This window comes from [Rhizobium] kunmingense (assembly GCF_977018605.1).
In genome coordinates, this window is the sequence record NZ_CDRNXG010000001.1 from 1,446,644 (window position 1) to 1,500,729 (window position 54,086).

A 54,086-nucleotide genomic window follows, 5' to 3' on the forward strand; every position below is an offset into this window, starting at 1 on the left:
GTGCTGAAGGCGGATATGCCGGGCGTTGCGTCGATCCTCGTCGGCGACCTCAATATCGCGCCGCTGGAGCATGATGTCTGGTCGCACAAGCAACTGCTGAAGATCGTCAGCCACACTCCGATCGAGACCGATGGGCTGAAGGACGTGATCGCCAAGGGCGGCTGGCTGGACCTGATGCGCCAGCACACGCCGGAGCCGGAGAAGATCTATACGTGGTGGAGCTACCGGGCCAAGGACTGGGAGGCCGCCAACAAGGGCCGCCGCCTAGACCACATGTGGTCGTCACCGGAGCTTGGTCCGTTCCTCGACCGGATCGAAGTGCTCAAGGAAGCCCGCGGCTGGAACCAGCCGTCTGACCATGTGCCGGTGACGGCGGTGTTCAAGTTCTGATTGATGTGCGCAGACAGGCGGTTGCCTTCATCCGCCTGCCGCCCTCTTCTCGTCGCAGGCGGGAAGAGGACGCAATTCGCAAGGTTTTCGTTTTTCGCCAATGTCGCGTGTGGCACGTTTCATCGCCTCGCTTGCGAGTGGTCAAGGTCGGTGTGGAGATCCGTGGCTCCGCGCGGTATGGGGTAGGTTGAGGGGCAAATCGCGGGGGGATGTCGTGGCTTGCGGCTGTGCGAATTGTGTCGCCGGACAACCCTAACGGAACCGGTGTTCCATCGCCGCAGCCGCTTTCGCCAATCCGGCGATATTCTCGCGGATGCGCTCCTGGATCAGCTGGCCGACCTTCGGATATTCTTCCAGAAGCCTTTGAAACAGCTGGCGGTTGATGCGCATCACTTCGGCGTCGGATGCGGCGACTGCGGTGAACTTGCGCTCCACCCGGGTAATCAGCGCCAGTTCAGACAACAGCGTCCCCGGTCCGACCGTCTTGTGGTGGCGGATATCGCCGAAACGGTCGAGGGCATAGAGGCCGATTTCTCCCCTGGCGACGATATAGGCCGCTTCTGCGGGCGAACCCTCGCGAAACAGCTCCTGCGTTTCGGCAAGCGAACGCCGTTCGGCCCCGAAGGCGATCAGTCGCAACTGATCAGCTTCGAGTTCGCGAAACAGCGGAACGCGCGCGAGAAGCGCTATGTCGTCATTCAGTGCCATGGCGGCTTTACGGTACGATCTTGTAGCCGCCATTCTCGGTGACGAGAATTTCGGCATTGGACGGATCGCGCTCGATCTTCTGGCGCAGGCGGTAGACGTGGGTTTCCAGCGTGTGCGTGGTAACGCCGGAATTGTAGCCCCAGACCTCTTCGAGCAGGATGTCGCGGGTCACTACCTTCTGGCCGGCGCGGTAGAGATAGCGGATGATCGCCGCTTCCTTTTCCGTCAGGCGGATCTTCTTGCCGTCATCGGTGGTCAGCAGCTTCTGGCTCGGCTTGAAGATATAGGGGCCGACCGTAAACGTCGCGTCCTCGCTCTGCTCGAACTGGCGCAGCTGGGCGCGGATGCGGGCGAGCAGGACGGCGAAGCGGAACGGCTTGACGATGTAGTCATTGGCGCCAGCCTCGAGGCCGAGGATCGTGTCCGAGTCGGTGTCGTGGCCGGTCAGCATGATGATCGGCGCCTTGAAGCCGTTCTTGCGCAGAAGCTTGACCGCCTCGCGCCCATCCATGTCCGGCAGGCCGACATCCATGATCAGCAGATCGACCTGGCTGTTCTTCGCCGTGTTCATGGCCTTGGCGGCATTATCTTCCTGCAACAGCGAAAACTCGTCATATAACGACAATTGCTCGACCAGCGTCTCGCGCAGATCATTGTCGTCATCGACCAGGAGTATCGTTCTTGCCATACGGTTCGTGCCTTTCGTGTAGCCCGTCATCCCTCCGCTGCCGTCGATGGAGCGGATTTCAAAGGTCATGTAGGGCTCTTTGATGTAATTCCCAACATGCTATGAATTCAAACAAAATCATATTCAAAGCAAAAGCTCGTGAGAAAATGCCGCTTTTCCGTGTGCATAAGTCTAAGAAACAATCGGTTTTGACCGTCAGGACCGCGCCGGGCGACCGGCGTCGGGCGATCCTATCGTTCGATGGTGTCACTATCCGGGCGGCAATCGGTCGCTCCGGTGTCACCGCCTTCAAGCAGGAGGGTGACGGCGGCACGCCGATTGCCGCGATGAAGCTGATTTCCGGATTTTGCCGTGGCGAACGGATCAGGCTGCCGCAGACGCCTTTGTCGATCAAGCGCATCGGCCGCGACATGCTTTGGTGCGACGAACCCAGGCATGCCGCCTACAACAGGCTCGTGCGCGCGCCGTTCAAGCAGAGCCACGAGGAGATGATGCGGGCAGACGGGCTCTATGACGTATGCCTGGTGCTCGACTGGAATATCACGTCGCGCAAGCGCTATGGCGGATCGGCGATCTTCTTTCATCTGATCCGGCCCGGATATCAGCCGACGGCCGGATGCGTGGCGGTGCATCCGCGAGACATGAAACGCCTGCTGCCGCATCTTCGAAAAGGCACCGTCGTGAAGGTGATCGGATAAATTTCCGGTTGAGGGAATAAGTCACGCGAGGGGCCGTTCTTCTCCTGTCACTCGAACCAGAACAGGAGAAGACAATGAACCGTTTTGCCCTAGCCGGCCTCGCAGGCCTTCTGGCTGCGACGGGGTTCGGATTTTCATCCGCTCAGGCTTCCGACCGTTTTGTCGGCACCGGCTACGTTATCCTCGTCGACGATGATGACGATGATGATGATCGCCGTCGCTTCAGCCACCGGTACTACGGCGATGATGACGATGACCGGCCGCGATATCGCCAACACTACCGTTTCGGCGATGATGATGACGACGATGACGACTGAGGTCTTGGCCCGGCATTAAAGTCGGGCACCGTTTTGCACAGCCATCTTATCATCCGCGATTTCCGGGGCTCGGCTCAAACCCAGCCCCGGATTTTGTTGTTGGAGGGACCGCTCTACTTCCAGCCGCGGATATCGACGAAATGCCCTGCAACCGCGGCGGCTGCCGCCATGGCAGGGGAGACGAGGTGTGTACGGCTCTTGTAGCCCTGCCGGCCCTCGAAATTCCGGTTCGAGGTCGAAGCGCAGCGTTCGTAAGGGTTCAGGCGGTCGTCGTTCATCGCGAGGCACATGGAGCAGCCCGGTTCGCGCCATTCGAAGCCGGCGTCTTTGAAGATGACGTCGAGACCTTCGGCTTCCGCCATTTCCTTGACGATGCCGGAACCCGGCACGATCATGGCGTTGACGGTGGAGGCGACCTTCTTGCCCTCTACCATCTTGGCCGCGGCGCGAAGATCCTCGATACGGCCGTTGGTGCAGGAGCCGATGAAGACGCGGTCGATCGCGATGTCCGTCATCTTCGTGCCCGGCTTCAGGCCCATGTAATCCAGCGCGCGCCATTTTGAGGTGCGCTTGTTCTCGTCCTGGATCTCGTCGGGGTTCGGCACGATGCCTTCGATCGTCGTCACGTCTTCCGGGGAAGAGCCCCAGGTGACGATCGGCGGCAGGTTGGCGGCATCTAGCACCACGACCTTGTCGTAATGGGCGCCTTCATCCGAATGCAGCGTCTTCCAGTAGTCGACAGCCATATCCCAGGCGGTGCCCTTCGGTGCGCGCGGCTTGTCCTTGATGTAGTCGAAGGTCGTCTCGTCCGGCGCGATCAGACCGGCGCGGGCGCCGCCCTCGATGGTCATGTTGCACACGGTCATGCGGCCTTCCATCGACAGCGAGCGGATTGCCTCGCCGGCGAATTCGATGACGTGTCCGGTGCCGCCGGCGGTGCCGATCTCGCCGATGATAGCAAGGATGACATCCTTGGCGCCGACGCCTTCCGGCAACTTGCCGTCAACGCGCACCAGCATGTTCTTCGCCTTCTTCTGCACCAGCGTCTGGGTGGCGAGCACGTGCTCCACCTCGGACGTGCCGATGCCGTGCGCCAGCGAACCGAACGCGCCGTGGGTCGACGTGTGGCTGTCGCCGCAGACGATCGTCATGCCGGGGAGGGTGAAGCCCTGCTCGGGGCCGACAATGTGAACGATGCCCTGGCGAACGTCCTTTTCGGAGTAATATTCGACGCCGAAATCAAGCGCGTTCTGTGCCAGTGCCTCGACCTGGATGCGGCTCTCCTCGTTCTTGATGCCGAGATGACGGTCGGACGAGGTGGGAACGTTGTGGTCGACGACCGCCAACGTCCTTTCAGGCGCGCGGACCTTGCGGCCGGCCATACGCAGGCCTTCGAATGCCTGCGGGCTCGTCACTTCATGAACAAGGTGACGATCGATGTAGAGAAGACAGGTGCCGTTATCATCCTGGGAGACGATGTGTTCGTCCCAGATTTTATCGTACAGGGTGCGGGGTGCGCTCATGGCTGCCATCCGTTGAAGAACAGTTTTTAAGAGATAGGTCGGGATATCGGCAAGTGCGTGTTGCCGCGGCACGGGCCGTCTGGCGGCCGTCAGCTAAGTCGGCTGTTGAGCGCGCCGGATACGCGCGCGAAAAAGCGTGCCGGCAGACGCTTGTGGTCCTGCAGCACGAAGAACTTGTTCGCAAGGCATCCGAATTTCGATCCCATGCGGCTCTATTAGCAGTTTTTTGAATGGGCGGCAATTGCCTGCAAAGATGGCTCATGTCAAAAGCGGCGCACCAAGAATGCTCTATTTTTGCATCGCTATTTCCTATGGCAAGGCTGACGATGCGACGAGGAGGTGCCATGGCGTTGCCAGCCCAGCTTCCAGTGAACGAAGCTGAACGTATGTTGTCCGTTCGGTCGCTGATCGTACCCGACGGTTATTCCACGCCCGAGCTGACATCGCTTGTGCAGCTGGCCAAGGACGTGTTCGGCAGCCCGGTCGCCGCCGTCAATATCGTCGACGAGGACTGGCAACGTGTGACCTGCCAAGTTGGCACCATCCAGATCAACGCCTGCTCGCGCGATGTTTCGATCTGTTCGCGTGTCGTTTTCGCCAACGAAGTCGTCGTCATCCCCGATCTGACCCGTCATCCCGATCTGCGCGATATGGCCTATGTGACCGGCGAGCCGCATTTTCGCAGCTATGCCGGTGCTCCCGTTTCGATCGATCCCGAGCTGCCTGTCGGTTCGTTCTGCCTGATCGATACGAGGCCGCGTGATTTTACGGATGGCGAGATCCGCAATCTGAAACAGTTCGCCGATGTCGCGAGCGGCCTTCTGCGGTTGCAGAAGGCGAAGTTCGTGATGGAGTTCGCCGAGGAGAAGCTCAGGCTCGCGGCAATGACAGATCCGTTGACCGGTTTCTACAATCGGTCGGCGCTGGTGTCGTTGATCGACGTGATGCTGACCAATGCTATCTCGTCCCAGCAGGGGTTCGGAGTGCTCTATCTCGACATGGATGGTTTCAAGGCGATCAACGATCGCTACGGCCACCATACGGGCGATGACGTTTTGACCATCGCCGCCAAGCGGATCAGCGAATGCGTCCGGGCGCAGGATGTCGTGGTGCGCATGGGAGGCGACGAGTTTGCCATTTTCGTGCCGGATCCGCCCGATGTCGGCGCCTTGTCGGGCCTGTGCGAGCGGCTGCTCGCAGAATTCCGCCGCAGCTTCATGGTCGGTGACAAGATCCTCAACGCGAAACTGAGTATCGGGGTGGCGCTTGCCCCGGATGCCGGTTCCGATCGTCTGAGCCTGCTCAGGGCGGTAGACGAGGCGCTTTACGAGGCCAAGGGCGCAGGGCGAGACCGGTTCTTCGTGGCGCAGCGCTGACGAAAAGGCGGTCGCCGGTTTCCGGGCCGGACGCATAATGCGCCCTGCGTCCTCTTGTCGCATGCTGCAGCGCACCTAGTTTCCTCCTGACGGTTCAGCCGCGGCTGCCATTCCGGGAGGAATTTTTGTGGTTTCTGAAAACAATCTCATATCGAAGATCACCTGGCGGCTGATGCCGTTTCTCGGCATCCTTTACCTGATCGCCTATATCGACCGGCAGAATGTCAGTTACGCCAAGCTGCAGATGGTCGATGCGCTCGGGATGAGCGAGTATGCCTACGGGCTTGGCGCGTCGCTGTTCTTCGTCGGCTATTTCATCTTCGAAGTGCCCGCCAACCTGTTCCTCACCCGTTTCGGGGCAAGGGTATGGTTCGCCCGCATTCTCGTATCCTGGGGGCTTGTGACGATCGCTCTGGCCTTCACCCAGAACATGACGATGTTCTATATCCTGCGCTTTCTGCTCGGTGTCTGCGAGGCCGGCTTCTTCCCCGGCGTTCTCTATCTGCTGACACTGTGGTTCCCGAAGGATTATCGCGGCCGGATGGTCGGCCTGTTCATGATCTTCAGCGCCCTTGCCAACGCGGTCGGCGCACCACTCGGGGGCATGCTGCTCGATCTCGACGGCTTTCTAGGTCTTGCCGGCTGGGAGTGGGTGTTCCTCGCCACCGGTGTTCCGGCCGTTGTCGCCGGTGTCGTGACCTTCTTCTATCTCGACGATACGCCGGAGAAGGCAAAATTTCTCAGTGACGACGAGAAGCGCTGGCTGAAGGAGCGGCTGGCGCGCGAAAATGCCGGAATGGACGAGGATGCGGATCATGGCTTCAAGGCGCTGATCAATCCGCGGGTTCTCCTGATGGCGCTCTGCTATGTCGGCTTCCCTCTTGCCGCCTATGGTCTCAGCTACTGGCTGCCGACCATCGTCAAGGGATTTGGCGTGTCGAATACGGTGAATGGCTTCATCAACATCATTCCATGGCTGATCGTTGCCGTCGCGCTCTGGGTCGTTCCGGCGGCTGCCGACAAGACGGAGAACAAGACGCCCTATATCGTTGGCCCGGCCTTCGTGGGTGCGGCAGCGCTGGCGCTGTCAGTGCTCGTCGGATCGCCTTATCTGCAGTTCGCCTTCCTGTGCATCGCGGCCGCGGGCATCTTTGCCGGCCAACCGGTGTTCTGGAGCCTGCCCGGACGTTTCCTCAAGGGCGCGGGTGCGGCAGCGGGTATCGCCGCGATCAATTCCGTCGGCAATCTCGGCGGTTTCGTCGCCCAGAACGTCGTGCCGTGGATCAATGATGCGACCGGCAGCAACATCGCGCCGATGTTCTTCCTCGCTGCGTGCCTTGCCGCTGCGGGTGTGCTGGTCATCCTCGTCGGGCAGATGCTGGGTCGGTCTTCAGGCGATGCTGCGCCGCCGACAGCGGGTGCCGGGCGCCCTCATTGAGGCGATCGGATCAACCCCCGAAACAAAAAAGGCGGGCCGAAGCCCGCCTTTTCTCATGCTATAGTGGCAAATCTTATTCTGCAGACGCTTCCGCAGCCTTTGCAGCTTCTTCAGCGGCCTTGGCTTCAGCGGCTTCCTGTGCTGCCTTTTCGGCGGCCAGTGCCTGGGCTGCTGCAACCTTTTCAGCTTCGATGCGTGCCTTTTCCTCGGCAACTGCGGCGCGCTCGGCGTCGTTCAGCTTGCGGGCGCGGGTGCCGGTGTTCTCGACGATACGAGCCGACTTGCCGCGACGATCGCGCAGGTAGTACAGCTTGGCGCGACGGACCTTACCGCGGCGAACGATTTCGACGCCTTCGACGAGCGGCGAGTAGATCGGGAATACGCGCTCGACGCCTTCGCCGTAGGAGATCTTGCGTACGGTGAAGCTCTCGTTGATGCCGCCGCCCGAACGGGCAATGCAGACGCCTTCGTAAGCCTGTACACGGGTACGGGTGCCTTCTGTCACGCGGACGTTGACGCGGACGGTGTCGCCGGCTTCAAACGCGGGAAGCTTGCGCTTGGCTTCGATCTTGGCTGCCTGTTCGGCTTCCAGCTGCTGGATGATGTTCATCGGTCAAACCTTTTCAGTTCTTCTGAAACAGCCAGAGCGCCAACGTCCTTGGTCACCTCATCCGAGGGCCTTGCGACGTGCCTTGCGGCAGGCGGTTACGCCATTCTTTGTTGCTGGTCGACGGGAATTTTCCCATTTCCGGGGCGGCGAATACACTAAAGGAGCGCGCTTGTCACCCCGGAGATTGCGCTTTTATGCTGCGCCAGCCCCAGAAACGCTGGATTTTTCAGCTGTCGGGCGACAGCAGGTCCGGCCGGCGCTTGCGCGTCAACCGGAGCGCCTGTTCCAGCCGCCATTTCTCGATTGCCGCATGGTTGCCCGAGGTCAGCACGGGCGGGATTTCCCGTCCCTCGAAAACCTGAGGGCGAGTGTAGTGCGGATGTTCCAGCAGGCCGTGTTCGAAGCTCTCATTGGTGCCGGAATGGGAATTGCCCATGACGCCTGGCAGAAGACGAATGATACTGTCGAGAACGGTAAGCGCGGCAGGCTCGCCGCCGGATAGGATGTAGTCGCCGATCGAGACTTCCTCCAGCTGCCGGCCATCGATAACGCGCTGGTCGACGCCTTCGAAGCGGCCGCAGACGATGACCACGCCTTCGCCATCGGCAAGTTCACGCACGCGCTTCTGGGAGAGCGGCTTTCCGCGCGGGCTCATCAGCAGGCGAGGGCGTGTATCGGCCGCAACGGAATCGATCGCCTTTGCCAGGATATCGGGCTTCAACACCATGCCGGCGCCGCCGCCGGCGGGGGTGTCGTCGACCGTGCGGTGCCGGTCCTCGGCAAAGTCACGGATCTGTACGGTATCCAGCGACCAGTCGCTGCGTTCCATCGCCTTGCCGGAGAGCGAGAAGCCGAGATGGCCGGGAAACATTTCCGGATAAAGCGTCAGGATGGTGGCGCGAAAGGTCATTTATTCGCTCTTCGGTGCCTTGGGAGGCTTGGGGCCCTTGGCGCCTCTGGCCGGCGCGGACGGATCCTTGTCGTTCGGGTCTTCGATCAGGCCCGCCGCGTCGGGATCGATGAGGATCCTGCCGGCATCGAGGTCGATTTCCAGCACGGCCGCTTCGGAGAACGGGATAAGCGCAGGGCGACGGCCGGGGCCTTTCAGCTCCAGAAGGTCGCCGGCACCGAAATCGAAGACGGCGCTGACCGTGCCATAGCTCTTGCCGGTGGCATCAACGGCTTCGAGGCCCTCGAGATCGGCATAGTAGAACTCGTCATCATCCAGCTCGTCATCCGGCAGGTTGTCGCGCTCCATGAACAGTTCCAGCCCGTTCAGAGCCTCGGCGGCATTGCGGTCGTTGATGCCGCGAAAGCGGACGATGACGACGGTCTTTGCCTCGCGGATTTCCAGGATCTCGAAGACCCGGCCGTCCGCGGCGTAAAGGTTGCCGTATTCGCCGAGCGCTTCCGGGTCTGCGGTGAAGGATTTGACCCGCACCTCGCCCCGAAGGCCTTGGGCGGCGCCGATGGTTGCCATCAGGATAGGGTTTTCAAGCTTCTTCATGCGGGCGGCGTTCCGTTGGTCTCGCGCTCATTTAAGCGCAAGGGACATAAATGCAAACAGCAAAACGGGCGGCGCGTGACCGCACCGCCCGTTCGATGGGCCGAAACCCATGCAAGCCTTATTCTGCGGAAGCGGCGGCTTCGGCTGCAGCTGCCTTGGCGTCTTCGATCTTCTGAGCCTTTTCAGCAGCGCGCTCGGTAGCCTTCTTGCCCGGCTTTGCCTTTTCCGGGTTGTTCTTGGCGTCGCGGGTTGCGATGCCTGCTTCGGCGAGGAAGCGCAGAACGCGGTCGGTCGGCTGTGCGCCGTTCTCAACCCAATGCTTGATGCGGTCTTCGTTCAGGGTAACGCGGTTTGCGTCTTCCTTGCCGAGCATCGGGTTCCACGAGCCGAGCTTCTCGATGAAGCGGCCGTCACGCGGCGAACGGGCGTCGGCAACGACGACGTGGTAGTAAGGACGCTTCTTGGAACCGCCGCGAGCGAGACGAATTTTCAGGGACATGGGTATTACTCCTTAGGTTGGTGCGAGCCGCACTCCGGCGGGCCGTGTCTTTTGGTCTGTTATGCTGTTTCCTTGCCGCCATGTTCGGCGGCGATGGCTTCATGATGCCGGATGACTTCCTTGATGACGAAGTTCAGGAACTTCTCGGCGAAATCCGGATCCAGATTGGCATCCTTCGCCAGCTGGCGAAGGCGTTCGATCTGGTATTCCTCGCGCGCCGGGTCCGCCGGCGGCAATTCGTACTGGGCTTTCAGGACGCCCACTTCCTTGGTGCAGCGAAAACGCTCGGCGAGCATGTGCACCAGCGCCGCATCGATATTGTCGATCGATTGACGGTAGCCGAGGAGCCTTGCCTTGATGTTCTGATCAACCATGGTTGTCCTCTCCTTACTTCTTCTTGCCCGGCAGGCCGGGGAAACCGCCGAGGCCGGGGAGCTTCGCGCCACCAAGACCCGGAAGGCCGCCCATGCCGCCTCCGAGTCCGCCACCGAGGCCCGGCATGCCGCCAGGCTTGAGACCGGCGGCCTCCGCCTGTTTCTGCAGGGCTTCGAGCTGCTTGGGATCGAGCTTGGACAGATCGGGCATGCCGCTCATTCCACCGCCGAGGCCGCCCATGCCCATCTTGGAGGCAAGGCCACCCATCATCTGCTTCATCATGCCGCCCTTGCCCTTGCCGCCCATCATTTTCATCATGTCGGCCATCTGGCGGTGCATTTTCAGAAGCTTGTTGATTTCCGCAGCATCCGTGCCGGAGCCGGCCGCGATGCGCTTCTTGCGGGAATGCTTGAGAATGTCCGGGTTGGCGCGCTCTGCCTTGGTCATCGAGGAGATGATGGCGAGCTGGCGGTCGAACATCTTGTCGCTCATGCCGGATGCGGCGAGCTTGTCCTTCATGCCGGCCATGCCCGGCATCATGCCCATGATGCCGCCCATACCGCCGAGCGATTTCATCTGCTTCAGCTGTTCGGACAGGTCGTTCAGGTCGAATTTGCCCTTGGCCATCTTGGCGGCCATCGCCGCGGCCTTTTCGGCGTCGATGTTTTCCGCAGCCTTTTCGACCAGCGAAACGATGTCGCCCATGCCGAGAATACGGTCGGCGATACGGCGGGGATGGAATTCCTCCATCTCCGTCATCTTCTCACCAACGCCGATCAGCTTGATAGGCTTGCCGGTGACTGCGCGCATCGAAAGGGCTGCGCCGCCACGGCCGTCGCCGTCCATGCGGGTCAGCACGAGGCCGGTAATGCCGACGCGCTCGTCGAAATTGCGAGCGAGATTGACGGCGTCCTGACCTGTCAGGCTGTCGGCAACGAGCAGGATTTCATGCGGCGTCGATTTCCGCTTGATCTCCGCCATTTCCTGCATCAGCGGTTCGTCGATATGCGTGCGGCCGGCGGTGTCGAGGATGACGACGTCATGGCCGCCGAGCTTGGCTGCCTGGACGGCGCGGGCGGCGATATCGGTCGGCGACTGGCCGGCGATGACCGGCAGCGTGTCGACGCCGGTCTGGACGCCGAGCTGGCGCAACTGTTCCTGGGCGGCGGGGCGACGCGTATCGAGCGACGCCATCAATACCTTCTTGCGATCGCGGTCGGTCAGGCGCTTGGCGATCTTGCCGGTCGTGGTCGTCTTGCCCGAGCCCTGCAGACCGACCATCATGATGACGACTGGTGCTGCCGCATTCAGGTCGATGCCGACGCCTTCGGAGCCGAGCATCTCGACCAGCTCGTCGTGGACGATCTTGACGACCATCTGACCGGGCTTGATGGATTTCAGCACTTCTGCGCCGACGGCTTTTTCGCGCACCTTGTCGGTGAAGGCGCGGACCACTTCAAGCGCGACGTCGGCTTCCAGAAGCGCACGGCGAACCTCGCGCAGAGCGGCGGAAACATCCGCTTCGCTCAATGCGCCACGGCCGGTCAGTCCATTCAGAATGGAGCCAAGACGGTCCTGCAGGTTCTCAAACATCGCCACTTCCTTCTCGCGTTTCCGAATCCGTATCCGGAAACGTCGGGTCTTATGCCGGCAAAAACAAGGTGCCCGAATGCAGGCAAAGCCAAAAAGCACCCGAGGGCGCAACGCGCTGTCGGATGTTGACCTCCGGGATCGATTTATACCTCTAAGGGTCCCGGTCGGTGGCTCCAAGTCTTGTAACTTGTCAGCAGATCAGCGGGCTTAAACAGGAAATGGGGTGGAGAGTCAAGGTAGGGCGGGTATCCGTAACATTTGCGTGGTAATTGTCTGTCCGCTTGAAGCCCGCCATGCGGCTTCTTATACAAGACTCATGAAGCGACGCACATTCTTCAAATGGACCGGCCTTGCTGCCATCGCGGCGATTGCCGGTGGCGCAACGGCAAGGGCGGCCATGGCCGGCAACAAGTATTATTCCGGCCCTGTCTCCGACCATTTCGATGGTGCGGCGTTTTTCAATCCGGGCGGCGAGGAGCCGCGGGGCGGACTGGACCTCCTGCGCTGGAAATTCGGCAACGGCAATATTCCCTGGCCTGAAACTTTTGTCAGTCCGTTTCCGCAGGCAATGCCGGAAACGCGCATCCGCGGCGAGCGGATTGTCGTCACCATGATCGGTCATGCGTCCATGCTGATTCAGGTCGCGGGCCTCAATATCCTGACCGACCCCGTCTGGTCGGAGCGAACCAGCCCCTTTTCCTTTGCCGGCCCGAAGCGGATCAATCCGCCCGGCGTTCGCATCGGAGATCTGCCGCCGATCGACATCGTTCTGGTCACCCATAATCATTATGATCATCTCGATCTCGAGACGCTTTGGGTGCTGCAGGGGCGCGACAAGCCGCATTTCATCACCCCGCTCGGCAACGATACGATCATCCGTGCCAAGGTGCCGGATGCAAGGATCACGGTGATGGATTGGGGCGGCAGCGAGGCGGTCGGTCCGGGCGTGACCTTCCATTGCGAACCCTGTCATCACTGGTCGGCACGGGGATTGGGCGACCGGCGCATGGCCCTCTGGGCCGCTTTCGTCTTCGAGACGCCGGCCGGCAAGATCTACCATATCGGCGACACGGGCTTTCACGAGGGCAAGAACTATCGCGCCGCGGGTGAAAAGCACGGACCGTTCCGGCTCGCCAACCTGCCCTTCGGCGCCTACGAGCCGCGCTGGTTCATGAAATCGCAGCACCAGAACCCTGAAGAGGCTGTGGAAGGCATGCAGCTTTGCGGCGCCTCGTTTGTTGCCGGGCACCATTGGGGTACGGTCAAGCTGACGGATGAGGGTATCGAGCAGCCGGTCGAGGCGCTGCATGCGGCGCTCGATGCGCGCGGTCTTTCTCGTGCGCGCTTTCGTCCCATGCGGCCCGGAGAAGTTTTCGAGGTGCCGGGCTCAACTCCTGCTTGACGTGGCGCCGTCCGATTTGCTTCATGGGAAAAACATGAGTGTGTGGGGAAACAAATGCAGATCGAAATGGAACGTCCGACCGAGGCGACCCGAATTCAGCGCCTGAAAGCGTTGACGACCGGTACGCATGACACGCTCGACAAGCGCATCATGCGGGCGGAGCCCTTTGCCAGCCGCGAGCGTTACGCGCTGTTTCTCGATGTGCAGCATCATTTTCACGCCGATGTCGCGCCGCTCTTTGTCGATGCGGAACTCAATCGCCGTCTGCCGGGACTGGCGGAACGCAATCGCTACGATGCACTGAGGCAGGATATCGTCGATCTCGGTGGTGTCGCCGAGGACCTGATCTCCACCGCCGGTGCACTGACGCCGGCTGCGGCCCTCGGCTGGGTCTATGTTGCCGAAGGGTCCAACCTGGGGGCGGCCTTCCTGCGCAAGGAAGCGGCTAAGATCGGTCTTTCCGACGATTTTGGTGCGCGCCATCTTGCCGGTCACCCGGATGGGCGCGGTCTGCACTGGCGCAACTTCGTATCCGCCTATAACGACCTACCGCTGACCGAGGCTGAAGAACTGGAGGCTGCGGAAGGCGCCAAGGCTGCATTCCGCCGCGTTCACTCGCTGGTCGACCAGTTTTTCGGTTAAGGCAATTCCGGCGTGATCAGCGGCGCGTTGCCACCCAGATCACATGCTTTGCGCCACGCTTGCCGTTCGCGCGGGTGTTGACCATTTCGGCATCATAGCCGTTGTCCTTCAGGCGCTTGGTAAAGCCGTAGTCCGGCCCTGATGACCAGACGGAAAGAATGCCGCCGGGGCGCAGCGCCGCATGGGCAGCGCGCAGGCCACGGCTGTTGTAGAGCGCGCCGTTGGTTTCCTGCGTCAGTCCGTCCGGGCCGTTGTCGACATCCAGAAGGATGGCGTCGAACTGAGCCTTGGACTGGCGGATGAGGTCGCCGACATCGCCGTCGTAGATCTTCGTCCGCGGGTCGTCGAGGCAGCCGTTGAAGACTTCGGCCATCGGGCCGCGTGCCCACCGTACGACTGCGGGAACGAGTTCGGCGACGGTTACGGTTGCGTCTGGCGGCGTGACGGCAAGCGCTGCACGCAGGGTGAAGCCCATGCCAAGGCCTCCGATGAGGATGGACGGCTTCGACCGGTCCTTGATCTTCTCCCATGAGAGCGTCGCCAACGCTGCCTCGGAGCCGCTCAGGCGGCTGTTCATCAACTCATTCGAGCCGAGCATGATGGAGAATTCCTGGCCGCGCTGCTTGAGCCGCAGCTCAATGCTTTCGCCGGGTATTCTCGCGCTATCCAGTTGAACCCAAGGGAGCATGATCAAAGCCTCTTTTGCTGCTCCCCTACCACGCGACGGCTGGATGCGCCAATCATTCATCCACCAGGCCGCCACTGGTAATTTACAGCACTTTCGGCCATATACGGCTCGATGGACGGGCATTGTCGGTTTGAAGAGCCCGAGAACGGATCAGCATCATGGCAGGACAGGTCGATTTCGCGCGCATGAACGGGCTTGGCAACAAGATCCTCGTCGTCGACATGCGTGGCCGCACCGACAAGGTGACGCCCGAGGCTGCGATCGCGCTCGCAGCCGACCCGGCCACCGAGTTCGACCAGATCATGGCGATCCATGATCCCAAGGCTGAAGGCACCGATGCCTGGATCGACATTCTCAACTGCGATGGCACCAAGGCACAGGCTTGCGGCAACGGCACGCGCTGCGTGGTGCAGGCGCTCAGCTCGGAAACCGGCCGCAAGACGTTTATCTTCCAGACCGTTGCCGGCATCCTGAACGCGCAGGAACATGAGGACGGCACGATTTCGGTGGATATGGGAAAGCCGGTCTTCCAATGGGATAAGATTCCGCTGTCGGAAGAGTTCTTCGATACCGGTCGCATCGAGTTGCAGATCGGGCCGATCGACGCCCCCATCGTGCATTCGCCGTCGGCCATGTCGATGGGCAATCCGCATGCGATCTTCTGGGTCGACAAGGACCCTATGGAATTCGATCTGCAACGCTTCGGGCCGCTTCTGGAAAGTCATCCGATGTTTCCGGAAAAGGCCAATATCACGCTGGCGCAGGTCACATCGGAGAGCAGTCTTCGCACCCGCACCTGGGAACGTGGCGCGGGACTGACGCTCGCCTGCGGTTCGGCTGCCTGTGCTGCGGGCGTGTCTGCTGCGCGCACCGGGCGGACCGGTCGAACGGTGACGATCGACGTCGCCTCAGCGCCGAGCCGCCAGCCGCTTTCCATCGAGTGGCGTGCCGACGATCACGTCGTCATGACGGGGCCTGCCGAATGGGAGTGGTCGGGCAAGGTCGATCCGGTGACCGGACTGTTCGAGCGCGAGGCAGAACCCGAGGTGAAGGCAAATTGAGCGGCGTCGACGTCATAACCTTCGGCTGTCGGCTCAATACCTATGAATCGGAAGTGATGCGGGCCGAGGCTGAAAAGGCGGGGCTCAACAACGCCGTTCTGGTCAATACCTGCGCGGTCACCGGTGAGGCGGTGCGTCAGGCACGCCAAGCCATCCGTCGGGCGCGGCGGGAAAACCCGCATGCGCGGATCATCGTCACAGGCTGCGCGGCACAGACGGAAAAGCAGACTTTTGCCGACATGCCGGAAGTCGATGCCGTACTCGGCAACGAGGAGAAGCTGAAAAGCACATCCTATCTCGGCCTGCCGGATTTCGGCGTCGCAGCCGAAGAGAAGTTGCGCGTCAACGACATCATGAGCGTCAAGGCCACCGCGCCGCAGATGGTCAGGCATATCGACGGGCATGTGCGGGCCTTCATCCAGGTGCAGAACGGCTGCGACCATCGCTGCACCTTCTGCATCATTCCCTATGGCCGCGGCAATTCCCGCTCGGTGCCGATGGGGGCGGTGGTGGAACAGGCGCGTAGGCTTGTGGAAGGCGGTTACCGCGAAATCGTGTTGACGGGCGTCGATGCGACGAGCTACGGCGCCGACCTTCCCGGCAACCCGACGCTCGGCTATCTCGCCAAGACGCTTTTGAAACAGGTGCCGGAGATCCTGCGGCTGCGGCTGTCGTCGATCGACAGTATCGAGGCCGACACGCATCTGTGGGATCTGATCGCTGACGAACCGCGCTTCATGCCGCACCTGCATCTTTCCCTGCAGCATGGCGACGACATGATCCTGAAGCGGATGAAAAGGCGGCATTCGCGTGCCGAGGCCTTGGCTTTCGTCGATCAGGCGCGGCGTTTGCGTCCCGACATCGCCTTCGGGGCGGATATGATCGCCGGTTTTCCGACCGAAACGGAGGCGATGTTCGAAGGGGCGGCGACGCTTGCCGAAGAAGCGGGCATCTCCTTCCTGCATGTTTTTCCCTACAGCCCGCGTCCCGGAACGCCGGCGGCGCGCATGCCGCAGGTCGACCGCGCCCTGGTGAAAGAGCGTGCCGCGCGGCTTCGTGCCCGCGGCGAGGCGCTGCATCAGGCCCATCTCGACCGCATGGTCGGGACCGAGCAGGTGATCGTCGTTGAAAACAACGGTATGGCGCATACGGAAAACTTTTCGCTGGTTGCAGCGCCGGGGCTGGTTCCCCGTGACATTCAGCGCGTTATGATAACAGGACATGGTGTCAAACATCTCGACATGCGGGTTCTGGCTGCCCACGAGCAGGCGGCCTGAGCGAAACGGATTTTAGGTAATGGTAAGTTTCATCAAACGCGTCTTCACCTTCGGCGACAAGCCGGCCGAACAGCCGGTGGACAGGCCTGTCGAGAGGCTCGTTGAAGACAAGGCGGCGGCCGCGGATGTCGTTGCTGTGCAGGACTTGCCGGTCACGCCGGTCGATCCGGTTTCGCCAGCCGAGATCGAGACCGCCGGTGGGCCTTCGGGCGATAGCGCGAAGGATGATGAAACAGCCGCCGTGCTGCCGGGTGTCGAGGAGACTTCGGATCTCGGTGTCGTGCCGTTGTCGCTGTTGGAAGCTGAGGCGGAGGCCGCTGATGTCGCTTCCGAGGCAGAAGGGGATATCGCGCCAAGTGAAGGCGATGTCGCTGAGCCTGTCATGCCGCTTGCTCCCGTCCTTCCCAAGGGCTTTTCCACGTCCAGGGCCGAGCCTGAAGTCGTGACCGTCGTGCCGCCTTTGAAGCTGACGTGGTTCCAGCGTCTGCGGGCCGGTCTTGCCCGCACGTCCTCGCAACTGACCGGCCAGATCTCGGCACTCTTCACCAAGCGCAAGCTCGATGACGAGACGCTGGAAGATCTCGAGGACCTATTGATCCAGGCCGATCTTGGTGTCGAGACGGCGATGCGGATCACCGGTACCCTGTCTTCCGAACGCTACGGCAAGGACGTGACCGGCGAAGACGTATCGCGCATCATGTCGGCCGAGATCACCAAGGTTCTTACGCCGGTGGCCAAGCCGCTTGCGCTCGATCTCAATCACAAGCCGCATGTCATCCTTGTCGTCGGCGTCAATGGCACGGGCAAGACGACGACGATCGGCAAGCTTGCGGCCAAACTCTCCGGTTCCGGCCTCAAGGTCATGCTTGCCGCCGGCGACACGTTTCGCGCCGCGGCGATCGAGCAGCTGAAGATCTGGGCCGACCGCACCAATTCTGAATTCATCGGCACCAAGCTCGGCGCCGATGCGGCAGGGCTTGCCTATGATGCCTATGTGCAGGCCAAGGAACGGAAATCCGACGTCCTGATCATCGATACTGCGGGTCGCCTGCAAAACAAGGCGGAGCTTATGGCCGAGCTGGAAAAGATCGTGCGCGTGCTCGGCAAGCTCGATCCCGATGCGCCGCATACAGTGCTGCAGACGCTCGATGCCACGACCGGCCAGAACGCCATGAATCAGGTCGAGATTTTCCGCAATGTGGCGGGTGTCAGCGGCCTGATCATGACCAAGCTGGACGGCACGGCGCGCGGCGGTATCCTTGTCGCTATCGCCGCCAAGCACCGGCTACCGGTCTATTTCATCGGTGTCGGTGAAGGGGTAGACGATCTGGAGCCATTCGAGGCGAAGGATTTTGCCGAGGCGATTGCCGGTCTTTCGCCCGCGCCGCATTGATGACACAGAAAAACGGTTTGGCTCCAATCCATCAGAGAGTTTAAGTTGGGTCCCATGCAGACGATCGAAAGCGATGTTACGCCGACCAAGGAAGAGAAACAGAACCCGGGCCTGAAACTGGCGCTGGAACTGGGGCCGCTTCTCGTCTTCTTCTTCGGCAACCTGCGCGGCGAATGGCTGGTCGAGAAATTCCCGGCCTTGTCCGCCATCGGTGGCCCCTTGCTGGTCGCAACTGCACTGTTCATGGTGGCGACCATCATATCGCTTGTCATCTCCAAGATCGTCTTCAAGCATCTGCCGGTCATGCCCTTCGTATCGGGCGTCGTGGTCATGGTGTTCGGCGGCCTGTCGATCTGGCTGCAGGACGACACGTTCATCAAGATGAAGCCGACCATCGTCAATTCGCTGTTCGGCGTGGTGCTGCTAGGCGGCCTCATGTTCGGCAAGTCGTTGCTCGGTTATGTCTTCAACGCCGCCTTCCAGCTCGATGACGAGGGCTGGCGCAAGCTGACGCTGCGCTGGGGCATCTTTTTCCTCTTCCTCGCCGTCATCAACGAGGTCGTCTGGCGCAATTTCTCCGCCGACTTCTGGGTCAATTTCAAGGTCTGGGGCACGATGCCGATTACCATCGCCTTCACCCTTGCCCAGATGCCGCTGATCATGCGCCACACGCTGCCAGAGGCAAAGGCCGAGGCTGATACGTGACGGCGGCAACGCCTTCCGGCGGAGTCTCCGCGACGCGCTGGCTTGTCGTCGCACTCGCTCTTTTCATCGCACAGATCGCCATTCTCTACGGGATGGGCCGTCTTCCGATCTGTGAATGCGGCTATGTGAAACTGTTCGAGCCGGGCGTGAATTCGCCCGGAAACTCGCAGCATTTGGCTGACTGGTACACGCCCTCGCATATCATCCACGGCTTCCTGTTCTACGGGCTCGCCTTCCTGCTTTTCCGTCGCGCGCCGCTGGCGGCACGGTTGTCTCTCGCGGTACTGATCGAGGCTGCGTGGGAGATTGCGGAAAACTCGCCTTTTATCATCGATCGCTATCGCACCGCGACGATGGCGCTCGGTTACTCGGGTGACAGCATCCTCAATTCGGCGATGGATACGGTGTTCATGGCACTCGGCTTCCTGTTTGCCGCGCGCATGCCGGTTTGGGTGACGGTGGTGGTCGCGATCGTCTTCGAACTGTTCACCGGCTGGCTGATCCGCGATAATCTCACGCTCAACGTCATCATGCTGATCTGGCCGGTGGAGGCGATCCGGGCCTGGCAGGGCGCTATCGGATGAACCGGTGCAAAGGCGCCTTTTTACCTCACTGCGTCGTTGAATTGTTAAGATTCTCGGCCTAGGTCTCTGTTCATTGCCGACAGGACGCATGATCGCATTCTGCGTAGGGTCAGATGGAACAGACCGATAATTTTGCCTTTCTTCTGCCGTTCATCTTCTTCGTGTTCGGCTCGATTTTCCTGATAGTGGATCGCTGGTCGCCAGGCTCTGCCAGTTACTGGGGACGTGGCTATGTGCTGTCGTCACTCGGGTTTGCCTTTCCGATCATCGCCAATGCGTTGCCCCTGCCGATCCAGGCAGCGGCATCGAACGCGTTCTTTTTCTTCGCCTTCTTCTTCTACGGGCATGCTCTGCTTGTGCGCTTCCGCCGTCCGCTGATGATCTGGCCGCGCGCCGGCTTTGCTTTCATCGCCTTTGCGATGGTCTCATGGTTCATCTTCGGCAACGAGGATCTGCGCTCGCAGCTGGCCTTGGGCGACACGTCACTGGCGATACTGCTGGCGATCTCCGTGCTTTCGGTATGGAGAGAGGCGAGGTCGCTCATCGACCGGGCTCTGGTGGCGATGGCCTCGCTCGTGGTGATCGAGACCTTGGTGCGCGTCATGGTCCTGCTTGTCTCGACGTCTTCCGGTGATTTTCGGGCGCTCGAACTGTTCCTGTCTTCCGATTACGCATTCCTGATGCAGGTCTTTGCCAGCATCGTCGGTTTCGTGATGGCGCTTGCCGTACTCGGCGCGGTGGTTGCAGATGTGCTGAACACCCACCGTCGGGCGGCCGAGCATGATCCGCTGACCGATCTGCTCAACCGGCGTGGCTTCGAACAGGCGCTGCCGGAGCCGAAGCGGGGGGATTTTCCGGCCGGTGCGATCGTTGTCGGCGATATCGATCATTTCAAGCAGGTCAACGACCGGTTCGGCCATGCGGCCGGCGATCACGTGATCATCGGCTTTGCCGATGCGCTGCGGCTGCATTTCGGCAGGTCGGTGGCGATCGCGCGCTTCGGCGGCGAGGAATTCGTGGCCTTCATTGCCGGCATGAGTCGCAACGAGGCGGCGCAGGCGGCCGAACAGGTGCGCGCGGCCTTTGCGGCAATGAACTGGTCGCGGCACGGCATCGACAGCGCGATCACCGCAAGTTTCGGTGTTTCGACCACGGCGCCCGGCGATCATTCCGTCCATGATGCGATTGCACGGGCCGATGCCTGCCTCTATGTGGCAAAGAATTCCGGACGCAACCGCGTGGTGACGGAAGGCCAGCGGTCGCCCGACGGGCCGCCGTCATTGAGGGTGGTCTCGTAAGGGCGTCAGCTGCCGAGTTCTGCGGCGGCCTTTTCGATCGCCGGCAGAAGGTCCTGGCTCAAGCTGCGTTCATCGAAGGGGCCGACCTTCTTGTAGAGGATCGTGCCGTCTGGGCCGACCAGATAGCTTTCCGGAATGCCGTAGACACCCCAGTCGATCGCCGCCTTGCCGTTCGGATCGACGCCGATCGCCGTGAAGGGGTTGCCGAGTTCACCGAGAAACCGCAACGCGTTGTCGTTGCGGTCCTTGTAGTTGATGCCGACGATGTTGAGCCGGCTATCCTTGGCCAGTTCGGACAGGATCGGATGTTCCTGACGACAGGGCACACACCATGAGGCGAAGACGTTGACCAGTGTCAGCTTGCCCTTGATGGCGTCTGTGGTGAGCGCTGCAGTGTTGGAGCCTTCGAGCGGCGGCAGCGCCAGCGATGGCGCAGTCTTGCCGATCAGCGCCGACGGAATGGCCGAAACGTCCAGCCCGTTGACGTCCTGATCATAGAGCATCTTGCCCGCGACGGCGGCGAAGCCTGCGAATACGACAAGCGGAATGAGCGCCAGCGCAAAGCGCGAGCGGTTGCGCTGCGGCTTGAGGTCGGTGTCCTGCGTGTCCGTGCTCATCATGCAGCTCCGTCTTTCGCGGCCGGGCGGGCGGAGCGGCGGCGAATACCGGAGGCTTCCAGTTCGGCCAGTTCCCTTTGGCGCGCACGGCCATCGAACCAGACCCAGGCAACCAGACAGAGACTGACGATGGCTGCAACCGCATAGGACGCGCTGATGTAGAATGTATGGGTCATGTCACTGCTCCTTGCCGGCCATGCGGGCGGCCATGCGCCGCTGGGCGGCAACGCGGCGGCGCCAGATCTCGTTGCGCATGGCGGCGATATGCAGGGTGAAGAACAGAAGCGAAAATGCAATCGCCATGATCAGAAGCGGCCAGAGGAATTCCTTGTCGATCGTCGGGCCATCCATGCGGATGACGCTTGCCGGCTGGTGCAGCGTATTCCACCAGTCGACGGAGAACTTGATGATCGGGATGTTGACGAAGCCGACAAGGATGAGCACGGCCGAAACGCGGGCCGCCTTGCCCGGATCATCCATGGCGCGGTTCAATGCAATCAGGCCGAGATACATGAGGAAGAGAACGAAGACGGAGGTCAGGCGGGCATCCCATACCCACCAGGTTCCCCACATCGGCTTGCCCCAGAGCGAGCCGGTGGCGAGGGCCACCAGCGTGAAGGCAGCACCGATCGGCGCGGCGGCCTTGTGCGATACATCGGCCAGCGGATGACGCCAGACCAGCGTGCCGATCGCCGACAGTGCCATCACCGAATAACACATCATCGACAGCCAGGCGGCCGGCACATGCACATACATGATGCGCACCGTCATGCCCTGCTGGTAGTCGCCTTCGCTGGAAAAGGTCAGGTAAAGCCCTACGGCGAAAAGCGCGGCGGTTATGCCCGCCATCCACGGCAGGATACGCGCCGCCAAGGCCAGAAACCGCGTCGGGTTGGCCAGATCGGAGAATTTGGTAATCGCGAGGCTTTCGGGCATGGGACTTTCTAACCGGGGCGTGCGTAATCGAGAATGATTCTAATCAATCCGCAGCGTTTCGCAAAGCGAGTGCTGCACCGATCGGACCGATCACGGCAAAAAACATCGTGATTGCCACCAATATCAGAAAAGGCGGCATGAAGGGGGCTGGATCTTCGACGGCCGCGTAGGAGGCGCTGACGCCGAAAATCAGCACCGGCACGGCAAGCGGCAGCACGAGGATGGAGACGAGAAGGCCGCCGCGCGGAAGGGCAACCGCGACGGCCGCACCGACGGCGCCGATGAAGGTGAGCGCCGGCGTGCCGACCAGAAGCGTCAGCATGGTTGCGCCGATCGCCACCTCGCTCATGTTCATGAACAGGCCGAGAAGCGGCGAAGCGATGACCAGCGGCAGGCCGTTGCCGAGCCAGTGTGCTAGGCATTTGACCAGTACGGTCAGCGCCAGCGGATGTTCCTGCATCAGGATCAGGTCGAGCGAACCGTCCTCGCGGTCGGTCTGGAACATGCGGTCGAGGCCGAGCAGCGCCGAAAGCAGCGCGCCGATCCAGACGATGGCCGGGCCTATGCGCGACAGAAGGTTGAGATCCGGCCCGACGCCAAAGGGAATGACCGCGACGACCGTCATGAAGAACAGCACGCCGATCAGCGCGCCACCACCGGCGCGCACCGAGAGTTTGAGGTCGCGGAGGAGGAGGGCGGTCATCGAACGGGCCTTCGGTCACGGTTGGCGTCGAGGCGGCCCGTCACCCTCACCCTCTCCTTGCAGGCTGGGCGAGGGGATGCGCCAAGCTCTACCTTCACGCGGGGCGGAAATGGCGCGGCATACTTGCTTCTCCCGGAGGAACGGGGAGAGGGTGCCGGCAGGCGGATGAGGCGCGCGTCCATGTGGCAGGCGGAGGATGTTTTCACCAAACATCCTCCATCACGCCTTCGAACCCGGTCATCCGCAATTCCTGTGCATTTTCCAGCCCGAGCGGCTGATGCGTGGCGGCCAACACGATGCCACCGGTGGCCAGATGCGTCTTGATGAGGCCGGTAAAGACGCTTTCCGCATTCACATCCAATGCTGCCGTAGGTTCGTCCAGTATCCAGACCGGGCGCCATGCGACAAGCAGCTTGGCGAAGGCCATGCGGCGCTGCTGGCCGGCGGAGAGATAGCCGAAGGGCAGGTGGGTGATGCCGCCGAGGCCGACTTCCTCGGCTGCCTCGCCGACGCTCAGGCCCCGGTGCGTGGTGTCATTCGCATGTCGATTGCTGTCGGTTGCGAAATCGCCCAGAAAATCCTTCCAGAAGGAGAGGTTTTCGGCGACGGATAATTCGGCCTTCATGGCGTTGCGGTGGCCGAGATAATGGCAGGCTTCGGCGGCGCTCATTCCGTCCTCGGCATTTTCCGAAGTCCAGGTCACACGGCCTTTCTCGGGGCGTAGCAGGCCTGCGACCGTGCGCAGCAGGGTCGATTTTCCCGAGCCGTTACGGCCGGTCAGGATCAGGCAGTCACCGGCGCCAAGGGCAAAGGAAATATCCTGGAAAAGCAGGTCCTCACCACGGCGTGCGCTCAAATTTTCGGCTTTCAGCCGCATTTCAAAGGGCCTCTATCGCGTTTTTCGCCAGCAAAAATCTTTCGCGGCCTGCTTCAAACTCTCTGGAAGGTTCTTAGAAACTATCTATATACATAGCAACCACGCCAGCGGCCGGCGTGATTTCCACTCAGCGCCGGACCTGAAGACCTTGAAAAGATCTTCTCGTGCGGACAGCGGAAATGGTCGCACCCGCATCCTATAGTGCATTTCGATGCATAGGCGTCCGCACGCGCGTGTTGGCTCTTGATATCAGCGGGGTTGTTTTCCGTGACCAGATCTATCGATAGCTTTCAATGTCGCTCCGTCCTTACCGTAGGCGGTAAGGACTATGTCTATTACAGCCTGCCGAAAGCCGAAGCGAACGGCTTGCCAGGTGTTTCCAGACTGCCCTTCTCGATGAAGGTGCTGCTCGAGAACCTTCTTCGCTTCGAGGACGGCCAGTCCGTCACCAGGGAACAGATCCTGTCCGTTGCCGAATGGCTGAACAACAAGGGTTTGACCGAAGCGGAAATCGCCTATCGTCCGGCCCGCGTCCTGATGCAGGACTTTACCGGCGTTCCGGCGGTCGTCGACCTCGCCGCCATGCGTGACGGCATCAAGTCGCTCGGCGGCGATCCGGAAAAGATCAATCCGCTCGTGCCCGTCGACCTCGTGATCGACCACTCGGTCATCGTCGACGAATTCGGCACGCCGACCGCCTTTGCCCGCAATGTCGAGCTTGAATACCAACGCAACGGCGAGCGTTACCGCTTCCTCAAGTGGGGCCAGCAGGCCTTCAAGAATTTTCGCGTCGTGCCGCCCGGCACCGGCATCTGCCATCAGGTGAATTTCGAATATCTCGGCCAGACCGTCTGGACCAACGAGGAAGACGGAGAAATCACCGCATATCCGGATACCTGCGTCGGCACCGACAGCCACACGACGATGATCAACGGCCTCGGCGTGCTCGGTTGGGGAGTAGGCGGTATCGAAGCGGAAGCCTCGATGCTCGGCCAGCCGGTCTCGATGCTTCTGCCGGAAGTGATCGGCTTCAAGCTGACAGGCAAGCTGAAAGAGGGCGTCACCGCGACCGACCTCGTGCTCACCGTCGTGCAGATGCTGCGCAAGAAGGGTGTTGTTTCGAAATTCGTCGAATTTTTCGGCCCGGGCATGGACAACATGCCGGTCGCCGACCGTGCGACGATCGGTAACATGGGCCCGGAATACGGCGCGACCTGCGGCTTCTTCCCGGTCGACTCTGAAACCGTCAACTATCTCAACATGTCCGGCCGCACCAAGGAGCGCATAGCGCTCGTTGAAGCCTATTCGAAGGCGCAAGGCATGTGGCGTGACACGGACGGTTCCGAGCTTGTCTTCACCGATACGCTGGAACTGGATCTCGGCGACGTCGTGCCCTCCATGGCCGGTCCGAAGCGTCCCGAGGGTCGTATCCCGCTCGAAAGCATCGCGTCCGGTTTCGCCGGCTCGATGGACGCCGACTACAAGAAGCCGGGCCAGCTCGATAACCGCTACGCCGTCGAAGGCACTGATTTCGATCTTGGCCATGGCGATGTGGCGATTGCCGCCATCACGTCCTGCACCAACACGTCGAACCCGTCCGTGTTGATCGCGGCTGGCCTTCTGGCCCGCAACGCAGTGGCAAAGGGCTTGAAGTCCGCGCCGTGGGTGAAGACGTCGCTGGCACCTGGCTCCCAGGTCGTTGGCGAGTATCTCGCCAAGTCGGGCCTTCAGGATTCACTCGACGCGCTCGGCTTCAACCTCGTCGGTTTCGGCTGCACGACCTGTATCGGCAATTCCGGTCCGCTGCCGGCGCCGATTTCGAAGACCATCAACGACAAGGGTCTGATCGTTTCGGGCGTGCTGTCCGGCAACCGCAACTTCGAAGGCCGCATCTCGCCGGACGTTCAGGCCAACTATCTGGCATCCCCGCCGCTGGTCGTGGCTTATGCGCTGGCCGGCACGGTGCAGAAGGACCTGACGACGGAGCCGCTCGGTATCGGCAGAGATGGCCAGCCGGTCTTCCTCAAGGATGTCTGGCCGACGTCTTCGGAAGTGCAGGAGTTCATCCAGAAATACGTCACCCGCGAATTGTTCGAGAGCAAGTATGCGGATGTGTTCAAGGGCGACGAGAACTGGCAGGCAGTGCAGATCCCGGATGGCGACACCTATGCATGGGACGACACGTCGACCTATGTGCAGAACCCGCCCTACTTCGTCGGAATGGGAAAGACCGGTTCGGGCCTGAAGAACATCAAGGGTGCTCGCGTTCTCGGTCTGTTTGGCGACAAGATCACCACCGACCACATTTCGCCGGCCGGTTCGATCAAGGCGTCTTCGCCTGCAGGTGCCTATCTCACCGAAAACGGCGTTGCGGTTGCCGACTTCAACCAGTACGGCACGCGTCGCGGCAATCACGAAGTGATGATGCGCGGCACGTTCGCCAATATCCGCATCCGCAACCACATGCTCGGGCCGAACGGCAAGGAGGGTGGATACACGATCCACTATCCGTCGAAGGAAGAGATGTCGATCTACGACGCTGCGATGAAATACAAGGAAGAGGGCGTTCCGCTCGTCATCTTCGCCGGCGTCGAATACGGCAACGGTTCGTCGCGTGACTGGGCGGCCAAGGGTACCAACCTTCTCGGCGTCAAGGCGGTGATCGCGCAGTCCTTCGAGCGTATCCATCGCTCGAACCTTGTCGGCATGGGCGTCGTTCCCTTCGTCTTGGAAGAGGGCACGACCTGGGCTTCGCTCGACCTCAAGGGCGATGAACTTGTCGAGATCGACGGGCTCGAAGGCGATATCAAGCCGCGTGAGTGGAAGGTGGCCAAGATCACCTATGGTGACGGCACGGTGAAGGAGATCAACATCCTCTGCCGTATCGATACGCTCGACGAGGTCGTCTACATGAACAATGGCGGCATCCTGCAGACGGTTCTGCGCGATCTCGCGGCCTAATTCGAACCTGCCACTCGCCGGTCTGCCGGCGAGTGGTCACATATCTGGGAGCCCCTCATCCGGCTACCGCCACCTTCTGCCCGCAACGACGGGGAAAAGGGATATGCCGTACCGGCGCCGTTTTCCCTCGCCCCCGCTTGCGAGGAGAGGGGCGCCGAGCGAAGCGGAGGCGGGGTGAGGGGCTCTTGCTCCGACGCTGCCAGGCGTCTTTCAATATCGCAGGCTCTCTCTTGTCCCTCATCATCTTCATCGGAATGGCCGTCACCGTTTTCCTGACGTCGCTTCTTTCCGGCATTTTCGGCATGGCCGGCGGGTTGATCCTGCTTTGGGTGCTGCTTTTCCTCTATCCTGTCGGCACGGCCATTGCGATCCAGGGCGTCATCCAGATGGTGTCCAACGGATCCCGCGCCTGGTTCTCGCGCGCCTATATCGACTGGAGCATCCTTGCCATCCTGTGCTCCGGCGTGGCGCTGTCGGCGGTCATCCTGTTCCTGACCAGTTATACGCCGAGCCTGATCGTGGTGCTGATCGGCGTCGGGCTTATGCCCATCCTCGTCTGGTTGCCGGTCAACAAGCTTAAACTCGATGCCTCGCGGCCTTCGCATGCGTTTCTCGCCGGGCTTCTGTCCGGCGGAATGACGATCAGCGTCGGCGTGGCCGGACCGACGGTCGATATCTTCTTCATCCGCACCCAGATGGACCGGCGCAAGGTGATCGCCACCAAGGCCTCCATCCAGACGCTCTCGCATCTCGTCAAGATCGCCTTCTACTGGGATGCCGCCTCACAGCTTCCGACAGTGGATGCGATTGCGGTGCTGATCGCGGCGCCGATCGCCATTCTTGGGGCGCGAGCCGGAAACGGAATTCTGCAGAAGATGACGGATGCCAATTTCCGGGCCTGGACCCGTTGGGTTGTGACCGGCGTCGGGGCCGTCTACCTGGCTCAGGGGCTGCTGAAACTGGTTTGAATCGACTGCTGCAAGCAGCTTAAAATCCGGTTTTCGCTTCGATCGGATATCACATTCGACGTTCTCACCCCTTCGTGACTTTCTCTTGAAATTGTGGATGGTTACTTTCCGCGCTGCCGCACATATGTTCTTGATCGCCGTGGGTCGCCGTTGATATCGATCGCCCCGACAGAAGAGGTCCGCCACTTATGCTTTTTCGTTCTCGCGCCGTTGTCGTCCTCGCGACCCTGCTGTGGAGCAGTGCCGTCCTGGCCGGAGAGGTACGGGCTCCCAAGGGCGTCGTGGAACTGTTCACCTCTCAGGGCTGCGCCTCCTGTCCGCCTGCCGATAATGCGCTCGGGCAACTTGTCAGCCAAGGCGACCTGGTGGTCCTCTCCTACCATGTGGATTACTGGAACTATCTGGGCTGGACCGATACGCTGAGCTCGAAGGAAAATACCGAGCGCCAGTACGGCTATGCCAAGACGATGGGCCGTAGCGGCGTCTACACGCCGCAGGCGATCATCAACGGGCGCGAACACGTCAAGGGCACGGATCTGACCCTGATAAAGGGCAAGGTCGATGCATTGCAGCGCAGTGGTGAGGGGCTGACGGTTCCCGTAACGGCGACGATGCGCGGCACCGATATCGAAATCGAGATCGGCGAAGGCAAGGGCCAGGCTGACGTCGTGGTCGCCTATTTCACCAAATACCAGAAGGTGGACGTCACCAAGGGCGAAAACAGCGGCAAGAACATGGACTATTGGCACGCCGTCTATGATGTTCAGTCGGTCGGCACATGGAATGGCGACAAGACGACGCTCACGCTGCCCGGCAAGGTTCTTGGCAAGGGCAAGAAGGATGGCTGCGCCATCCTGATCCAGACCTCCGGTCCGAGCGGCGAACCTGGCAAAATTCTGGGTGCTACTGTGCTGATGGCAAAGCCGAATAAGAACTGACGGCCCAAAAAGCCAATCACCCACATGATCACTGCTGAGTGAAGCGGGCGCGCCGTCATGCATCGGCGGATGGCCCGGCCCGGAAACATTGGGGGGCTGGGGGTAAGGGTCAATGCACCGAACCGGGCCAATGGCGCTAAAGACGCGCCAACCGATGTCGCTAACATGGCTGCGGATTTGGGCGCTGTTTTGTCCGAATTTGGGCAGAGCTGAAAAATTCGAGGCACCAGGTTTGCTCCAAACCGCATGCTCTCGCGGTTTTGGTGTGGACTTGCTTTTTATCGCAGGTACGGCACACTGTCATACCAACGACATGTAACCATGGAGCTTTGATGGCTGATCAATCTGATTTGCCAGCGGGCGCAAGGCCGCAGCAGGATGCCGCCGCCGTCGTCAGTCTCAGCGAATACCGCCAAAGTCGCGATCCCCTTCCGGTCACTTTTCACCGGCGGGAATTGGATGCGATCCTCTGGATATACGGCCGAATGGTCGGCGAGGGGGAGTGGAAGGACTACGCGATCGATCATCTGAAAGACCGCGCGGTTTTCTCCGTCTTCAAGCGCTCCGGCGAAATGCCGCTCTTTCGTATCGAGAAGAACCCGAAGCTTTCCGCCAAGCAGGGGGCCTATTCGGTCATCAACATCAACGGCTTGATTCTCAAACGTGGTCATGAGTTGCAGCAGGTGCTGAAAGTGTTCGACAAGGCGCTGAAGCTGGTCGATTGACCCGCCAAGGCTCTCGCGGCCGGGTGATCAGCCCGTGAACAACGTCCCCGGATATGCAGCAAGGTCCGGTTCTGTGTCCTTTCCGTCGCCCAACGCAATCTGCATCAGCGCCGTATCCAGCCATTTGCCGTGCTTGAAGCCGGTGCCCTTGAGTGTGCCGGTCATTTCGAAGCCGAGGCTTTTGTGGACGGCGACCGAGGCGGGGCTGGCACCGCCGATGACAGCGACCATCTGGCGGAAGCCGAGCGCCTCGCAGCGCGAGAGCAGCTCTTTCAGCAATGCCCGGCCGACGCCCTGCCCGCGCGCTTCCGGCGCAAGATAGATCGAATCTTCGACCAGCCAGCGGTAGGCGGGGCGGGTGCGGAAAGGGGAGGCATAGGCATAGCCGAGAAGCGTGCCGTCAGCCGCCTCGGCGGCTATATAGGGATAGCCCTTTTCGATGATGCCGGCGCGGCGGTGCGCCATCTCGGCGAGATCGGGTGGGGTGATTTCGTAGCTGGCGGTGCCGTTCAGCACGCTCTCACGATAGATCTCGGTGATGGCAGGGAGGTCGGCATCGGTGGCGTCGCGGATGGAAAATGTCATTGTCCGGCAGGAGTTGCTTGAAGAGATGTTTCTCAAGCTAGGCCACGATAAAAAGCCGGGCAACAAAAAAGGCGGCTCGAAAGCCGCCTTTTCCGTCTCGGTCGACCGACCTGCTTATTCGTCACGGTTGCCCATGAACTGAAGCAAGAAGGTGAAGAGGTTGATGAAGTCGAGGTAGAGCGTCAGCGCACCCATGATGGCCATGCGGCCGGTCGTGGTCGCATCGTGGCCTTCCCAGTACATTTCCTTGATCTTCTGCGTATCGTAGGCGGTGAGGCCTGCGAAGATCAGCACGCCGATGGCGGAGATGGCGAAGCCCATTGCAGACGACTGCAGGAAGATGTTGACGATCGACGCGATGATCAGGCCGAACAGACCCATGATCAGGAACGAACCGAGGCCGGACAGGCTCTTCTTCGTCGTGTAGCCATAGAGCGACAGCGCGCCGAACGAGGCGGCCGTGACGAAGAATGTCTGGACGATGCTTTCACCGGTGAAGACCATGAAGATCGACGACAGCGACAGGCCCATCAGCGCGGCATAGACCCAGAAGGTCATCTGCGCAGCCGGAACGCTCATCGACTGGATGCGGAAGCTCAGGAAGAACACCAGCGCCAGCGGAGCCAGCATGATAACCCACTTGAGCGGGCCGCCATACAGCGCCTGCGCGACAGCCGGGTTGGAGACTGCAAACGCATAGGTTCCGTAAGCTGCCACACCAGTGATGACCAGTCCGAGCGCCATCAGGTTGTAAACCCGCAGCATGTAGGCGCGCAGGCCCTCGTCGATCATTTCCCCGGACTGCGCACGCGACTGCGCCATTCGGTTCTGGTAGTTGTTGAAATCAGCCATTGTTTCCTCTTTAAGCTCCGAAATTACTCACGGTGTCGGGTCGGACTAATCTGATCCGGGCGCCGCTGCGGAGCTCCAGCAAGCCTACGCAAGAATATGATGCGAGATCGCCTTACATACAAGGGGTTCAGTCCATGAAAACGGCACCCGTTGACGCAGCTTAGCAACCTGAGGGTCGTTCTGACGCGAAGTTGATGGCATTCGCGCCAGCGAATGCCATCAATGGTTGTCTAAAGCTCGCGCAGCACGGGTGCCGCCTTCTGCCCAAGAATGCGCCAGGTCCCCAGAAGCCCGATGCCGACCGTCAATACGAGCGACAGGACGATGGTGATCAGCGCGACATCGGGCAGGAAGGTCGATTCCATGCGCATGATGCGGGCAACGACGAACCATGCCGCGATGCCGCCGGCCAGAAGCGCGAAGATGGCCGTTGCGGCGCCGAGGATCATGTACTCGTAGCTGAACGCGCGCATCAGCATTGAGCGTGTGCCGCCGAGCGTCTTGAGCACCACGGCATCGTGGGTGCGGGCGCGGTTTCCGGCCGCAAGCGCCCCGGCAAGCACGAGGACGGAGGCGATGAGCGCGACCGCGGCTGCGGCGCGGATGGCGGTTGCCAGCTGGCCGACCAGTTCACCGACGAGATCGATCGCATCCTTCACCCGGACGCTGGTGACCGTCGGATAGGCGTCGGTGACGACCTTGAGGATTTCCGCTTCCTTGGCGGCGGAGGCGGACGGATCGGTGAGCGTAGCAAGCCAGGCATGCGGCGCGCCGCGGAACGTGTTGGGTGAAAAGACCATGACGAAATTGATCGACAGGCTTTCCCACTCGACATTGCGGAAGCTCGAGATCCTGGCGGTGATGTTGCGCCCGAGCACGTTGACGGTGACGCTGTCCCCGAGTTTCAGACCCAGTTCGCCGGCCTCCTCGGCCGAGAAGGAGACGAGCGGTTCGCCTTCGTAATCGGCCGGCCACCATTCGCCTTGCGTCAGGGTCGAGCTTTCGGGAAGGTTTTGGGCATAGGTGATGCCACGGTCGCCGCGCAGCACCCAGCGGCCTTCCGGCGGCACATCCATCTGCGCGACGTCCTGGCCGTTGAAGGCGAGGATGCGGCCGCGCAGCATCGGCACCTCGAATGTCTTGCCTTCGGGGGACTGCTCCTTGAGCAACTGCCGGAAACCGTCGACCTCCGCGCTCTGCACGTCGACGAAGAAGAAGTTGGGAGCTTCGGACGTCATGCGGCCTGTCAGCTGGTTGCGCAGGTTGCCGTCGATCAGCGCCAGCGTCACGAGAAGCGCAAGGCCAAGGCCGAGTGATAGAACGACGGATGAGGTCAGTGCGCCGGGGCGGTGGATGTTGCCGATGGCGAGGCGCAAGGCGGGTGAGTTGACCCGCGGGCTTCTGCGGGCGATGGCCGTGATGCCGCCGGCGACGACGCGTAGGAGCAGGAACGCAAACGCAACCGAACCCAAGAAAATTGCCGCGACGAAACGCTGTTCCGCCCAGAAGATGGCAAGGCCCGAAAGGGCTGCGAGTGCCGCACCGGCGGCCAACAGATAAGGCCAGGAGGGCAGGCGCTTCGCCTCGAAGCCCTGCTCGCGGAACAGCGCCGTTGCCGGCACTTCGCGCGCATGGCCGAGCGGCAGGATGGCGAAGGCGAAGGTGACGAGAATGCCGAAGGCCGCGGCGATGAGGAGCGCCGAGGGGTAGAGTGCGCCGCCTTCCGGCACGGGCAGCACACCCTCGAGGTAATGGAAGGCGATGAAGGGCGAGATGGCGCCGATCGCAAGACCGGCAAGAATACCGATCGCGGCCAGAAGCATGATCTGGATCAGATAGATCATGGTGACGACACTTGCCGGCGCGCCGAGGCATTTGAATGTGGCGATGGTGGTGCGCTTGGCATCGAGGAAGGCACGCACGGCATTGGCGATGCCGACGCCGCCGACAATGAGGGCGGTCAGGCCGACCAGCGTCAGGAATTGCGAGAAGCGGTCGACGTTTTCGGCAAGCGACGGGGCTGCGCGGTCGCTGGTGCGTACAGACCAGCCGGCATCGGGAAATTCGCTGTTGGCGCGGGTGACGGTGGCAGCGCCGGTGGCCGGGTTTTCGAGGCGGATCTTGTAGGAATGCTCGACGAGGCTGCCGATGGTGATGAGGCCTGAGGCGGCAAGCGCATCGCGGCTGATCATCAGGCGCGGGGCAAAGCCGAAGCCGTCGGAGATCGCATCGGGTTCGGCGGTGATCGTGCCGCGCAGGGTAAGGCGCGCATTGCCGAGGAGGATCTCGTCGCCGGGTTTCAGGCCCAGCCTATCGAGAAGCAGCGGCGCGGCGATTGCGCCGAAGGTTTCGCCCTGCTGGCCGAGAAGATCGGCCAGCGGCTGCTGCGGTTCGGTCTGCATCTCGCCGTAAAGCGGGTAGGCGCCATCGACGCCCTTGACCTCGACCAGTGCCTGGCCGGAGCCATCCGGCTTGCGTGCCATGGAGCGCAGTCCGGTGGAGAGGCTGACGTCGCCGAGACCATCGAGGAAGGCGCGTTCGCTTTCGCTCGCTTCACGGTTGTTGAGTTCGAAGCGCATGTCGCCGGCGAGCAGCGACTGACCCTGGTTGGCGATCGCGCCGGTGATTGCCGTCGAGACGGAGTTGACGGTGGCGATCGCGCCGGTGCCGAGCGCGATACAGGCGAGGAAGATGTAGAAGCCGGAAAGCCCGCCTCTCATTTCCCGAAGTGCGAGGCGAAAGGCGATGGAGAGGTGGGCGGCGGCCGTGTTCATGCGGAAACCGCCTGATCGAGCGTGCGGGTGGCGCTGTCCTCGACGATTTCGCCGGAGCGGACGCGCACCTGACGTGTGCAGCGGGCAGCCAGGCTGTTGTCGTGGGTGACGAGCAGCAGCGTCATGCCGCGCTCTGTCTGCTTGGAAAACAGAAGATCTGCGATCTGCCTGCCCGTTTCTGTGTCGAGATTGCCGGTCGGCTCGTCGGCGATCAGAAGGGCAGGCGAGGGGGCGAGCGCGCGGGCAATCGCCACGCGCTGCTGCTCTCCGCCGGACAGTTGGCCTGGATAATGGTTGAGACGCTCGCCGAGGCCGACCGCCGTCAACTCGCGCGTGGCGATCTCGAAGGCATCTTTCTTACCGGCGAGTTCCAGCGGCACGGCGACGTTTTCGAGCGCTGTCATATTGGCGATCAGGTGGAAGGACTGGAAGACGATGCCGATGTTGCGGCCGCGAAATTCCGCCAGCTTGTCCTCGGAATAGGTGTGCAGCGGCGCGCCGTTGATGACGATCTCGCCACTGTCGAGCCGTTCGAGACCCGCAAGAACCATGAGCAATGTCGACTTGCCGGAACCGGAGGGGCCGACGATGCCGACGGCCTCACCGGCCGCAATCGTCAGGTCTATGCCTTTCAGCACATGTACGGAGGCTGCAGCGTTTCCGAGGGTGAGATCGGCATTTTTGAGCGCGATGACGGTTTCAGTCAAAACGAATGATCCTATATCCATGGTCTGCGGGGCAATGCTGCAGCGCGGTTGTCGTCACGAAATCTAGGAGACTAAGGGTGAGTTTTAAAGCAAGCCTCCTTCACTTCATCGTCATGGTCGGACTTATGGCCGGCTTTGCTCCTGCCCGAGCGCAGGATGCAGGGCAGCAAGGGGCGATCACTCTCGTAGGTTTCGGCGACAGCCTGATGGCCGGCTACCAGCTTGCACAGTCCGAATCCTACACGGCCCAACTCGAGGCGGCGCTCAAGGCCAAGGGGCGGAATGTCACGATCACCAATGCCGGAGTTTCCGGCGACACGACCTCCGGCGGGCTCTCGCGCATCGACTGGTCTGTGCCGGATGGAACGCAGGGCGTGATCCTCGAACTGGGGGCCAACGATGCCCTGCGCGGCATTTCGCCCGAGCAGTCGGAAACGAACCTCGATGCCATTCTGGCGCGGTTGAAGGCGCGCAATATTCCGGTGCTTCTCGTCGGAATTCTCGCGCCGCCCAACATGGGCGGAGATTACGCTGAAAAGTTCAATCCGATCTTCAGCAGGCTGTCGGAGAAATATGGCGTGCCGCTCTATCCGTTCTTTCTCGACGGAGTGGTGACGGTGAGCGGTCTGCAGCTCGAGGACGGCATGCACCCCAACGCCAAGGGGGTCGCCGTGATGGTGGAGAAATCACTTCCCGTGGTCGAAGCATTTCTGGGGGAGATCGGCGCGCCTTAGGAAATAACCGCTTGCGCGGAACGTAATTGCATGTTCCGCTGTTGATATCCGCAGAGATTCGAGGAGGTTCGCTTATGCCGAGACTTTTCACCGCCCTCGAAGTTCCGCGCAATGTTGCCATGTCTCTTTCCCTCTTGCGAGGCGGGATACCTGGAGCGCGGTGGATCGATGTCGAAAACTATCACATTACTTTGCGCTTCATCGGTGACGTGGATAATCGCACGGCCGACGAGATCGTCGACCGGCTGGACCGGATCGACCGGCCCGATTTTCAGATGCAGCTGACCGGTATCGGCTCCTTCGGCTCGAAGAAGCCGCATTCGGTCTGGGCCGGCGTTTCGGTCTCGCCCGAGCTTCTGGCGCTGCAAGGCGAGATCGAGCGGATCTGCCAGCAAAGGATCGGCCTGCCGCCTGACCCGCGCAAGTTCATGCCGCATGTGACGCTGGCAAGGCTGAAGAACTGCCGGCTCGACGATGTGGTTCATTATCTTGCAGGTCGCGGCAATTTCTATACTGCGCCGTTCAACGTCTCGCGATTCGTGCTGATGTCATCGAAAGAATCTTTCGGTGGGGGGCCATATCTGACGGAAGAGATCTTCTCGCTGCGTGATACGAACTATGGTTACGACCATGCAGATGTCGAAACGGCCAAGCCCTATTTCTGAGTCTGCCTATCATGGCTTATGAGGTTCTCGACGAAACGGCGATTGCCGGGGCGATGGCAGAGCTCGACGGCTGGGTTCTTGCCGCCGATGGTCTGTCGATTTCCCGAAGCTTCCGGTTTCACAGCTTTTCGCAGGCTTTCGGTTTCATGACCGAATGCGCCCTTGCCGCCGAGAAACTCGATCATCATCCCGACTGGAAGAATAGCTACACGCGTGTCGATGTGAAGCTGACGACGCATGTGAAGAGACGTCTCACGGACCGGGACTTCAAACTGGCGGCGGCTATGGACAGGGCCGCGGCAAGCCGTCTTTGAACTGCCGTCATTTATCCCCATATGAAAGGCATGAACTCGACGGAGCGGCCCAAGGGAATGACCATGGACGACGTGAAGATAGGCGAAATCCTGCTGCCGGGCGACGAGACGACCCAGAATCGGCGGGAAAAGCAGGTGCGTGCCAAGTTCTGGCCGACGCTGAAGCGTGCGGTCCGTCATGTGCCGCTCAGCCGCGACGCCGTGGCTGCCTATTATTGCGCGGTCGATCCGAAGACCCCCACACGGGTACGCGGCACGTTGCTGGCCGCGCTCGCCTATTTTGTTCTGCCGATCGATGTCATTCCGGACATGTTCGTGATGGTCGGGTTTACCGACGACGTGGCGGTTCTGGCGGCGGCTCTGCGGATGATACAGGGCCATATCGCCGATCGTCACTATGACGCCGCGGATATGGCGCTTGCCGATCAGGCTGACCTTAGGCCTGACGACCAGGTTTGAGGCATGCCTTGCGGCATCTTTCGGAGCGGCCTGGTTCAGAGTGCTGCCGGATCTTCCAGCGTGCGCCGCAGCCTCTGGAAGGCAAGGCGGATGCGTGACTTTACCGTACCGAGCGGAATCCCCGTCGCTTGGGCAATTTCCACATGGGTCTGACCGAGAAAGAAGGCGGCCTTGACCAGTTCCATCTGTTCGTTGGGGATCTGGTCGAGTGCACGGCGGACGCGGGCATCGCGTTCCTCGCCATCGAGCAGTGATTCCGTTGCGTGGACATCCATCATCAGCCAGGCGGCGTCGCCGAGCGCATTCTTTCCCTTGGCGCGCCGCTGGGCGTCGAGGCGACGGTTTCTGGCGATACGGAACAGCCAGGTCGACAGGGAGGATTTTTCCGGGTCGTAGAGTTCGGCCCGGTGCCAGAGGACGGTCATGACCTCCTGCACCAGTTCCTCCGCTTCGTCGGCGGGCATTTTCTGGCCGGTCAGCCAGGATTTCAGTCGCGGGCCAAAATGATAGAAGAGCACGCCAAAGGCTGCCTGATCACGCTGCTCGGCCACCAATCTGACCAAACGCGTAAAGTAGTCTCTGTCGTCACCCTGCATCCAAACAACGCAATTTTTCAAAACCTAGATTCGCGTCTATGCGGCCATACTAATGTCATTGGCGGAGTTTGGAAGAGGACAAACTCTCGCCCCAATCCTTGTGTCAGTGACGACTGGTCCCACCGCGTTCCACTCATGACGCAATGGCTGCTCCCGTCAGACGACATGGATGCCGTAAATGCGTGTGAAAGCGTTGCAGGCTGACCGCGCGTTGACGGATTGGTAACCAGAATTAAGTCAAAATGAACCAGATCATGGCCCGCTTCGCGCAATTTGACCGTTGAAGCGTCACGTATAACAAACCCGGCAGGAAACCATGTCCGCACGTAAAGTCGCACTCGCACTGGCGCTCACACTGGTAAGCGCAAGCGTCGCCTCGGCTCAGACGCCGACCCGTATTCAGCAGTTCAACGCATGGGGTGCCTACTCCTACAAGGCCGGCAACAGCACCGTCTGCTACGTGCTCTCCGTGCCGACCACCAAGGAGCCGGCGACCGTCGACCATGGCGACATCTTCTTCATCGTGTCGCAGCGCCCGGGCCAGAACATTTCCTACGAGCCGCAGGCCATGGTCGGTTATCCGCTACAGGCCAATTCCAAGGTCACCGTGACGATCGACGGCAAGAATTTCACCATGTTCACCAAGGACAGGGCCGCCTGGGTCGAGAACGCCGCCGAGGAGCCGGCGCTCGTTGCTGCGATGAGGGGTGGAAGCACGATGAACGTCAGCGCCACTTCCGGCCGCGGAACCAAGACGACTTACGCCTATTCGCTTTCCGGCATTTCGGCGGCCTTGAAACAGATCGAAGGCTGCAAGTAAGCGCTTCCGCCTTCAAGGCTTCAGGTCAAAGGCCGGCTCGTCCGGCCTTTTCGCATTTCTGCCCTGCTTGCGAACGATAGTGACGTCACGCCCAATTGATGCTAAAGGCCGCGGCAACACTGGTTCCGCGCCTGGCTGATCGCCTGATGGCGAAGATGGGGCCTTAAGAATTCACGTAAAGTCATGCCAAAGCGATGCACATCAAAACCGTGCAGGCTGCGGCATCTTATGGACAGGATGAAAGACATGTCGGTTTCCGCGGCTCTCGAACCCGCCATCAAGGCGCCGCTCGTTGCCAATCCCGATCTTTTCAGCACCAAGCCGTCGCTGATCGGGCTTTCGCGCGAAGACATGGCCGAGGCGCTGAAGGCCAAGGGCGTGACGGACAAGCAGGTGCGCATGCGCGTCAACCAGCTCTGGCACTGGCTCTATATCCGCGGCGTTTCCGATTTCGATGCGATGACCAATGTCGCCAAGGACATGCGCGAGATGCTGAAGCAGCATTTCACCATCGCCCGTCCGGAAATCGTCGAGGAGCAGATCTCCAACGACGGCACCCGCAAATGGCTGCTGCGCTTTCCGCCGCGCGGCGCCGGTCGTCCGGTCGAGGTCGAGACCGTCTATATTCCGGAAGAAGGCCGCGGCACGCTGTGCATTTCCAGCCAGGTCGGCTGCACGCTGACCTGTTCCTTCTGTCACACCGGCACCCAGCGCCTGGTGCGCAACCTGACGGCCGAGGAAATCCTCGCCCAGCTTCTTCTGGCGCGTGATCGTCTGGGCGATTTCCCCGGTGCCGACACACCGCCCGGCGCCTTCGTGCCGACCGGCGAGCGCAAGGTCACGAATATCGTGATGATGGGCATGGGCGAGCCGCTCTACAACTTCGACAGCGTCAAGAAGGCACTTCTGATCGCGACCGATGGCGACGGCCTTTCGCTGTCGAAGCGTCGCGTGACGCTCTCGACCTCGGGTGTCGTGCCGGAAATCTATCGTACCGGCGAAGAAATCGGCGTGATGCTGGCGATTTCGCTGCATGCGGTGCGCGACGAGCTGCGCGACATGCTGGTGCCGATCAACAAGAAATATCCGCTGAAGGAGCTGCTCGACGCCTGCCGCGCCTATCCGAGCCTGTCGAATGCCCGCCGCATCACCTTCGAATACGTGATGCTGAAGGATGTCAACGACAGCCTGGAGGATGCCAAGCTTCTGGTGCAGCTGCTGAAGGGCATTCCGGCGAAGATCAACCTGATCCCGTTCAACCCGTGGCCGGGCACCAACTACCAGTGTTCGGACTGGGCGACGATCGAGAAGTTTGCCGACTTCATCAATCAGGCCGGTTACGCTTCGCCGATCCGCACGCCGCGCGGACGCGACATTCTCGCCGCCTGCGGCCAGCTGAAATCGGAATCGGAACGCATGCGCAAGACCGAGCGCATGGCCTTCGAGGCGATGATGATCGCCGGCCATGGCGAAGACGACGATTGAGAACACGCCCCCTTCGGCAATGACAATGCTACGTTGATGGAGGCCCACAGGATGGGATCGGCACGATGATGTTTGCCGATGGTGCCGTGGCGCCATCGGTGGGTGTTCACCGCGTCATTTCGCCTGGGTCAGGAATATCTTGGCCGCGAAAACGGAGAAGACGCCGGCAAACGTGTAGTCGATGCCGCGCAGGATCTTCGGGTTGGCCTGAAGCCAGCTCGACAGGCGATCGGCGGCAAGCACGACGCCGATGTTGATCGGCATGCCTATGGCGATGAAATAGAGACCGAAGAAAATCAGCTTGCCGGTTACATGCGGATCGCCGGCCGATACGAATTGCGGCAGGAAGGTCATGAAGAAGATGATGACCTTGGGGTTGAGAATATTGACCCAGAAGCCGACCGAGATGCTGGCCAGCGCGCTCGCTTCCGACCGATCGACTGCCTCCACCGAGATTTTCGAGCCGAAGCGAATGGCCTGGATCGCAAGCCAGAGCAGGTAGGCGGCGCCGCCGGTCTTGAGGACGAAGAAGGCGGTGGGTGACGCGGTGATCAGCGCCGAAATGCCGAATGCGACCAGAAGCGTGTGGCAGAGCACGCCCAGATTGGTGCCGAGGATGACGTAGAGTGCCGACGTGCGGCCCTGGCCCAGCGCCCGGCTGATAGACAGCGTCATGTCAGGCCCCGGCGTGATCGACAGGAGCAGGCCGGCAGCGGTGAAGGCAATGAGCGTCGCAAGGCTGGGCAGGAATTCCATCGTCGTTCTCGAAAGCCGGATGATCGTCTGGGTTGCTTATCCGGCTTTCGAGGCGCTGCCAAATCAATCCATCAGTTGCCGTTGATGAATTTTCTTGATGAATCGGCGAAATCCGGGTGCCAGCGCGACAAAGGCGGGCGGTTTTCGATGATGTCGCCGATCGCCCAGGCCATGCGCCGCTCGTCGGTGGCGCGGTCCACATCGTTATCCGGGCAGAGAATGTAGAAGTCGCCGCGCTCCAGGCTCTCCAGCATGAAGGTGGCCGTCTGTTCCGAGGTCCATGCGCCATCGGGCTTTTCGGTGTGGCCCCTGGTGAGACCGGTAAAGACGAAACCGGGGATCAGAAGATGGGCTGATACGTTGCAGCCTTCGGTATTGCGCAGCTCATGCTGCAGCGCTTCGGTGAAGGTTTTCACACCCGATTTGGAGACGTTGTAGGCCGGATCACCCGGAGGCGTGGTGATGCCCTGCTTGGAGCCGGTGTTGATGATGAGGGCCGGTTCGCCATGGGCGATCATTGCCGGGCCAAAAATGCGGGTGCCGTTGACAACGCCCATCAGGTTGACCGCCAGCATGCTCTCCCAGTTAGCCTGCGGACCAAAGATGCTGCTGCCCGGCTGGATGCCGGCATTGTTCATCAGCACGTGGACACGGCCGAAGCGCTGCACGACAGCCCGTTCGAGCGCGGCCAGTTCATCGGGTTTGGAGACGTCGGTGCCGATCGAGACGACATCGTGTTCGCCGCCTTCCGCAAGGCTGGATACCTCGCGCGTGGCGTCCGCCAGCCGATCCCCTTCGAGATCGACGAGGACCACCGACATGCCAATGCGTGCGAATTCCCTTGCGGTGGCGAGGCCGATGCCGGAGGCCGCGCCGGTAATGACGGCCACGTTGCCCTTCTTCAGGGCGGGGTGGGTAACAGCCATGGATCATCTCCTTCGACAATGCTGCGGTTCAAAGTGTCGGCGGGATATGATGCGCCTGTCCGCATCCGTCAACATGGCAGATCTGGAACCGGAGTGGCCCAATGGGTGGGGTGATTTCGATAGAGGAGGGTGAGGCTTCGGGCGAGCCGCGAGCGTTCGACTTCGAAGAATTTCCTGCTCATATGCATCGCAAGCATGCCAGATAGCGGGAAGGTAAGCATGAACCCGCGACGCCATCTCTGATCCCCAATCACCGGGTTTCCCTTGCGCGGGCACAGAAACTCGCTAAAAACTTCGGCGATCCAATTCGGCCCTCACCAAGCCGCCAATCACCACAGACGGACAATTTCGACATGGCTCTCCCGAAAGACGTAAAAAAGGTCGTTCTCGCCTATTCCGGCGGTCTCGACACCTCGATCATCCTGAAATGGCTTCAGACCGAACTCAATGCTGAAGTCGTCACCTTCACCGCCGATCTCGGTCAGGGCGAAGAGCTCGAGCCGGCGCGCAAGAAGGCCGAAATGCTCGGCATCAAGGAGATCTATGTCGAGGACGTCCGCGAGGAGTTCGTCCGCGATTTCGTCTTCCCGATGTTCCGCGCCAATGCCGTCTATGAAGGCGTCTACCTGCTCGGCACGTCGATCGCCCGTCCGCTGATCTCCAAGCACCTGATCGATATCGCCAGGAAGACCGGCGCGGACGCGATTGCCCACGGCGCCACCGGCAAGGGCAATGACCAGGTTCGCTTCGAACTGTCTGCCTACGCACTGAACCCGGATATCAAGGTCATCGCCCCGTGGCGCGACTGGTCGTTCAAGAGCCGCACGGATCTTCTGAATTTCGCCGAACAGAACCAGATCCCGGTTGCCAAGGACAAGAAGGGCGAAGCGCCGTTCTCCGTCGATGCCAACCTGCTGCACTCGTCTTCCGAGGGCAAGGTTCTGGAAGATCCGGCGGTCGAGGCACCGGAATACGTGCATATGCGCACCATTTCGCCGGAAGCCGCTCCCGACCAGGCCACGACGATCAAGGTCGGCTTCCGCAAGGGTGACGCCGTCTCGATCAACGGTGTCGAGATGTCGCCGGCCACCCTGCTGGCCCAGCTCAACAATTACGGTCGCGACAACGGCATCGGCCGTCTCGACCTCGTCGAGAACCGCTTCGTCGGCATGAAGTCGCGCGGCGTCTACGAGACCCCCGGCGGCACGATCCTGCTTGCGGCTCACCGCGCGATCGAGAGCATCACGCTCGACCGTGGTGCGGCTCACCTCAAGGATGAGCTGATGCCGAAATATGCCGAGCTGATCTATTACGGCTTCTGGTTCTCGCCGGAGCGCGAAATGCTGCAGGCTCTGATCGACAAGAGCCAGGAGCATGTTGAGGGCGAAGTGACGCTGAAGCTCTACAAGGGCAATGTCATGGTGACGGGCCGCGAGAGCGACAAGTCTCTCTATTCCGACCAGCTCGTCACCTTCGAGGATGACCAGGGCGCTTACGACCAGAAGGATGCGGCCGGCTTCATCAAGCTCAACGCGCTGCGCCTGCGCACGCTTGCCAAGCGCAACCAGATGAAGTGATCGGGACGCCGATTTGCCTGATCGAACCCCGCTGTCATCGCAGCGGGGTTTTTTATTGCCGCCTGTTTGCCCTGCGATAGGCGAGGTAGCTTGCGAGTGCGATCAGCTCCATCGTCGGTATGATTATGCCGAGCGAGGTCAACGGCGACGTGAAGGCGGTCGCCGCTAGGCCCCCGGCAAAGCCGCCGCCCATCTGGATGAAGCCCATCAGGGCCGAAGCCGAGCCCGCAGCCTTCGGAAACGGCGCAAGCCCGCTTGTTACGATATAGGGCGTGAAAAATGCCAGGCCGAAAGTGCAGATGCTGACCGGTACCATGATCGACAGGAAGCCCGGTTCGAGCAGCTGTACCGACAGGAGGATCAGCAGGCCGCCTGTCGTCGTGAATGCCAGGCCGACCGTTGCCGCCGTATGTCCCGAGACACGCCGAGAGAACAGGCGCAGTGCAATCGATCCGCCTATGTAGGCGCCGCTCTGGGCAATCATGCTGAGGCCGAACTGCGTCGGCGTCATGCCGGCTGCATCGATCAGCACGAAGGACAGCATCGTGCCCTGTGCGTAAAGCGCGCCGACCGCGCCACCGAGGATCAGCGAAGGCAGCAGGAAGCGCCGGTCGACGATCAGGCCGGCATAGGTGCGGACGAGCGTTTTCGGTGAGAGGCGGGAGCGATCCGGGACGGTCGTTTCCTTCAAGAGGAAGATGCAGCCGATGAGGAGGCCGCCGCCGAACAGGATCATCAAAAGGAAAATCGATCGCCAGCCGAAAGCCGACAGCGACAGTCCGCCAAGCGTCGGGCCAAGTGCCGGGCCGATCGCAAGGATGATGCCGATCATGTTCATGATGCGGGAAGCGTCCGCGCCGGTGAACTGGTCGCGCACCATGGCGCGGGCAACGGTGATGCCGACCGAGGCACCGATACCCTGAATGAGGCGGGCGGCCAATATCCACTCGACATGGGTGGCGAGCGCTGCCATCAGCGAGCCCAGCACATAGATCGTCAGGAACGCGATCGTCGCCGTGCGGCGGCCGAAGGCATCGGATACCGGTCCGGCGAGGAGCTGGGCGATTGCAAAGCCACCGAAGTAAAGTGACAGGCTGAGCTTGATCGCGCTGTCGGTCGTGCCGAAAGCCTCAACCAGTTCCGGCATCGCAGGCGTGTAGATCGCCATCGAGATCGGGCCGATTGCGGTCAGAAGGCCGCCGAGCATGCTGGTGCGCTGCTCGCTCATCGGCGTCGTGGTCGAACCGGTCTCAGAGACTTTCATCAGGGGCCGAAGCTTCGATGGTGCAGGTTTCCTGCAGATTTCGGTTCAGGACGGTGAGAGATGTCTCAAGGTTTCTTCTCACCTCTGCGTCCAGGCCGCTGGTGGCCTGTTCGAGAATGCCATGCAGCTCACCCCGGATTTTCTCGATCATGTCTGCCGAGGTTGCCGTCAATGCGATGCGCTTGGCGCGCCGGTCGGCCGTGCATTTCTGCCGCTCGATCAGACCAAGCGCCTGCAGCTTGTCGAGATAGGTACAGAGCGTCATCGGCTCAACACCCATGCGTGAAGCGATATCCAGCTGGCGGCTGCCTTCGTGGTCGGCGATATTGAGGAGCGCCCGCGCCTCGCCCGGCGTCAGGCCCAGACCGGCATGGTTGATGCGATTTTCGAACGCAGTCCTGAGATTGCGCGCGGTATCGACGATCAGCAGACCGAGAAGGTCTCCCTGTGGGATGTCTTGCGGGATTTGGGCGGTCAGGCTCATCAGTCTGCCTTACTATCTTTCCGCCGGCGCGCAAAAGGAAAAGAGGCGAGGTGACGCAGCCGTCATCGCGCAACTCCGAGGCAGGCAAATCTGTTTGCGGGCTTGATGCTTACAATCGCCATCCTAATCTGTAGACCAGATGAATGTGCTGATTTGCAGAAGGGATTTTTCGATGGCCGCCAATACCGTCAACCGCGCTCTCGTCGATTGGGATGGCCATCAGGGCCTGCCGCGTTTCGAACTGATCAGTGACGAAGATTTTTCTACAGCCTTCGATGCGGCACTCGCCAGCCACGAAACGGAAATCGACACGATCGCCGGCAATGCCGAAGCGCCGAGCTTCGACAACACCGTGGTGGCGCTGGAAATCGCCGGTGACGAACTTTCGCGCGTTTCGGCGATCTTCTGGGGCAAGGCCGGTGCGCATACCAATGAAACGATCCAGGCGCTTGAGCGCAAGATCGCGCCAAAAATGTCGCGCCACTATTCGAAGATCGGCACCAATCCGGCGTTGTTTGCCCGCCTCGATGCACTCTGGGAAAAGCGCGCCGAGCTCGGTCTTTCGGTGGAGCAGGAGCGAGTGCTAGAACGGCACTGGAAAGGCTTCGTCAAGGCCGGAGCCAAGCTGGAGAAGGGGGAGCAGGAGCGGCTTGCCTCGATCAACGAGACGCTTGCCGGCCTCGGCGCGCAGTTCGGCCAGAATGTGCTCGGCGACGAGAAGGACTGGTCGCTGATCATCGGCGACGAAGCCGATCTCGAAGGCCTGCCCGCCTTCCTGCGCGATGCGATGGCTGCCGCCGCCCGGGACCGGGGCGAGGCGGACGGCTATGCCGTGACGCTGTCGCGCTCGATCATCGAGCCTTTTCTGACCTTTTCCGCGCGCCGCGATTTGCGCGAACGGGCGTTCAAGGCGTGGGTTGCGCGCGGCGAAAACGGTGGTGAACGCGACAATATCGCGATCGTGCGCGAAACGCTTGCCCTGCGCGGCGAAAAGGCAGGCCTGCTCGGCTATGCGGACTTTGCGGCGCTTAAGCTCGACAACACGATGGCAAAAAGCGCCGACACGGTGAACGATCTTCTCCTGAAGGTTTGGGAGAAGGCGCGCACGAAAGCTCTGGAGGAAGAGGCGAGCCTCGGTAAGCTGATTGCCGAAGAGGGCAAGAACCATCCGGTCATGCCGTGGGACTGGCGGTATTATGCAGAAAAGCTGCGCGAGCGGATGTTCTCGTTTTCGGAATCCGAACTTAAACCCTATCTGCAGATCGAGAAGATCATCGAGGCCTGCTTCGATGTCGCCGGCCGACTGTTCGGCATCAAGGCGGTCGAGGTGAAGGGTGTGGCCGCCTACCACCCGGACGTGCGCGTGTTCGAAATCCACGATGGGGAAGGGGTGCTGAAAGCGCTGTTCCTCGGTGATTATTTCGCCCGTTCCTCGAAGCGTTCCGGCGCATGGATGAGTTCATTCCAGTCGCAGCACAAGCTGCCCCTGAAGAACGGGGCCGTGGGCGAGCTGCCGATCATCTACAATGTCTGCAATTTCGCCAAGCCTGCAGAAGGCAAGCCGGCGCTTCTGTCGCTCGACGACGCGCGCACGCTGTTCCACGAGTTCGGCCACGCACTGCATGGCATGCTGTCGGACGTCACCTATCCGTCGGTTTCCGGCACGGGCGTGTCGCGCGATTTCGTCGAATTGCCGTCGCAGCTTTACGAACACTGGCTGACCGTGCCGGAAATTCTGGAAAAATACGCCGTCCATTACGAAACCGGCAAGCCGATGCCGAAGGAATTGCTGGAGAAGGTTCTGGCGGCGCGCACCTTCAATGCCGGTTTTGCGACAGTCGAGTTCACGTCTTCGGCTTTGGTCGACATGGCGTTCCACACGCGTAGGCCGTCGGATGATCCGATGGCGGTGCAGGCCGAAGTGCTGGCGGAGCTGGAGATGCCGGCCTCGATCGTCATGCGCCATGCAACACCGCATTTCCAGCATGTGTTTTCCGGCGACGGTTATTCGGCCGGCTATTATTCCTACATGTGGTCGGAAGTGCTGGATGCGGATGCGTTTTCCGCCTTCGAGGAGACCGGTAATGCGTTCGACCCGGTCACCGCACGCAAGTTGAAGAACAACATCTATTCGGTCGGTGGAGCGATCGACCCGGAAGAGGCCTACAAGGCTTTCCGCGGCAAGCTGCCCGATCCGACGGCGATGCTGAAGAAGAAGGGGCTAGCCATGGTCGGCGAACTTTCGGGCAGCGACGCCTGATTTCGGGCGCCTGAATTGTCATCGATTCGTCGTATGAAATCGCTAGGCAGGAGGCGAAAATCTTCGCCCCCTTTCGCGAACGTGAAAAACAGGGTATGAGCGCGCCAACGAAATTAGGCGCCTCCCTCCCTTTTGCGCGTCACAACTTCAGAGAACCCCAATATGGCACTTCGCAACATCGCGATCATCGCGCACGTTGACCATGGCAAAACGACGCTCGTCGACGAACTCCTGAAGCAGTCGGGCTCGTTCCGCGAGAACCAGCGCGTTGCAGAACGCGTTATGGACTCGAACGATCTCGAAAAGGAACGCGGCATCACCATTCTCGCCAAGGCGACCTCGGTGGAATGGAAGGGCGTTCGCGTCAACATCGTCGACACCCCCGGCCACGCCGACTTCGGTGGCGAAGTCGAACGTATTCTGTCGATGGTGGACGGCGCGATCGTTCTCGTCGACTCGTCCGAAGGCCCGATGCCGCAGACCAAGTTCGTCGTCGGCAAGGCTCTTAAAGTTGGTTTGAAGCCGATCGTCGCGATCAACAAGATCGACCGTCCGGACGGCCGCCACGAAGAAGTCATCAACGAAGTCTTCGACCTCTTCGCAAACCTCGACGCCACCGACGAGCAGCTCGACTTCCCGATCCTCTACGGTTCGGGTCGCGATGGCTGGATGAACGTCAACCCGGAAGGCCCGAAGGACGAAGGTCTTGCTCCGCTGCTCGACCTCGTGCTCAAGCACGTTCCGGAGCCGACGGTCGAAGAAGGCCCGTTCCGCATGATCGGTACGCTTCTCGAAGCCAACCCGTTCCTCGGCCGCATCATCACCGGTCGCGTCGCCTCCGGCTCGATCAAGCCGAACCAGGCCGTCAAGGTTCTGGCCCAGGACGGCAAGACGGTCGAAACCGGCCGTATCTCCAAGATCCTCGCATTCCGCGGCATCGAGCGTACCGCTATCGATGAAGCGATCGCTGGCGACATCGTTGCCATCGCCGGTCTCTCCAAGGGCACCGTTGCCGACACGTTCTGCGATCCTTCGGTCAACGAAGCGATGACGGCACAGCCGATCGACCCGCCGACCGTCACCATGTCCTTCATCGTCAACGATAGCCCGCTTGCCGGCACCGAAGGCGACAAGGTTACCAGCCGCGTCATCCGCGACCGTCTGTTCAAGGAAGCCGAAGGCAACGTCGCGCTGAAGATCGAAGAAGCCGAAGGCAAGGATTCGTTCTACGTGTCCGGCCGTGGCGAACTTCAGCTCGCCGTTCTGATCGAAACCATGCGCCGCGAAGGCTTTGAGCTTGCCGTGTCGCGTCCGCGCGTCGTCATGCACAAGGACGAGAACGGCGTCACGATGGAGCCGATCGAGGAAGTCGTCATCGACGTCGATGAAGAGCATTCCGGCGTCGTCGTGCAGAAGATGTCCGAGCGCAAGGCCGAGATGACCGAGCTGCGTCCTTCGGGCGGCAGCCGCGTTCGCCTCAAGTTCCTGGCTCCGACCCGTGGCCTGATCGGCTACCAGTCGGAACTGCTGACCGACACGCGCGGTACGGCGATCATGAACCGCCTGTTCAACGATTATCAGCCTTACAAGGGCGAAATCGCTGGCCGCACCAACGGTGTTCTCCTGTCCAACCAGGCCGGTGAAGCCGTCGCCTACGCGATGTTCAACCTGGAAGACCGCGGCCCGATGATCATCGAGCCGGGCGAAAAGGTTTATGCCGGCATGATCATCGGCATCCACACCCGCGACAACGACCTCGAGGTCAACGTTCTCAAGGGCAAGCAGCTTACGAACATCCGTTCGGCCGGCAAGGATGAAGCCGTCCGTCTGACCCCGCCGATCCGCATGACGCTCGACCGCGCTCTGTCCTGGATCCAGGACGACGAGCTGATGGAAGTGACGCCGAAGTCGATCCGCCTGCGCAAGATCTACCTCGACGCCAACGACCGCAAGCGTCACGAAAAGTCCAAGGCAGCCATCTGATCTGGCCCTGCGACACGTCTTCAAAACCCCGGCAGCGATGCCGGGGTTTTTTCTTGTGTTATGCCAAATCAGGCGACTTGTGGCAGAGGTTAAAAAAGCGTTAACTCGGTCCGTACTGTCCCCATGAGAACTCTGTGGGCAAGCCGTCTGGTTAATGATTGACCGATGGCGCAGCCACAGGATCAGGACCTAGAATCGCGTTATGAAGACGTTGTCGATCGATGTTCGGCGGGCCGACCCGCAGGATTCCCGCGCTATCTCGATGGCGCATCGGGAAAGCTGGTCGCAGGCCTATGCAGGGCTCATTCCGCACAAGCCGCTCCTCCAGATGCTGGAGCGTCGCGGCGAGCGTTGGTGGCGCAAGGCGGCAGACGGCCCGGCAACCCTTCTCGTACTCGAGGTGGAAGGCCAGATCGCCGGCTACGCCACGATCGGCCTCAACCGCGCCCGTTCGCTGCCCTATGACGGTGAAATCTACGAGATCTATCTGCGGCCCGAATATCAGGGGATTGGCCTCGGTCGCCGGCTGTTCGGCGAAAGCCGACGCCTGCTGAAATCACTCGGCTGCGAAGGCATGGTCGTCTGGTGCCTGGAGGATAGCGAACATGCCATCCGCTTCTTCCGCCGCCATGGCGGCGTCGATGCGGTCGAGGGCATGGAGGATTTCGGCGGCACCCAGTTGCGCAAGCTCGGCTTTGTCTGGCCGGCCGCCTGACGCCCTTCCCACGCTATTTTTCGGGTGCCGCAGCCGCTTTCCATCAATTCAATGGCTTATTGCCTTGATGGCGGATTTTCGCTATCGACGTTCCGACTGAAATTGAACCTGACTGAGGATCAAAATGCGTATCGATGCAATTTCCATCGGCAAGAACCCGCCGGAAGACGTCAACGTCATCGTTGAAGTTCCGGTTGGCGGCCAGCCCATCAAGTACGAGATGGACAAGGAAGCCGGCGCTCTGGTCGTCGACCGTTTCCTCTATACGCCGATGACCTATCCGGGCAATTACGGCTTCATTCCGCATACGCTGTCGGAAGACGGTGACCCGTGCGACGTTCTGATCTGCAACACCCGTCCGCTGGTGCCGGGCTGCGTCATCAACGTGCGTCCGATCGGCGTGATGATCATGGAAGATGACGGCGGCAAGGATGAGAAGATCCTGGCGGTACCGGTTCCGAAGCTGACCCAGCGCTACGACAAGATCAAGAACTATACCGATCTGCCGGAAATCACCCTGAAGCAGATCGAGCATTTCTTCGAGCACTACAAGGATCTGGAGCCCGGCAAGTGGGTGAAGATCGGTGGCTGGCAGGATGTCGACGTCGCCAAGAAGCTGATCGTCGAGGCGATTGAGCGTTACAAGGCTCAGGGCTAAGTCTCACCCGATCAGGGTTTCGAGTTTTCTCGACATGTCCTCCGGATCGCCATCGATCCGGAGGATTTTTTTGCGCGCAGTTTCGCCGGAAACAAAGCTCACGGCGCTTTTGGGAATGCGGAGTTTTTTGGAAAGAAGGGCGATCAGGGCCTTGTTGGCCTTGCCGTTTTCCGGAACGGCGGCGACGCGCGCCTTGAGGTGGGCGTGGCCCTCGGCATCGGTCTCGATGCCGTCGATCGCATCCCGTCCGCCATTCGGGGTAAGGCGGACGGTTAGTCTGATATGGTCGGGATGGGCGCTGTAGGCGCTCAAGCGAACATCGGCCAGAGCGTCGTCCACATGAACGAGCGCAGGAAGAAGATGATCAGCAGCACGATGATCGGCGAGATGTCGATGCCGCCGAGATTGGGCAGGACGCGGCGCAGCGGGCGCAGGACCGGTTCGGTGACGTTGTAGAGAAACTGGCCGATCGCCGCGACGAAGCGGTTGCTGGAGTTGATGACGTTGAAGGCATAGAGCCAGGAGAAGATTGCGCTGGCAATCAGGATCCAGGTGTAGAGGTTCAAGGCCAGGTCGATGGTCTGAAACAGGGCGAGCATTCACGTCTCCGTTTGGGCTGCCGGCCCCGTGCCGTGCGGTTGGCGGGGATGCGGCGTATAATTCGATGTTGACAGACATGTAGACATTGGAGAACTAACGGGCAAGTGCCGCCCCCGTCGCAGTCCTGGCATGTTTAACGGGGAGGGTGTTCATCCGCGCTGGGCCGTTGAAAGTTTCCTGCCATGTCCATTCCATCCTCGGACGATCGCTTCGCGGCCTTTCGGCACGCCTCCTACACCAAGTTTTTCATGTCGCGCTTCTTCGCTGCGTTTGCGATCCAGATCATCAGTGTCTCGGTCGGCTGGCAGATGTATGACGAAACGCGCAATCCGCTTTATCTCGGCCTGATCGGGTTGGTGCAGTTCCTGCCGTCGCTGCTGCTCATTCTGGTCACGGGGACGGTGGCCGACCGCTACAATCGCCGGGTGATCATGGCTGTGTGCATGGTGGTGGGGGCCGGTTGCTCGGCGGCGCTTCTGGGTTTGACGCTTGCCGGTGCATTCACACCATGGCTGGTCTTTGCCATCCTTGTCGTCTTCGGTATCGAGCGCGCCTTCATGGGGCCGGCGGTGCAGTCACTCGGCCCGAACCTGGTGCCGGAAAAGGACCTGGCCAATGCCATCGCATGGAACTCGTCCTCGTGGCAGACGGCATCGATCCTCGGTCCGGTCTTCGGTGGCCTGCTGTATGGCCTGAACGCCACTGCCGCCTATGTCGTCGCCTTCGTGCTTCTGGCACTGGCGGCGATCCTCGTATTCATGATCCCGAAGCCGGCGCAGCGGACATCGGCGACGAAGGTCGATGCGGCGCATCTGCTGGCCGGGTTCCGCTTCATCTTCAGCGAGAAAGTGGTACTGGGGGCGATCTCGCTCGATCTGTTCGCCGTGCTTCTCGGCGGCGCCGTGGCGTTGATGCCTATCTTTGCTCGCGATGTGCTGGAGCTTGGGCCATGGGGACTTGGCCTTCTGCGCGCCGGACCGGGGATCGGGGCGATCATCGTTGCCGTCTGGCTCGCCTTCCATCCGATCCGCCATCATGCAGGCCTCGCCATGTTCATCGGCGTCGGCTTCTTCGGCCTCGGCACGCTGGTCTTCGGGCTCTCCTCGACGCCATGGCTTTCGATCGCCGCACTGATGCTGATGGGCGCGGCCGACATGATATCCGTCTACATCCGCGAGACACTGATCGCGCTGTGGACGCCCGACGAGGTGCGCGGCCGGGTCAATGCCGTCAACATGGTGTTCGTCGGTGCATCGAACGAGCTTGGCGAGTTCCGTGCCGGCACGATGGCGCATTTCATCGGCGCAGTGCCGGCCGTGGTCATCGGCGGTGTCGGCACGCTCGCCGTCACCGTCATCTGGGCGCTCGGCTTTTCCAAGCTAAGACGCATAGATACGCTGGAAGCGCCGGAGCGCTGAAAAAGCTACACCCGTCAGGCCGATTGCAGGCGGGACCGTAGCTCATCCTGGTCATTGTCCTGGCCGGTTTTCCCGTCGGCGTTGCGCAGGAAAACCATGTCGAGGAATTCCGAAAGCCAGGCTTTGAGCGGTGCGTCGAACAGCATGCGGCCTTCCAGATGCTCCGCACCCTGCTGTGCATTCGCCATGGTGAAGCGGTCGGCGCCGTGGACGACCCAGCGCTGCATCATGGCGCGGGTCAGTTCCGCATGAAACTGTACACCCCAGGCGTTTTCGCCATAGCGGATTGCCTGGTTGGGATAGGCGTCGCCTTCGGCCAGAAGCTTCACGCCACGGGGAACGTCGAAGCCTTCGCGGTGGAAGTGATAGACCATCTTCGGCCATTTCATCAGCAGCCGTCCCTGCTCGGTCGGGCGCAGCGGGTACCAGCCGATTTCGGTGATCTCGCCCTTTTCGGCGCCGACCTTGCCGCCGAGATGGCGAACCATCATCTGAGCGCCGAGGCAGATACCCAGATAGGGCTTGTTTTCCCTAAGCGGCACGCCGATCCAGTCGATCTCCTGCTTAACGAAGGGGTCGGGATCGTTGGCGCTCATCGGGCCGCCGAAGATGACAGCGCCTGAATGGCCGGCCATCTTCTGCGGCAGGTCCTCGCCCAGAACCGGACGACGGATATCCAGCGGAAACCCCTTTTCCAGCAGCATCTGCCCGACGCGGCCGGGGGAAGACAGCTCCTGATGGAGGATGACGAGTACCGGCAGAAGGTCAGTCTTGCCGTGTGGGAGTACGAGCATTCTCTAGTCCTTTAACTCCTCTCCTCCCGCAAGGCGCGCAGCGGCCTCCTGACGCTGCAGCACCCGATCCCGCGAAGAGACACCGAGCAGATCAGCGATCCTCCAAATCACATGATCCTCGATCTCGCTTCTCTGGCCATCGGCATAGACGATGTCCCAAAGAATGCCGAGCAGTTCGACGCGGTCGTCTTCGTTTGTCAGATGACGTCTTAGATCGGAAGTGAAGCGGTAATAGTCAACCGCCTCGCTGCCGGCTTCGTGGCCGGCCTCGATCAAGGCCTTCAAGCGGTCTTCGCTCAGGTCGTAGCGCTCGCGGATGAGATCACGAAACGTCCGCTGTTCCTTTTCGGAGACATTCCCGTCCGCCTCCATGACCTGAAAACAGAGGGCGACGAAGGCAACGCGCGGATCGTCAGGCGCAAATTCGCCGTCGTGATTCGATGCGGTGAGTGTGTGGAGGAAGGCCTGAATACGGTCCAACATTGATTAAGGCCTTGCCCCTTTTGTTTTAGAACAGCCTGAGCCGCGTCCGGGACGGGTCGGCGTTCTGATCCTTTACGCCCGGATCATCCGGTGGACGCCCGAAAAAGGGAACCGCTTCCGCTTCACTTTCCTGCGTTTTGGCAGGAATGGGCGCGGTTTTCTCCGGTGCTGTTGTCTTTGCTGCAACAACAGGTTCTTCCGCCGGTTTCGGCTTGATGACTTCGACGGGCTTTTCAGCCACGACTTCCGTCGTCACCTTGGGGGCGAACGGCTCTGCGGGCCTTGTCGTTTCCGGCTTGGGCGGCTCTGCGCCCGTCACGGGCGGCAAGGCTGCAATCGCTTCGTCCGCTGCAGTGCCACCCTCGACAACCGGGCCATCCAGCTGGCTGAACGGCACCTTCCATTCGAAGGCGTCGAGCCTGCCGGTGACCGGAGAGACCGGCAGCCATTTTTCCGAGACGAAACCGTCGGCGACCCAGGCGGGATCACGCGGAGCGCGCAGCGCCTGCTGCATCCAGTGACGGATACGGCCCTGGTCACCGGTTTCCGCCTCCTCGATGTCGGCGAGCAGAAGATAGACCCGTTCGCTCGGTTCCATCCGCGCGGCCGCTTCCGCCTTGGCACGGGCCCTGGCGAAGTCCTGCGCATCGAGCGCGGCATGGGCGACGATCAGCAGGGAC

59 protein-coding genes (2 of these 59 running past the window's edge) are annotated in these 54,086 nt (G+C 61.1%); 30 read left to right on the forward strand and 29 right to left on the reverse strand.

The features are described from left to right. Positions 1–390, forward strand: partial view of an exodeoxyribonuclease III gene (locus AC0JZ4_RS06975; protein WP_471885671.1) — the 3' portion only. 411 nt of this gene lie to the left of the window's left edge; 390 of the gene's 801 nt are visible here — the last part of the coding sequence; its start codon lies beyond the left edge, outside the window; the stop codon is at positions 388–390. Positions 391–642: 252 nt separating this feature from the next. Here the strand turns inward: AC0JZ4_RS06975 and AC0JZ4_RS06980 are convergent, their stop codons facing one another. Beyond that, positions 643–1,098, reverse strand: a complete 456-nt coding sequence (locus AC0JZ4_RS06980) for a cyclic nucleotide-binding domain-containing protein (protein WP_471885672.1) — start codon at positions 1,096–1,098, stop codon at positions 643–645. Positions 1,099–1,105: 7 nt separating this feature from the next. After that, positions 1,106–1,786: a response regulator transcription factor gene (locus AC0JZ4_RS06985; protein ID WP_471887826.1), complete on the reverse strand. Its 681-nt coding sequence runs from the start codon at positions 1,784–1,786 to the stop codon at positions 1,106–1,108. Positions 1,787–1,932: 146 nt separating this feature from the next. On the opposite strand from AC0JZ4_RS06985, the gene AC0JZ4_RS06990 reads away from it, so the two are divergent. Both AC0JZ4_RS06990 and AC0JZ4_RS06995 read left to right on the forward strand, forming a co-directional pair. Beyond that, positions 1,933–2,484 (forward strand): L,D-transpeptidase family protein, encoded by a 552-nt coding sequence (locus tag AC0JZ4_RS06990; RefSeq protein WP_471885673.1) that lies wholly within the window; start codon positions 1,933–1,935, stop codon positions 2,482–2,484. 74 nt (positions 2,485–2,558) lie between these two features. Continuing rightward, entirely contained in the window at positions 2,559–2,801 is a 243-nt protein-coding gene (locus AC0JZ4_RS06995) for a hypothetical protein (RefSeq protein ID WP_471885674.1), read from the forward strand. A 113-nt stretch (positions 2,802–2,914) separates the two neighbouring features. On the opposite strand, the gene leuC is transcribed toward AC0JZ4_RS06995, so the two are convergent. Next, entirely contained in the window at positions 2,915–4,324 is a 1,410-nt protein-coding gene (gene leuC, locus AC0JZ4_RS07000; RefSeq protein WP_471885675.1) for a 3-isopropylmalate dehydratase large subunit, read from the reverse strand. A gap of 344 nt (positions 4,325–4,668) precedes the next feature. Between leuC and AC0JZ4_RS07005 the strand changes: the two genes are divergently transcribed. After that, positions 4,669–5,700, forward strand: a complete 1,032-nt coding sequence (locus tag AC0JZ4_RS07005) for a sensor domain-containing diguanylate cyclase (RefSeq protein WP_471885676.1) — start codon at positions 4,669–4,671, stop codon at positions 5,698–5,700. Positions 5,701–5,827: 127 nt separating this feature from the next. Beyond that, a complete protein-coding gene (locus tag AC0JZ4_RS07010; RefSeq protein WP_471885677.1) occupies positions 5,828–7,138 on the forward strand; it encodes an MFS transporter in 1,311 nt (436 codons plus the stop codon). Positions 7,139–7,211: 73 nt separating this feature from the next. On the opposite strand, the gene rplS is transcribed toward AC0JZ4_RS07010, so the two are convergent. The 6 genes from rplS to ffh form a co-directional block, all read right to left on the reverse strand. Next, complete coding sequence (rplS, locus tag AC0JZ4_RS07015; protein WP_471885678.1) at positions 7,212–7,748, reverse strand: 50S ribosomal protein L19; 537 nt, start codon at positions 7,746–7,748, stop codon at positions 7,212–7,214. 226 nt (positions 7,749–7,974) lie between these two features. Next, on the reverse strand, positions 7,975–8,658 hold the full coding sequence (gene trmD / locus AC0JZ4_RS07020) for a tRNA (guanosine(37)-N1)-methyltransferase TrmD (RefSeq protein ID WP_471885679.1): 684 nt from the start codon (positions 8,656–8,658) through the stop codon (positions 7,975–7,977). Continuing rightward, positions 8,659–9,255, reverse strand: coding sequence for a ribosome maturation factor RimM (rimM, locus tag AC0JZ4_RS07025; RefSeq protein WP_471885680.1), 597 nt, complete (start codon positions 9,253–9,255; stop codon positions 8,659–8,661). A gap of 118 nt (positions 9,256–9,373) precedes the next feature. Further along, a complete protein-coding gene (gene rpsP / locus AC0JZ4_RS07030; protein ID WP_471885681.1) occupies positions 9,374–9,754 on the reverse strand; it encodes a 30S ribosomal protein S16 in 381 nt (126 codons plus the stop codon). A 59-nt stretch (positions 9,755–9,813) separates the two neighbouring features. Next, positions 9,814–10,128 carry a chorismate mutase gene (locus AC0JZ4_RS07035; RefSeq protein WP_471885682.1) on the reverse strand — a complete coding sequence of 105 codons (315 nt, stop codon included), beginning with the start codon at positions 10,126–10,128 and terminating at the stop codon, positions 9,814–9,816. A 13-nt stretch (positions 10,129–10,141) separates the two neighbouring features. After that, the gene (ffh, locus tag AC0JZ4_RS07040) at positions 10,142–11,722 is read right to left on the reverse strand and encodes a signal recognition particle protein (RefSeq protein WP_471885683.1); all 1,581 of its coding nucleotides are present in this window, start codon (positions 11,720–11,722) and stop codon (positions 10,142–10,144) included. Positions 11,723–12,038: 316 nt separating this feature from the next. On the opposite strand from ffh, the gene AC0JZ4_RS07045 reads away from it, so the two are divergent. Continuing rightward, complete coding sequence (locus AC0JZ4_RS07045) at positions 12,039–13,124, forward strand: MBL fold metallo-hydrolase (protein WP_471885684.1); 1,086 nt, start codon at positions 12,039–12,041, stop codon at positions 13,122–13,124. Between the two features lie 54 nt (positions 13,125–13,178). Further along, a complete protein-coding gene (locus AC0JZ4_RS07050) occupies positions 13,179–13,766 on the forward strand; it encodes a biliverdin-producing heme oxygenase (RefSeq protein WP_471885685.1) in 588 nt (195 codons plus the stop codon). A 16-nt stretch (positions 13,767–13,782) separates the two neighbouring features. Here the strand turns inward: AC0JZ4_RS07050 and AC0JZ4_RS07055 are convergent, their stop codons facing one another. Then, complete coding sequence (locus AC0JZ4_RS07055; RefSeq protein ID WP_471885686.1) at positions 13,783–14,454, reverse strand: spermidine synthase; 672 nt, start codon at positions 14,452–14,454, stop codon at positions 13,783–13,785. Between the two features lie 158 nt (positions 14,455–14,612). On the opposite strand from AC0JZ4_RS07055, the gene dapF reads away from it, so the two are divergent. The 6 genes from dapF to AC0JZ4_RS07085 all read left to right on the forward strand — a co-directional run bounded on the left by dapF (position 14,613) and on the right by AC0JZ4_RS07085 (position 20,772). After that, positions 14,613–15,515, forward strand: a complete 903-nt coding sequence (gene dapF, locus AC0JZ4_RS07060) for a diaminopimelate epimerase (protein WP_471885687.1) — start codon at positions 14,613–14,615, stop codon at positions 15,513–15,515. Beyond that, the gene (gene mtaB, locus AC0JZ4_RS07065) at positions 15,512–16,792 is read left to right on the forward strand and encodes a tRNA (N(6)-L-threonylcarbamoyladenosine(37)-C(2))-methylthiotransferase MtaB (RefSeq protein WP_471885688.1); all 1,281 of its coding nucleotides are present in this window, start codon (positions 15,512–15,514) and stop codon (positions 16,790–16,792) included. Before dapF ends, mtaB begins: the two co-directional genes overlap by 4 nt. Positions 16,793–16,811: 19 nt before the next feature. Then, positions 16,812–18,185, forward strand: a complete 1,374-nt coding sequence (gene ftsY, locus AC0JZ4_RS07070; RefSeq protein WP_471885689.1) for a signal recognition particle-docking protein FtsY — start codon at positions 16,812–16,814, stop codon at positions 18,183–18,185. A 54-nt stretch (positions 18,186–18,239) separates the two neighbouring features. Further along, positions 18,240–18,890, forward strand: a complete 651-nt coding sequence (locus AC0JZ4_RS07075; protein WP_471885690.1) for a septation protein A — start codon at positions 18,240–18,242, stop codon at positions 18,888–18,890. Beyond that, on the forward strand, positions 18,887–19,474 hold the full coding sequence (locus tag AC0JZ4_RS07080) for a DUF2585 domain-containing protein (RefSeq protein WP_471885691.1): 588 nt from the start codon (positions 18,887–18,889) through the stop codon (positions 19,472–19,474). Before AC0JZ4_RS07075 ends, AC0JZ4_RS07080 begins: the two co-directional genes overlap by 4 nt. 113 nt (positions 19,475–19,587) lie before the next feature. Beyond that, positions 19,588–20,772: a GGDEF domain-containing protein gene (locus AC0JZ4_RS07085; protein WP_471885692.1), complete on the forward strand. Its 1,185-nt coding sequence runs from the start codon at positions 19,588–19,590 to the stop codon at positions 20,770–20,772. Between the two features lie 5 nt (positions 20,773–20,777). Here AC0JZ4_RS07085 and AC0JZ4_RS07090 read toward each other — a convergent pair whose 3' ends face one another. The 5 genes from AC0JZ4_RS07090 to ccmA all read right to left on the reverse strand — a co-directional run bounded on the left by AC0JZ4_RS07090 (position 20,778) and on the right by ccmA (position 23,905). Beyond that, entirely contained in the window at positions 20,778–21,389 is a 612-nt protein-coding gene (locus AC0JZ4_RS07090) for a DsbE family thiol:disulfide interchange protein (RefSeq protein ID WP_471885693.1), read from the reverse strand. Next, entirely contained in the window at positions 21,389–21,565 is a 177-nt protein-coding gene (gene ccmD / locus AC0JZ4_RS07095) for a heme exporter protein CcmD (RefSeq protein ID WP_471885694.1), read from the reverse strand. The genes AC0JZ4_RS07090 and ccmD overlap by 1 nt, the downstream gene beginning before the upstream one ends. Before the next feature lies 1 nt (position 21,566). Beyond that, on the reverse strand, positions 21,567–22,325 hold the full coding sequence (locus AC0JZ4_RS07100; RefSeq protein WP_471885695.1) for a heme ABC transporter permease: 759 nt from the start codon (positions 22,323–22,325) through the stop codon (positions 21,567–21,569). Positions 22,326–22,368: 43 nt separating this feature from the next. Next, positions 22,369–23,028, reverse strand: a complete 660-nt coding sequence (gene ccmB, locus AC0JZ4_RS07105; RefSeq protein WP_471885696.1) for a heme exporter protein CcmB — start codon at positions 23,026–23,028, stop codon at positions 22,369–22,371. 202 nt (positions 23,029–23,230) lie between these two features. Then, positions 23,231–23,905: a heme ABC exporter ATP-binding protein CcmA gene (gene ccmA, locus AC0JZ4_RS07110; RefSeq protein ID WP_471885697.1), complete on the reverse strand. Its 675-nt coding sequence runs from the start codon at positions 23,903–23,905 to the stop codon at positions 23,231–23,233. A gap of 267 nt (positions 23,906–24,172) precedes the next feature. Between ccmA and acnA the strand changes: the two genes are divergently transcribed. From acnA to AC0JZ4_RS07130, 4 genes are all read left to right on the forward strand, one after another. After that, complete coding sequence (gene acnA / locus AC0JZ4_RS07115) at positions 24,173–26,866, forward strand: aconitate hydratase AcnA (protein WP_471885698.1); 2,694 nt, start codon at positions 24,173–24,175, stop codon at positions 26,864–26,866. A gap of 230 nt (positions 26,867–27,096) precedes the next feature. Further along, positions 27,097–27,834, forward strand: coding sequence for a TSUP family transporter (locus AC0JZ4_RS07120; RefSeq protein WP_471885699.1), 738 nt, complete (start codon positions 27,097–27,099; stop codon positions 27,832–27,834). A gap of 188 nt (positions 27,835–28,022) precedes the next feature. Beyond that, a complete protein-coding gene (locus AC0JZ4_RS07125) occupies positions 28,023–28,772 on the forward strand; it encodes a DUF1223 domain-containing protein (RefSeq protein WP_471885700.1) in 750 nt (249 codons plus the stop codon). Between the two features lie 332 nt (positions 28,773–29,104). After that, on the forward strand, positions 29,105–29,497 hold the full coding sequence (locus tag AC0JZ4_RS07130; RefSeq protein WP_471885701.1) for a DUF2794 domain-containing protein: 393 nt from the start codon (positions 29,105–29,107) through the stop codon (positions 29,495–29,497). 27 nt (positions 29,498–29,524) lie between these two features. On the opposite strand, the gene AC0JZ4_RS07135 is transcribed toward AC0JZ4_RS07130, so the two are convergent. After that, on the reverse strand, positions 29,525–30,082 hold the full coding sequence (locus AC0JZ4_RS07135) for a GNAT family N-acetyltransferase (RefSeq protein WP_471885702.1): 558 nt from the start codon (positions 30,080–30,082) through the stop codon (positions 29,525–29,527). Here AC0JZ4_RS07135 and AC0JZ4_RS07140 point away from each other — a divergent pair. Beyond that, positions 30,069–30,224 (forward strand): hypothetical protein, encoded by a 156-nt coding sequence (locus AC0JZ4_RS07140; protein WP_471885703.1) that lies wholly within the window; start codon positions 30,069–30,071, stop codon positions 30,222–30,224. The two genes, AC0JZ4_RS07135 and AC0JZ4_RS07140, sit on opposite strands and share 14 nt — an antisense overlap. Here AC0JZ4_RS07140 and AC0JZ4_RS07145 read toward each other — a convergent pair. The 3 genes from AC0JZ4_RS07145 to AC0JZ4_RS07155 all read right to left on the reverse strand — a co-directional run bounded on the left by AC0JZ4_RS07145 (position 30,197) and on the right by AC0JZ4_RS07155 (position 34,436). Beyond that, on the reverse strand, positions 30,197–30,934 hold the full coding sequence (locus AC0JZ4_RS07145; protein ID WP_471885704.1) for a Bax inhibitor-1/YccA family protein: 738 nt from the start codon (positions 30,932–30,934) through the stop codon (positions 30,197–30,199). The genes AC0JZ4_RS07140 and AC0JZ4_RS07145 overlap by 28 nt on opposite strands. A 230-nt stretch (positions 30,935–31,164) precedes the next feature. Then, complete coding sequence (locus tag AC0JZ4_RS07150) at positions 31,165–33,708, reverse strand: ABC transporter permease (protein ID WP_471885705.1); 2,544 nt, start codon at positions 33,706–33,708, stop codon at positions 31,165–31,167. Next, positions 33,705–34,436: an ABC transporter ATP-binding protein gene (locus AC0JZ4_RS07155; RefSeq protein ID WP_471885706.1), complete on the reverse strand. Its 732-nt coding sequence runs from the start codon at positions 34,434–34,436 to the stop codon at positions 33,705–33,707. Before AC0JZ4_RS07155 ends, AC0JZ4_RS07150 begins: the two co-directional genes overlap by 4 nt. Before the next feature lie 56 nt (positions 34,437–34,492). Here AC0JZ4_RS07155 and AC0JZ4_RS07160 point away from each other — a divergent pair, with 56 nt between their 5' ends. The 4 genes from AC0JZ4_RS07160 (at position 34,493) to AC0JZ4_RS07175 (ending at position 36,587) form a co-directional block, all read left to right on the forward strand. Then, complete coding sequence (locus AC0JZ4_RS07160) at positions 34,493–35,149, forward strand: arylesterase (protein ID WP_471885707.1); 657 nt, start codon at positions 34,493–34,495, stop codon at positions 35,147–35,149. Between the two features lie 74 nt (positions 35,150–35,223). Further along, positions 35,224–35,814, forward strand: coding sequence for an RNA 2',3'-cyclic phosphodiesterase (gene thpR, locus AC0JZ4_RS07165; RefSeq protein ID WP_471885708.1), 591 nt, complete (start codon positions 35,224–35,226; stop codon positions 35,812–35,814). Positions 35,815–35,825: 11 nt separating this feature from the next. Further along, on the forward strand, positions 35,826–36,128 hold the full coding sequence (locus AC0JZ4_RS07170) for a 4a-hydroxytetrahydrobiopterin dehydratase (RefSeq protein WP_471885709.1): 303 nt from the start codon (positions 35,826–35,828) through the stop codon (positions 36,126–36,128). A 63-nt stretch (positions 36,129–36,191) separates the two neighbouring features. Then, the gene (locus AC0JZ4_RS07175) at positions 36,192–36,587 is read left to right on the forward strand and encodes a YkvA family protein (protein ID WP_471885710.1); all 396 of its coding nucleotides are present in this window, start codon (positions 36,192–36,194) and stop codon (positions 36,585–36,587) included. Between the two features lie 35 nt (positions 36,588–36,622). On the opposite strand, the gene AC0JZ4_RS07180 is transcribed toward AC0JZ4_RS07175, so the two are convergent. Further along, the gene (locus AC0JZ4_RS07180; protein WP_471885711.1) at positions 36,623–37,183 is read right to left on the reverse strand and encodes a sigma-70 family RNA polymerase sigma factor; all 561 of its coding nucleotides are present in this window, start codon (positions 37,181–37,183) and stop codon (positions 36,623–36,625) included. A gap of 316 nt (positions 37,184–37,499) precedes the next feature. On the opposite strand from AC0JZ4_RS07180, the gene AC0JZ4_RS07185 reads away from it, so the two are divergent. After that, entirely contained in the window at positions 37,500–38,003 is a 504-nt protein-coding gene (locus tag AC0JZ4_RS07185; protein ID WP_471885712.1) for an invasion associated locus B family protein, read from the forward strand. Positions 38,004–38,249: 246 nt separating this feature from the next. Next, on the forward strand, positions 38,250–39,488 hold the full coding sequence (rlmN, locus tag AC0JZ4_RS07190; RefSeq protein ID WP_471885713.1) for a dual-specificity RNA methyltransferase RlmN: 1,239 nt from the start codon (positions 38,250–38,252) through the stop codon (positions 39,486–39,488). Between the two features lie 114 nt (positions 39,489–39,602). Here the strand turns inward: rlmN and AC0JZ4_RS07195 are convergent, their stop codons facing one another. Then, on the reverse strand, positions 39,603–40,244 hold the full coding sequence (locus tag AC0JZ4_RS07195) for a LysE family translocator (RefSeq protein WP_471885714.1): 642 nt from the start codon (positions 40,242–40,244) through the stop codon (positions 39,603–39,605). Between the two features lie 71 nt (positions 40,245–40,315). After that, on the reverse strand, positions 40,316–41,170 hold the full coding sequence (locus AC0JZ4_RS07200) for an SDR family NAD(P)-dependent oxidoreductase (protein WP_471885715.1): 855 nt from the start codon (positions 41,168–41,170) through the stop codon (positions 40,316–40,318). A gap of 353 nt (positions 41,171–41,523) precedes the next feature. Between AC0JZ4_RS07200 and AC0JZ4_RS07205 the strand changes: the two genes are divergently transcribed. Continuing rightward, positions 41,524–42,747, forward strand: a complete 1,224-nt coding sequence (locus AC0JZ4_RS07205; RefSeq protein ID WP_471885716.1) for an argininosuccinate synthase — start codon at positions 41,524–41,526, stop codon at positions 42,745–42,747. Between the two features lie 52 nt (positions 42,748–42,799). Here the strand turns inward: AC0JZ4_RS07205 and AC0JZ4_RS07210 are convergent, their stop codons facing one another. Next, complete coding sequence (locus tag AC0JZ4_RS07210) at positions 42,800–43,975, reverse strand: multidrug effflux MFS transporter (RefSeq protein ID WP_471887827.1); 1,176 nt, start codon at positions 43,973–43,975, stop codon at positions 42,800–42,802. 22 nt (positions 43,976–43,997) lie between these two features. Beyond that, complete coding sequence (locus AC0JZ4_RS07215) at positions 43,998–44,495, reverse strand: MarR family winged helix-turn-helix transcriptional regulator (protein ID WP_471885717.1); 498 nt, start codon at positions 44,493–44,495, stop codon at positions 43,998–44,000. A 172-nt stretch (positions 44,496–44,667) separates the two neighbouring features. Between AC0JZ4_RS07215 and AC0JZ4_RS07220 the strand changes: the two genes are divergently transcribed. The 4 genes from AC0JZ4_RS07220 (at position 44,668) to ppa (ending at position 50,111) form a co-directional block, all read left to right on the forward strand. Then, on the forward strand, positions 44,668–46,755 hold the full coding sequence (locus tag AC0JZ4_RS07220; protein ID WP_471885718.1) for a M3 family metallopeptidase: 2,088 nt from the start codon (positions 44,668–44,670) through the stop codon (positions 46,753–46,755). 162 nt (positions 46,756–46,917) lie between these two features. Next, positions 46,918–48,738, forward strand: a complete 1,821-nt coding sequence (gene typA / locus AC0JZ4_RS07225; protein WP_471885719.1) for a translational GTPase TypA — start codon at positions 46,918–46,920, stop codon at positions 48,736–48,738. A 202-nt stretch (positions 48,739–48,940) separates the two neighbouring features. After that, on the forward strand, positions 48,941–49,453 hold the full coding sequence (locus tag AC0JZ4_RS07230) for a GNAT family N-acetyltransferase (protein WP_471885720.1): 513 nt from the start codon (positions 48,941–48,943) through the stop codon (positions 49,451–49,453). A 124-nt stretch (positions 49,454–49,577) separates the two neighbouring features. Continuing rightward, a complete protein-coding gene (gene ppa / locus AC0JZ4_RS07235) occupies positions 49,578–50,111 on the forward strand; it encodes an inorganic diphosphatase (RefSeq protein ID WP_471885721.1) in 534 nt (177 codons plus the stop codon). Positions 50,112–50,114: 3 nt separating this feature from the next. Here ppa and AC0JZ4_RS07240 read toward each other — a convergent pair whose 3' ends face one another. Both AC0JZ4_RS07240 and AC0JZ4_RS07245 read right to left on the reverse strand, forming a co-directional pair. Then, entirely contained in the window at positions 50,115–50,423 is a 309-nt protein-coding gene (locus AC0JZ4_RS07240; protein WP_471885722.1) for a DUF167 domain-containing protein, read from the reverse strand. Beyond that, on the reverse strand, positions 50,420–50,710 hold the full coding sequence (locus AC0JZ4_RS07245) for a YggT family protein (RefSeq protein WP_471885723.1): 291 nt from the start codon (positions 50,708–50,710) through the stop codon (positions 50,420–50,422). Before AC0JZ4_RS07245 ends, AC0JZ4_RS07240 begins: the two co-directional genes overlap by 4 nt. Positions 50,711–50,893: 183 nt before the next feature. Here AC0JZ4_RS07245 and AC0JZ4_RS07250 point away from each other — a divergent pair, with 183 nt between their 5' ends. Then, positions 50,894–52,129, forward strand: a complete 1,236-nt coding sequence (locus tag AC0JZ4_RS07250) for an MFS transporter (RefSeq protein ID WP_471885724.1) — start codon at positions 50,894–50,896, stop codon at positions 52,127–52,129. Between the two features lie 14 nt (positions 52,130–52,143). On the opposite strand, the gene AC0JZ4_RS07255 is transcribed toward AC0JZ4_RS07250, so the two are convergent. The 3 genes in view from AC0JZ4_RS07255 to AC0JZ4_RS07265 are tightly spaced (at most 25 nt apart) and all read right to left on the reverse strand, a layout consistent with a single transcriptional unit that may run on beyond the window. Further along, the gene (locus tag AC0JZ4_RS07255) at positions 52,144–52,923 is read right to left on the reverse strand and encodes a glutamine amidotransferase (RefSeq protein ID WP_471885725.1); all 780 of its coding nucleotides are present in this window, start codon (positions 52,921–52,923) and stop codon (positions 52,144–52,146) included. 3 nt (positions 52,924–52,926) lie between these two features. Continuing rightward, on the reverse strand, positions 52,927–53,406 hold the full coding sequence (locus AC0JZ4_RS07260) for a tellurite resistance TerB family protein (protein WP_471885726.1): 480 nt from the start codon (positions 53,404–53,406) through the stop codon (positions 52,927–52,929). Between the two features lie 25 nt (positions 53,407–53,431). Further along, positions 53,432–54,086: the final stretch of a heme biosynthesis HemY N-terminal domain-containing protein gene (locus AC0JZ4_RS07265; RefSeq protein WP_471885727.1), read on the reverse strand. Its footprint extends 989 nt past the window's final position; 655 of the gene's 1,644 nt are visible here — the last part of the coding sequence; its start codon lies off the right edge, out of view; it ends in the stop codon at positions 53,432–53,434.

What these genes read in the sequence shown, in the direction of transcription:
- AC0JZ4_RS06980 (WP_471885672.1), bottom strand. Translation starts at nt 1,098, where the DNA reads ATGGCACTGAATGACGACATAGCGCTTCTCGCGCGCGTTCCGCTGTTT.
- AC0JZ4_RS06985 (WP_471887826.1), bottom strand. Translation starts at nt 1,786, where the DNA reads ATGGCAAGAACGATACTCCTGGTCGATGACGACAATGATCTGCGCGAG.
- AC0JZ4_RS06990 (WP_471885673.1), top strand. Translation starts at nt 1,933, where the DNA reads ATGCCGCTTTTCCGTGTGCATAAGTCTAAGAAACAATCGGTTTTGACC.
- AC0JZ4_RS06995 (WP_471885674.1), top strand. Translation starts at nt 2,559, where the DNA reads ATGAACCGTTTTGCCCTAGCCGGCCTCGCAGGCCTTCTGGCTGCGACG.
- leuC (WP_471885675.1), bottom strand. Translation starts at nt 4,324, where the DNA reads ATGAGCGCACCCCGCACCCTGTACGATAAAATCTGGGACGAACACATC.
- AC0JZ4_RS07005 (WP_471885676.1), top strand. Translation starts at nt 4,669, where the DNA reads ATGGCGTTGCCAGCCCAGCTTCCAGTGAACGAAGCTGAACGTATGTTG.
- rplS (WP_471885678.1), bottom strand. Translation starts at nt 7,748, where the DNA reads ATGAACATCATCCAGCAGCTGGAAGCCGAACAGGCAGCCAAGATCGAA.
- trmD (WP_471885679.1), bottom strand. Translation starts at nt 8,658, where the DNA reads ATGACCTTTCGCGCCACCATCCTGACGCTTTATCCGGAAATGTTTCCC.
- rimM (WP_471885680.1), bottom strand. Translation starts at nt 9,255, where the DNA reads ATGAAGAAGCTTGAAAACCCTATCCTGATGGCAACCATCGGCGCCGCC.
- rpsP (WP_471885681.1), bottom strand. Translation starts at nt 9,754, where the DNA reads ATGTCCCTGAAAATTCGTCTCGCTCGCGGCGGTTCCAAGAAGCGTCCT.
- AC0JZ4_RS07035 (WP_471885682.1), bottom strand. Translation starts at nt 10,128, where the DNA reads ATGGTTGATCAGAACATCAAGGCAAGGCTCCTCGGCTACCGTCAATCG.
- ffh (WP_471885683.1), bottom strand. Translation starts at nt 11,722, where the DNA reads ATGTTTGAGAACCTGCAGGACCGTCTTGGCTCCATTCTGAATGGACTG.
- AC0JZ4_RS07045 (WP_471885684.1), top strand. Translation starts at nt 12,039, where the DNA reads ATGAAGCGACGCACATTCTTCAAATGGACCGGCCTTGCTGCCATCGCG.
- AC0JZ4_RS07050 (WP_471885685.1), top strand. Translation starts at nt 13,179, where the DNA reads ATGCAGATCGAAATGGAACGTCCGACCGAGGCGACCCGAATTCAGCGC.
- AC0JZ4_RS07055 (WP_471885686.1), bottom strand. Translation starts at nt 14,454, where the DNA reads ATGCTCCCTTGGGTTCAACTGGATAGCGCGAGAATACCCGGCGAAAGC.
- dapF (WP_471885687.1), top strand. Translation starts at nt 14,613, where the DNA reads ATGGCAGGACAGGTCGATTTCGCGCGCATGAACGGGCTTGGCAACAAG.
- ftsY (WP_471885689.1), top strand. Translation starts at nt 16,812, where the DNA reads ATGGTAAGTTTCATCAAACGCGTCTTCACCTTCGGCGACAAGCCGGCC.
- AC0JZ4_RS07075 (WP_471885690.1), top strand. Translation starts at nt 18,240, where the DNA reads ATGCAGACGATCGAAAGCGATGTTACGCCGACCAAGGAAGAGAAACAG.
- AC0JZ4_RS07085 (WP_471885692.1), top strand. Translation starts at nt 19,588, where the DNA reads ATGGAACAGACCGATAATTTTGCCTTTCTTCTGCCGTTCATCTTCTTC.
- AC0JZ4_RS07090 (WP_471885693.1), bottom strand. Translation starts at nt 21,389, where the DNA reads ATGAGCACGGACACGCAGGACACCGACCTCAAGCCGCAGCGCAACCGC.
- ccmD (WP_471885694.1), bottom strand. Translation starts at nt 21,565, where the DNA reads ATGACCCATACATTCTACATCAGCGCGTCCTATGCGGTTGCAGCCATC.
- AC0JZ4_RS07100 (WP_471885695.1), bottom strand. Translation starts at nt 22,325, where the DNA reads ATGCCCGAAAGCCTCGCGATTACCAAATTCTCCGATCTGGCCAACCCG.
- ccmB (WP_471885696.1), bottom strand. Translation starts at nt 23,028, where the DNA reads ATGACCGCCCTCCTCCTCCGCGACCTCAAACTCTCGGTGCGCGCCGGT.
- ccmA (WP_471885697.1), bottom strand. Translation starts at nt 23,905, where the DNA reads ATGCGGCTGAAAGCCGAAAATTTGAGCGCACGCCGTGGTGAGGACCTG.
- AC0JZ4_RS07125 (WP_471885700.1), top strand. Translation starts at nt 28,023, where the DNA reads ATGCTTTTTCGTTCTCGCGCCGTTGTCGTCCTCGCGACCCTGCTGTGG.
- AC0JZ4_RS07130 (WP_471885701.1), top strand. Translation starts at nt 29,105, where the DNA reads ATGGCTGATCAATCTGATTTGCCAGCGGGCGCAAGGCCGCAGCAGGAT.
- AC0JZ4_RS07140 (WP_471885703.1), top strand. Translation starts at nt 30,069, where the DNA reads ATGGAAAATGTCATTGTCCGGCAGGAGTTGCTTGAAGAGATGTTTCTC.
- AC0JZ4_RS07135 (WP_471885702.1), bottom strand. Translation starts at nt 30,082, where the DNA reads ATGACATTTTCCATCCGCGACGCCACCGATGCCGACCTCCCTGCCATC.
- AC0JZ4_RS07145 (WP_471885704.1), bottom strand. Translation starts at nt 30,934, where the DNA reads ATGGCTGATTTCAACAACTACCAGAACCGAATGGCGCAGTCGCGTGCG.
- AC0JZ4_RS07150 (WP_471885705.1), bottom strand. Translation starts at nt 33,708, where the DNA reads ATGAACACGGCCGCCGCCCACCTCTCCATCGCCTTTCGCCTCGCACTT.
- AC0JZ4_RS07155 (WP_471885706.1), bottom strand. Translation starts at nt 34,436, where the DNA reads ATGGATATAGGATCATTCGTTTTGACTGAAACCGTCATCGCGCTCAAA.
- thpR (WP_471885708.1), top strand. Translation starts at nt 35,224, where the DNA reads ATGCCGAGACTTTTCACCGCCCTCGAAGTTCCGCGCAATGTTGCCATG.
- AC0JZ4_RS07170 (WP_471885709.1), top strand. Translation starts at nt 35,826, where the DNA reads ATGGCTTATGAGGTTCTCGACGAAACGGCGATTGCCGGGGCGATGGCA.
- AC0JZ4_RS07175 (WP_471885710.1), top strand. Translation starts at nt 36,192, where the DNA reads ATGGACGACGTGAAGATAGGCGAAATCCTGCTGCCGGGCGACGAGACG.
- AC0JZ4_RS07180 (WP_471885711.1), bottom strand. Translation starts at nt 37,183, where the DNA reads ATGCAGGGTGACGACAGAGACTACTTTACGCGTTTGGTCAGATTGGTG.
- AC0JZ4_RS07185 (WP_471885712.1), top strand. Translation starts at nt 37,500, where the DNA reads ATGTCCGCACGTAAAGTCGCACTCGCACTGGCGCTCACACTGGTAAGC.
- rlmN (WP_471885713.1), top strand. Translation starts at nt 38,250, where the DNA reads ATGTCGGTTTCCGCGGCTCTCGAACCCGCCATCAAGGCGCCGCTCGTT.
- AC0JZ4_RS07195 (WP_471885714.1), bottom strand. Translation starts at nt 40,244, where the DNA reads ATGGAATTCCTGCCCAGCCTTGCGACGCTCATTGCCTTCACCGCTGCC.
- AC0JZ4_RS07200 (WP_471885715.1), bottom strand. Translation starts at nt 41,170, where the DNA reads ATGGCTGTTACCCACCCCGCCCTGAAGAAGGGCAACGTGGCCGTCATT.
- AC0JZ4_RS07205 (WP_471885716.1), top strand. Translation starts at nt 41,524, where the DNA reads ATGGCTCTCCCGAAAGACGTAAAAAAGGTCGTTCTCGCCTATTCCGGC.
- AC0JZ4_RS07210 (WP_471887827.1), bottom strand. Translation starts at nt 43,975, where the DNA reads ATGAGCGAGCAGCGCACCAGCATGCTCGGCGGCCTTCTGACCGCAATC.
- AC0JZ4_RS07215 (WP_471885717.1), bottom strand. Translation starts at nt 44,495, where the DNA reads ATGAGCCTGACCGCCCAAATCCCGCAAGACATCCCACAGGGAGACCTT.
- AC0JZ4_RS07220 (WP_471885718.1), top strand. Translation starts at nt 44,668, where the DNA reads ATGGCCGCCAATACCGTCAACCGCGCTCTCGTCGATTGGGATGGCCAT.
- typA (WP_471885719.1), top strand. Translation starts at nt 46,918, where the DNA reads ATGGCACTTCGCAACATCGCGATCATCGCGCACGTTGACCATGGCAAA.
- AC0JZ4_RS07230 (WP_471885720.1), top strand. Translation starts at nt 48,941, where the DNA reads ATGAAGACGTTGTCGATCGATGTTCGGCGGGCCGACCCGCAGGATTCC.
- ppa (WP_471885721.1), top strand. Translation starts at nt 49,578, where the DNA reads ATGCGTATCGATGCAATTTCCATCGGCAAGAACCCGCCGGAAGACGTC.
- AC0JZ4_RS07245 (WP_471885723.1), bottom strand. Translation starts at nt 50,710, where the DNA reads ATGCTCGCCCTGTTTCAGACCATCGACCTGGCCTTGAACCTCTACACC.
- AC0JZ4_RS07250 (WP_471885724.1), top strand. Translation starts at nt 50,894, where the DNA reads ATGTCCATTCCATCCTCGGACGATCGCTTCGCGGCCTTTCGGCACGCC.
- AC0JZ4_RS07255 (WP_471885725.1), bottom strand. Translation starts at nt 52,923, where the DNA reads ATGCTCGTACTCCCACACGGCAAGACTGACCTTCTGCCGGTACTCGTC.
- AC0JZ4_RS07260 (WP_471885726.1), bottom strand. Translation starts at nt 53,406, where the DNA reads ATGTTGGACCGTATTCAGGCCTTCCTCCACACACTCACCGCATCGAAT.